Source organism: Shewanella sp. 10N.286.52.B9 (assembly GCF_002873635.1).
In the GTDB taxonomy this organism is placed as follows: Bacteria; Pseudomonadota; Gammaproteobacteria; order Enterobacterales; family Shewanellaceae; genus Shewanella.
On the sequence record NZ_MCTY01000196.1, the window covers coordinates 1 to 57,671 of the forward strand.

The 57,671-nt window shown below is 42.3% G+C and carries 48 protein-coding genes (1 of these 48 running past the window's edge); 22 read left to right on the forward strand and 26 right to left on the reverse strand.

Annotated features, from left to right (window positions below):
- Nucleotides 1-751: 751 nt before the first annotated feature.
- The 14 genes from BCU91_RS14900 (at nt 752) to BCU91_RS14965 (ending at nt 19,114) form a co-directional block, all read left to right on the forward strand.
- Nucleotides 752-1,204, forward strand: coding sequence for a hypothetical protein (locus BCU91_RS14900; RefSeq protein WP_102531795.1), 453 nt, complete (start codon nt 752-754; stop codon nt 1,202-1,204).
- Nucleotides 1,205-1,284: 80 nt separating this feature from the next.
- Nucleotides 1,285-1,785 (forward strand): Na+/H+ antiporter subunit E, encoded by a 501-nt coding sequence (locus BCU91_RS14905; RefSeq protein WP_102440571.1) that lies wholly within the window; start codon nt 1,285-1,287, stop codon nt 1,783-1,785.
- Nucleotides 1,785-2,081 carry a monovalent cation/H+ antiporter complex subunit F gene (locus tag BCU91_RS14910; protein WP_102440570.1) on the forward strand — a complete coding sequence of 99 codons (297 nt, stop codon included), beginning with the start codon at nt 1,785-1,787 and terminating at the stop codon, nt 2,079-2,081. The genes BCU91_RS14905 and BCU91_RS14910 overlap by 1 nt, the downstream gene beginning before the upstream one ends.
- Entirely contained in the window at nt 2,078-2,419 is a 342-nt protein-coding gene (gene mnhG / locus BCU91_RS14915) for a monovalent cation/H(+) antiporter subunit G (RefSeq protein WP_102440569.1), read from the forward strand. The genes BCU91_RS14910 and mnhG overlap by 4 nt, the downstream gene beginning before the upstream one ends.
- Nucleotides 2,420-2,445: 26 nt before the next feature.
- On the forward strand, nt 2,446-3,459 hold the full coding sequence (locus BCU91_RS14920) for a Na(+)/H(+) antiporter subunit B (RefSeq protein WP_277869117.1): 1,014 nt from the start codon (nt 2,446-2,448) through the stop codon (nt 3,457-3,459).
- Nucleotides 3,440-3,802 carry a cation:proton antiporter subunit C gene (locus tag BCU91_RS14925; protein ID WP_102440567.1) on the forward strand — a complete coding sequence of 121 codons (363 nt, stop codon included), beginning with the start codon at nt 3,440-3,442 and terminating at the stop codon, nt 3,800-3,802. Before BCU91_RS14920 ends, BCU91_RS14925 begins: the two co-directional genes overlap by 20 nt.
- Nucleotides 3,802-5,280 carry a monovalent cation/H+ antiporter subunit D family protein gene (locus BCU91_RS14930; protein WP_102440566.1) on the forward strand — a complete coding sequence of 493 codons (1,479 nt, stop codon included), beginning with the start codon at nt 3,802-3,804 and terminating at the stop codon, nt 5,278-5,280. The genes BCU91_RS14925 and BCU91_RS14930 overlap by 1 nt, the downstream gene beginning before the upstream one ends.
- Complete coding sequence (locus tag BCU91_RS14935) at nt 5,277-6,767, forward strand: monovalent cation/H+ antiporter subunit D family protein (protein WP_102531796.1); 1,491 nt, start codon at nt 5,277-5,279, stop codon at nt 6,765-6,767. Before BCU91_RS14930 ends, BCU91_RS14935 begins: the two co-directional genes overlap by 4 nt.
- Complete coding sequence (locus BCU91_RS14940; protein WP_102531797.1) at nt 6,757-7,101, forward strand: hypothetical protein; 345 nt, start codon at nt 6,757-6,759, stop codon at nt 7,099-7,101. Before BCU91_RS14935 ends, BCU91_RS14940 begins: the two co-directional genes overlap by 11 nt.
- Entirely contained in the window at nt 7,088-8,788 is a 1,701-nt protein-coding gene (locus BCU91_RS14945; protein WP_102531798.1) for a Na(+)/H(+) antiporter subunit D, read from the forward strand. Before BCU91_RS14940 ends, BCU91_RS14945 begins: the two co-directional genes overlap by 14 nt.
- A 286-nt stretch (nt 8,789-9,074) precedes the next feature.
- On the forward strand, nt 9,075-12,767 hold the full coding sequence (gene recC, locus BCU91_RS14950) for an exodeoxyribonuclease V subunit gamma (RefSeq protein WP_102531799.1): 3,693 nt from the start codon (nt 9,075-9,077) through the stop codon (nt 12,765-12,767).
- On the forward strand, nt 12,767-16,597 hold the full coding sequence (locus tag BCU91_RS14955) for a UvrD-helicase domain-containing protein (protein WP_102531800.1): 3,831 nt from the start codon (nt 12,767-12,769) through the stop codon (nt 16,595-16,597). Before recC ends, BCU91_RS14955 begins: the two co-directional genes overlap by 1 nt.
- On the forward strand, nt 16,597-18,594 hold the full coding sequence (gene recD / locus BCU91_RS14960) for an exodeoxyribonuclease V subunit alpha (protein WP_102531801.1): 1,998 nt from the start codon (nt 16,597-16,599) through the stop codon (nt 18,592-18,594). Before BCU91_RS14955 ends, recD begins: the two co-directional genes overlap by 1 nt.
- Nucleotides 18,595-18,736: 142 nt before the next feature.
- Nucleotides 18,737-19,114, forward strand: a complete 378-nt coding sequence (locus tag BCU91_RS14965; RefSeq protein WP_102531802.1) for a hypothetical protein — start codon at nt 18,737-18,739, stop codon at nt 19,112-19,114.
- Nucleotides 19,115-19,197: 83 nt separating this feature from the next.
- On the opposite strand, the gene prpF is transcribed toward BCU91_RS14965, so the two are convergent.
- The 5 genes from prpF to BCU91_RS14990 form a co-directional block, all read right to left on the reverse strand.
- Nucleotides 19,198-20,391, reverse strand: coding sequence for a 2-methylaconitate cis-trans isomerase PrpF (gene prpF, locus BCU91_RS14970; protein WP_102531803.1), 1,194 nt, complete (start codon nt 20,389-20,391; stop codon nt 19,198-19,200).
- 104 nt (nt 20,392-20,495) lie between these two features.
- The gene (acnD, locus tag BCU91_RS14975) at nt 20,496-23,111 is read right to left on the reverse strand and encodes a Fe/S-dependent 2-methylisocitrate dehydratase AcnD (RefSeq protein WP_102531804.1); all 2,616 of its coding nucleotides are present in this window, start codon (nt 23,109-23,111) and stop codon (nt 20,496-20,498) included.
- Between the two features lie 103 nt (nt 23,112-23,214).
- Nucleotides 23,215-24,339, reverse strand: coding sequence for a 2-methylcitrate synthase (gene prpC / locus BCU91_RS14980; RefSeq protein ID WP_102440557.1), 1,125 nt, complete (start codon nt 24,337-24,339; stop codon nt 23,215-23,217).
- A gap of 211 nt (nt 24,340-24,550) precedes the next feature.
- Nucleotides 24,551-25,429 (reverse strand): methylisocitrate lyase, encoded by an 879-nt coding sequence (prpB, locus tag BCU91_RS14985; RefSeq protein WP_076536891.1) that lies wholly within the window; start codon nt 25,427-25,429, stop codon nt 24,551-24,553.
- A gap of 65 nt (nt 25,430-25,494) precedes the next feature.
- Complete coding sequence (locus BCU91_RS14990) at nt 25,495-26,154, reverse strand: GntR family transcriptional regulator (RefSeq protein WP_102476335.1); 660 nt, start codon at nt 26,152-26,154, stop codon at nt 25,495-25,497.
- 622 nt (nt 26,155-26,776) lie between these two features.
- Between BCU91_RS14990 and BCU91_RS14995 the strand changes: the two genes are divergently transcribed.
- Nucleotides 26,777-27,778 carry a D-alanine--D-alanine ligase gene (locus BCU91_RS14995; protein ID WP_102531805.1) on the forward strand — a complete coding sequence of 334 codons (1,002 nt, stop codon included), beginning with the start codon at nt 26,777-26,779 and terminating at the stop codon, nt 27,776-27,778.
- 47 nt (nt 27,779-27,825) lie between these two features.
- Here the strand turns inward: BCU91_RS14995 and BCU91_RS15000 are convergent, their stop codons facing one another.
- On the reverse strand, nt 27,826-28,125 hold the full coding sequence (locus tag BCU91_RS15000) for a hypothetical protein (protein WP_102440554.1): 300 nt from the start codon (nt 28,123-28,125) through the stop codon (nt 27,826-27,828).
- Between the two features lie 370 nt (nt 28,126-28,495).
- Between BCU91_RS15000 and BCU91_RS15005 the strand changes: the two genes are divergently transcribed.
- A complete protein-coding gene (locus tag BCU91_RS15005; RefSeq protein ID WP_102531806.1) occupies nt 28,496-28,921 on the forward strand; it encodes a hypothetical protein in 426 nt (141 codons plus the stop codon).
- 242 nt (nt 28,922-29,163) lie between these two features.
- Here the strand turns inward: BCU91_RS15005 and BCU91_RS15010 are convergent, their stop codons facing one another.
- From BCU91_RS15010 to BCU91_RS15040, 7 genes are all read right to left on the reverse strand, one after another.
- A complete protein-coding gene (locus BCU91_RS15010) occupies nt 29,164-29,751 on the reverse strand; it encodes a cytochrome c3 family protein (protein ID WP_102440577.1) in 588 nt (195 codons plus the stop codon).
- A gap of 20 nt (nt 29,752-29,771) precedes the next feature.
- Complete coding sequence (locus BCU91_RS15015) at nt 29,772-30,242, reverse strand: nitrate reductase cytochrome c-type subunit (RefSeq protein WP_102440552.1); 471 nt, start codon at nt 30,240-30,242, stop codon at nt 29,772-29,774.
- 11 nt (nt 30,243-30,253) lie between these two features.
- Nucleotides 30,254-32,743, reverse strand: coding sequence for a nitrate reductase catalytic subunit NapA (gene napA, locus BCU91_RS15020; RefSeq protein ID WP_102440576.1), 2,490 nt, complete (start codon nt 32,741-32,743; stop codon nt 30,254-30,256).
- Between the two features lie 2 nt (nt 32,744-32,745).
- The gene (locus BCU91_RS15025) at nt 32,746-33,006 is read right to left on the reverse strand and encodes a chaperone NapD (RefSeq protein WP_102440551.1); all 261 of its coding nucleotides are present in this window, start codon (nt 33,004-33,006) and stop codon (nt 32,746-32,748) included.
- Between the two features lie 41 nt (nt 33,007-33,047).
- Nucleotides 33,048-33,206 (reverse strand): periplasmic nitrate reductase, NapE protein, encoded by a 159-nt coding sequence (locus BCU91_RS15030; RefSeq protein WP_102440550.1) that lies wholly within the window; start codon nt 33,204-33,206, stop codon nt 33,048-33,050.
- Nucleotides 33,207-33,712: 506 nt separating this feature from the next.
- The gene (locus BCU91_RS15035) at nt 33,713-34,636 is read right to left on the reverse strand and encodes a class I SAM-dependent methyltransferase (RefSeq protein ID WP_102440549.1); all 924 of its coding nucleotides are present in this window, start codon (nt 34,634-34,636) and stop codon (nt 33,713-33,715) included.
- A gap of 22 nt (nt 34,637-34,658) precedes the next feature.
- Nucleotides 34,659-35,789, reverse strand: a complete 1,131-nt coding sequence (locus tag BCU91_RS15040) for an AI-2E family transporter (protein WP_102531807.1) — start codon at nt 35,787-35,789, stop codon at nt 34,659-34,661.
- 272 nt (nt 35,790-36,061) lie between these two features.
- Here BCU91_RS15040 and BCU91_RS15045 point away from each other — a divergent pair, with 272 nt between their 5' ends.
- Nucleotides 36,062-36,958, forward strand: a complete 897-nt coding sequence (locus tag BCU91_RS15045; RefSeq protein WP_102531808.1) for a TIGR01777 family oxidoreductase — start codon at nt 36,062-36,064, stop codon at nt 36,956-36,958.
- Between the two features lie 45 nt (nt 36,959-37,003).
- Here the strand turns inward: BCU91_RS15045 and BCU91_RS15050 are convergent, their stop codons facing one another.
- From BCU91_RS15050 to BCU91_RS15065, 4 genes are all read right to left on the reverse strand, one after another.
- Nucleotides 37,004-37,885: a LysR family transcriptional regulator gene (locus tag BCU91_RS15050; RefSeq protein ID WP_102531809.1), complete on the reverse strand. Its 882-nt coding sequence runs from the start codon at nt 37,883-37,885 to the stop codon at nt 37,004-37,006.
- A gap of 172 nt (nt 37,886-38,057) precedes the next feature.
- The gene (locus BCU91_RS15055; protein WP_102440545.1) at nt 38,058-38,354 is read right to left on the reverse strand and encodes an antibiotic biosynthesis monooxygenase; all 297 of its coding nucleotides are present in this window, start codon (nt 38,352-38,354) and stop codon (nt 38,058-38,060) included.
- A 109-nt stretch (nt 38,355-38,463) separates the two neighbouring features.
- Entirely contained in the window at nt 38,464-40,947 is a 2,484-nt protein-coding gene (locus BCU91_RS15060) for an FtsX-like permease family protein (RefSeq protein WP_102531810.1), read from the reverse strand.
- Nucleotides 40,947-41,696, reverse strand: a complete 750-nt coding sequence (locus BCU91_RS15065) for an ABC transporter ATP-binding protein (RefSeq protein WP_102440543.1) — start codon at nt 41,694-41,696, stop codon at nt 40,947-40,949. The genes BCU91_RS15060 and BCU91_RS15065 overlap by 1 nt, the downstream gene beginning before the upstream one ends.
- Nucleotides 41,697-41,781: 85 nt before the next feature.
- On the opposite strand from BCU91_RS15065, the gene BCU91_RS15070 reads away from it, so the two are divergent.
- The 4 genes from BCU91_RS15070 (at nt 41,782) to BCU91_RS15085 (ending at nt 47,810) form a co-directional block, all read left to right on the forward strand.
- Nucleotides 41,782-42,360: an arylesterase gene (locus BCU91_RS15070; RefSeq protein WP_241904094.1), complete on the forward strand. Its 579-nt coding sequence runs from the start codon at nt 41,782-41,784 to the stop codon at nt 42,358-42,360.
- A 182-nt stretch (nt 42,361-42,542) separates the two neighbouring features.
- Entirely contained in the window at nt 42,543-43,610 is a 1,068-nt protein-coding gene (locus tag BCU91_RS15075; RefSeq protein ID WP_102531811.1) for a DUF3083 family protein, read from the forward strand.
- 238 nt (nt 43,611-43,848) lie between these two features.
- A complete protein-coding gene (locus BCU91_RS15080) occupies nt 43,849-46,497 on the forward strand; it encodes a parallel beta-helix domain-containing protein (protein WP_102531812.1) in 2,649 nt (882 codons plus the stop codon).
- A 104-nt stretch (nt 46,498-46,601) separates the two neighbouring features.
- Nucleotides 46,602-47,810, forward strand: a complete 1,209-nt coding sequence (locus tag BCU91_RS15085) for an SO2930 family diheme c-type cytochrome (protein ID WP_102531813.1) — start codon at nt 46,602-46,604, stop codon at nt 47,808-47,810.
- 69 nt (nt 47,811-47,879) lie between these two features.
- Here BCU91_RS15085 and BCU91_RS15090 read toward each other — a convergent pair whose 3' ends face one another.
- From BCU91_RS15090 to BCU91_RS15100, 3 genes are all read right to left on the reverse strand, one after another.
- Nucleotides 47,880-48,902: a helix-turn-helix transcriptional regulator gene (locus BCU91_RS15090; protein ID WP_102531814.1), complete on the reverse strand. Its 1,023-nt coding sequence runs from the start codon at nt 48,900-48,902 to the stop codon at nt 47,880-47,882.
- A 21-nt stretch (nt 48,903-48,923) separates the two neighbouring features.
- Complete coding sequence (gene sohB / locus BCU91_RS15095; RefSeq protein WP_198590481.1) at nt 48,924-49,937, reverse strand: protease SohB; 1,014 nt, start codon at nt 49,935-49,937, stop codon at nt 48,924-48,926.
- A 120-nt stretch (nt 49,938-50,057) separates the two neighbouring features.
- A complete protein-coding gene (locus BCU91_RS15100) occupies nt 50,058-52,592 on the reverse strand; it encodes a VolA/Pla-1 family phospholipase (protein WP_102531816.1) in 2,535 nt (844 codons plus the stop codon).
- 260 nt (nt 52,593-52,852) lie between these two features.
- Between BCU91_RS15100 and BCU91_RS15105 the strand changes: the two genes are divergently transcribed.
- Complete coding sequence (locus tag BCU91_RS15105) at nt 52,853-53,590, forward strand: YciK family oxidoreductase (RefSeq protein WP_102440535.1); 738 nt, start codon at nt 52,853-52,855, stop codon at nt 53,588-53,590.
- 74 nt (nt 53,591-53,664) lie between these two features.
- Here the strand turns inward: BCU91_RS15105 and BCU91_RS15110 are convergent, their stop codons facing one another.
- The 6 genes from BCU91_RS15110 to pspA all read right to left on the reverse strand — a co-directional run.
- Nucleotides 53,665-54,012 carry a helix-hairpin-helix domain-containing protein gene (locus tag BCU91_RS15110; RefSeq protein WP_076536941.1) on the reverse strand — a complete coding sequence of 116 codons (348 nt, stop codon included), beginning with the start codon at nt 54,010-54,012 and terminating at the stop codon, nt 53,665-53,667.
- A 178-nt stretch (nt 54,013-54,190) separates the two neighbouring features.
- Nucleotides 54,191-55,282, reverse strand: coding sequence for a TIGR01620 family protein (locus tag BCU91_RS15115; protein WP_102531817.1), 1,092 nt, complete (start codon nt 55,280-55,282; stop codon nt 54,191-54,193).
- Nucleotide 55,283: 1 nt separating this feature from the next.
- The gene (locus BCU91_RS15120) at nt 55,284-56,738 is read right to left on the reverse strand and encodes a YcjX family protein (protein ID WP_102440533.1); all 1,455 of its coding nucleotides are present in this window, start codon (nt 56,736-56,738) and stop codon (nt 55,284-55,286) included.
- 138 nt (nt 56,739-56,876) lie between these two features.
- A complete protein-coding gene (pspC, locus tag BCU91_RS15125; protein ID WP_076536947.1) occupies nt 56,877-57,272 on the reverse strand; it encodes an envelope stress response membrane protein PspC in 396 nt (131 codons plus the stop codon).
- On the reverse strand, nt 57,259-57,498 hold the full coding sequence (gene pspB, locus BCU91_RS15130) for an envelope stress response membrane protein PspB (RefSeq protein ID WP_102440532.1): 240 nt from the start codon (nt 57,496-57,498) through the stop codon (nt 57,259-57,261). The genes pspC and pspB overlap by 14 nt, the downstream gene beginning before the upstream one ends.
- A gap of 19 nt (nt 57,499-57,517) precedes the next feature.
- Nucleotides 57,518-57,671, reverse strand: the 3' end of a protein-coding gene (pspA, locus tag BCU91_RS15135) for a phage shock protein PspA (RefSeq protein ID WP_076536951.1). 542 nt of this gene lie beyond the right edge of the window; only the last 154 of its 696 coding nucleotides appear in the window; the start codon falls outside the window, past its right edge; it ends in the stop codon at nt 57,518-57,520.

Here is a 57,671-nt window from a genome sequence, read left to right on the forward strand (position 1 = left end):
CCTTCCCAAAAACGGCCTGTTCACTTATCTTCTTTATTGGCCATTCTAGTAATGGGTTCACTCAAGGAACCCATAAACCAGCTAATGTCAGTCAAACGTTGGCGGTATTGAATGATACATTCATGAGCCGTCTTTAACTCAAATTCATTAAGCACTTCACCTTTAACAAATTTATGGGTCAGCAATGTACCTTTAACGCCTTTATACCATAGGTATTATCAAGCTAAGTCAGTTAAACACCGAAGCCTATTCTCAAACTCATTGATGGGGCTAAGCGCTTAAAAAGGTTGCAATTTGAAGCGGTTAAAAACCCATTGGCAGTCAGCCAGTACTAGATCTAGAAGTTAGCTTCACCAAGCTAATAACCTCACTCTATTTTCAAACTTACATACTCACTAAAGCCACAAGTCATATAAAACCTTAACTGAGTAAAATTAGCAATAACCAAGTGCGTAGCCCTTGCTAGAGCCTTTCTATAGCTGGTGTAACCTGCTCAAAATCAGAAAAATATACAGTTTACACTTACTAAGCATTTAAATTTGGATAATTCATGTTATAAATAAAGAGTATTGGTTAGTAAAAAGTAATCAGCATGTTGCTAGTAACAGCTTTGCGCAACGTAATAATCTTGAAATATCATTGCAAGCAAGAAATGCATGATACGAAGCTAAACAAAGTCGCCTAAAGAGTACTGCACTGAAATATTTCACTAGGTGATATTAAAATTAATAGAATTATAAAAGGAGGTTATATGTCGCTCATAAAGCTCTTAGTACTATTTACATTCAGTGTTACTTTTTCGCTTTCCGCATCCTCAAATAACGCTAAAAATGAAGAAAAACTTGTTCTATCATCTTGTAAGTCGCTAAATAACGAATCAGCCACCATTTCGGCTATGCCATGTACTTACTATATTCAGGGCTTTCTTGCTGGTGCATTAAATACGAGTCAGCAATACGAACTTAGAAACAATACCGAAGGATTTGCTGACAGAGCTTACCGCACTCGAGTTGGTACACAGACATCCAAAAAGCTACCTACAATCGTATGTATACCCTCAGATATAACTCGAGAACAACTGGTTCAGCAGATAGTCGATCGAACAATTAACCAACTGTCTCCATCTACAGATTCTTTTAATGACCTTCACAGGCAAGTATATCAAGCATTAGCTGATGAATCGTCATGCGAGCAAAATGATTAACGAGTAAAAAGCTAACCATAATAATCTTAAAACTCGCCAGGTTTTGTACTGGAGTTAACTAACACGAAGCATTAAATAATATGACACAAAAAAATAAAAGCGGCGTTGTTCCAAGCCATAGGCTTAGCCTGTTATTAACCTTAGCCCTATTTTGGTGGATTAACTCAAATTACACTAACCCGCTTTTATTATCACTGGGTGCAGGCTCAATCATGCTGGTGCTTTATATTGCCCAAAAAATGGATGTTATCGACCAAGAAACGCACCCAATCCGTCTAAATGCCAATATGCCAGGCTATACGATATGGTTAGTGAAAGAAGTTATTTTATCTAATATTAGTGTGGTTAAACATATCTGGCTGGGTAACAGCAGTATCTCTTCAACACTCACTACCATAGACACTCGCCAATGCTCAGATATTAATAAAGTCATTTACGCCAACTCCATTACCCTAACCCCTGGCACAGTAGCGATAGACTTAATTGATGACAAGCTTACTGTTCATGCTTTACATAAAGATGGTATCGACGCACTAAAAGCCGGAGAGATGGACCGCCGGGTAAGGGAGCTTGAAGACTAATGTTAGCTACTGCCACCATCGCTATTCTCGTTGTTATGCTACTGGCAATCATTCGCTGTATTGCCGGCCCGACGCTTTATGATCGAATATTAGCTTTCAACTCTTTTGGTACTAAAGCCATACTGCTTATTTCGCTATTGGGCTTTTTAATGGGACGCCCAGAGTTTCTCGATATCGCCCTTGTTTATGCCCTCATTAACTTTATCAGCGTCATCGGCGTTTTACGCTATTCAGACTCAGCCGAGTTCAAAGTGACCCCCTATAAATCTCATTTAACCAAGAAGAGGAAGAAATGAATCTCTTACTCGAAATAAGCAGTGGTTTATGCCTGCTAATTGGTAGCTTCCTTTGTTTTTCTGGTGGTATAGGGATTATTCGTTTCCCTGATTTTTACACCCGAATGCACGCTGCAAGCGTAACCGATACCTTAGGTGCAAGCTCAATCCTGATAGGGTTAATGCTGCAAAGCCCAAATGGTTTAGTACTCATTAAGTTGGTATTGATTTTAGTATTCACACTCTTTATCAACCCTTCTGCTAGTCATGCCTTAGCAAAAGCGGCATTACATAATGGCCTATTACCGCAAAAAGATAAGCCTGATCCTCAGGGAGGAAACAAGCCATCGAAGCCTTAGTAGATGTAATACTATTAATCTTTTTAGTGGTCATCGCCATCGCTATCGTTCGCATGAGAGATCTATTAGCGGTCGTCATGTTAACCGGAATTTATGGCTTATTATCAGCCTGTTTCTTTGTGGTACTCGACGCTGTAGATGTTGCCTTTACCGAAGCGTCTGTAGGTGCAGGCATATCAGGCTTACTCATGCTAGCCGCCATTACCATGACTGGCCGAAAAGAGGCGCCAAAGCGGCATAAACCCTTTCTTGCACTGTTTGTTGTACTCGTCACTGGTAGCATGCTGATCTACGGTACCCTAGATATGCCTTATTTTGGCACTGTTGATGCGCCAGTGCATCAACATGTTGCCCCGCGCTATATTCATGACTCGATGGACGAGGTAGGTGTGCCTAATATTGTGACGTCAGTATTAGGGAGCTACCGAGCCTTTGATACTTTAGGTGAAGTAGCCGTTATCTTTACCGCAGGTATTGGCGTGCTTTCGCTGTTATCACTGCCTCGTCGCCGTAAAAAAATTCAATCTGAAGAGCCAACAGAAGAACAAATGCATGAGCGCCACATGGTGGTGCGCATCGTCAGTAAAACACTTATTCCTTTAATCTTGTTATTTGCACTGTATGTACAATTCCATGGTGACTTTGGGCCTGGTGGCGGATTTCAAGCAGGTGTTATCTTCGCTGCTGCGATTATTCTTTATACCATGCTATTTGGTTTAGATACCGCTAAAAAGGTATTTAATCCGGCGCTAATTCAATTACTTGCTGCTGTTGGGCTTTTGCTCTATGCCAGTGTCGGAGTTGTTTCCATGATTAATGGGGCTAACTTCTTAGATTACAACGTACTGGCTGAAAATCCGATTGATGGCCAGCACTTAGGCATACTGCTGATTGAATTAGGCGTGGGCATCACTGTCGCTTCGGTGATGTTAAGCATCTTTTTCAACTTTGATGGCCGCAGACAAGCTCAGGCTCAAATTCAAGCTGAGAAAAACAGCTCAGATAAAAAAGGGGAGCAGGATGTTTCTCGGACTCTATAACTATTGGATCGTCGTATTGTTGATGATGATTGGCTTTTATATCGTTATCGCCCATGGAAACTTGGTTAAGAAGTTAGTTGGACTCACCATTTTTCAAACCTCAGTGTTTATTTTTTATATCAGTGTCGGCATGGTCGAGCGTGGTAGCGCACCGATATTGGCTGAAGGGATCAGTGATTACTCTAACCCGCTGCCCCATGTGTTAATTCTAACTGCCATTGTGGTGGGCATTGCGACCACAGCGCTTGGTCTAGCACTGGTGATCAGAATCAAAGAAGCCTATGGCTGTATAGAAGAAGATGAGATCCAAAAACAAGATCAGCTCAACGAGGACGAATCATAGTGTTAGCTCACCTGCCTGTTTTACAAGTTGTGGTGCCGCTAATGGCAGCCCCGCTATGCTGGTTCCTAAATCGCTCCAAACTTGTGTGGATATTTGCCTTATTGGTGTGCAGTGCTACCTGTATCAACAGCATAATATTACTAATTGAGGTCATGAAGTCTGGCACCATTACCTATGAACTTGGGGGTTGGGAAGCACCTTGGGGCATTGAATATCGCATCGATAAGCTGAACGCCTTTTTACTGCTAATCATCTCCACCATAGGTACTGTGGTGTTGTTTGCCGCTAACACCAGCATACAAAAAGAGTTAGACGAAGACCGCCACACCTTATTTTACAGCTTATACCTGCTGTCTTTAACCGGCATGTTCGGCATTGTGGCAACCGGTGATGCCTTTAATGTATTTGTATTTTTAGAGATTTCCTCACTGTCCTCCTATGCCTTAATTGCCTTGGGTAAAGATAGACGAGCACTGTGGGCTGCCTACCAATACCTGATAATGGGTACCATTGGTGCCACCTTTATTTTGATTGGTATTGGCATGCTCTATCAAATGACGGGCACGCTAAACATGAGCGATTTAGCTGTTAGGTTAGTTGATGTTGGCCACACCCGTACAGTATTTGCAGCATTCGCCTTTTTAATTGTCGGGATCTGCTTAAAGCTGGCGTTATTTCCACTGCACCTGTGGCTACCTAATGCTTATGCCTATGCACCTTCAATTGTGACAGCATTTTTAGCAGCAACCTCAACTAAGGTTGCTGTGTATCTGCTCATTCGTTTTACTTTTACCGTACTTGGCATCTCTTTCTCATTCACCACCCTGCCCCTGCAAAGTATTTTAATGGTGCTTGGTCTTATAGGTGTTTTTGCCGCATCTATCACGGCTATTTATCAGCAAAATGTGAAACACATCTTAGCTTACTCAAGTATCGCTCAGGTGGGATATATGATCATTGGCTACTCGATTAATACCAGTACCGGCATTATGGCCACCTTACTACATTTGTTTAACCATGCCTTAATGAAAGGCGCGCTGTTTTTAGCATTAGGCGCTGTAATGTACCGCATTGGCAGCGTCCAGCTCAAACAGTTCCAAGGCCTAGGTAAACAAATGCCATTGACCATGTCAGCCATCGTTATTGGTGGGCTCAGTTTGATTGGTGTGCCATTGACCGTCGGTTTTGTCAGTAAATGGTATCTGCTTATCGCCAGTGTTGAGGCTGGTATGTGGCCAGTGGCCGTTCTTATTCTATTGGGATCACTGCTGGCGATTATCTATATCTGGCGTATTGTAGAAATGGCTTACTTCAAGCCGCCACTTAATGGGTGTGAAACTGTCAAAGAGGCGCCTTGGACCTTCCTCGCCCCTATTTGGGCGCTCATTTTCGCTAATATTTATTTCGGTATAGATACTCGCCTAAGCGTGCAAGTTGCACAGGCGGCTTCTCAAAGTTTGTTTGGAATAACCCCATGAATCCATCTTTGCCGCTGATGTTACAGCTAACTATCTTATTGCCTTTACTGGCAACCTTTGCAATTGCAGCAACAGGAAAGAAACCTAACCTGCGTGAGGCTATCACCATCAGTATCAGCCTTATGGTGCTTTACTGCGTAATCAATATCTACCAAGCCCTCATGGCTGGTGCCAGTATTGAGGTCTCATGGTGGGAGCTGATGCCTGATTTAGAGGTGAGTTTTGTCGTAGAACCGCTCGGTATGCTGTTTGCTCTCATTGCCAGTTTTCTTTGGCTAATCACCACCATTTACGCCATCGGCTATATGCGTGACCATAATGAGGATAACCAAACTCGCTTTTATATCTGTTTCGCTTTGGCGATTAGTGCAGTGATGGGGCTCGCCTTTTCAGCCAACCTGTTTACTCTGTTTATCTTTTACGAAGTGCTCACTCTATCAACCTATCCGCTGGTGACTCACGCAGGTACAGACAAGGCCAAACAAGGTGGCCGTGTCTACCTCGGTATCTTGCTCACTACCTCTATCGCCTTTTTCTTACTGGCCATCATCTTAACTTGGTTTGTGACTGGCACCCTTGAATTTACAGCAGGCGGCGTATTTGATCCCGATGTGGATACCACCATTGCAGGCATAATCCTAATGCTATTTATATTTGGCATTGGTAAGGCTGCCATTATGCCATTTCATCGCTGGCTACCCGCAGCGATGGTGGCACCAACACCGGTCAGCGCCCTGCTTCATGCTGTAGCGGTAGTAAAAGCAGGGGTATTTACGGTATTGAAGGTGTGTATTTTCATTTTTGGACTCGACCTACTCCCCCAATTACCAACTACTGAATTTTTACTTTATTTAGCTACCCTTTCAGTGCTCTTAGCTTCAATCGTGGCGATGCGACAAGACAACTTAAAAGCCAGATTGGCCTACTCAACAGTGAGCCAACTCGGCTATATCACTATTGGGGCACTGCTAGCTACTTCATCGGGTGTGATTGGTAGTTCAATGCATATTGCCTCCCATGCCTTTGGCAAAATTACCCTATTCTTTTGTGCTGGCGCCATTTTGGTGGCTAGCCATAAATCTAAGGTAAGCGAAATGCGCGGCTTAGGTTTTGCCATGCCAATCACCATGGGCGCTTTTTTTATTGCCAGCCTTAGCATTATCGGCGTTCCACCAGCCGGAGGGACATGGAGTAAATGGTTCCTATTGATGGGCACTATTGAAACCGGCTATTGGGTTGTCATGGTTGCTTTAATGCTCAGTTCATTACTCAACATCGCCTACCTACTACCTATTCCTTACCATGCGTTTTTCCCCGGTAAAGGGTATAAGTCATCAAGTACAGATATTAAAGAAGCACCAATGGCTTCATTAATCGCATTAATTATCACATCCCTAGGCTGCTTGATTATGTTCATCCATCCACAGCCCGTTTATGAGTTGGCGAAAGCTATCTTGACTGTATCTGGAGTTAGCCATGGACAATGAGAAGCAATATCTCTTTGATAAACCGAAAAACATTCAGCGGGTTTTATACCTGTTATATACCTGTTGTGCATTGCTTGTGGCACTTGATTTTGTTATTCATCGCCATGTTTATCATAGCTGGGAAAACCTGCCAGCGTTTTATCCTATCTATGGCTTTGTCGGCTGCGTCATCTTGGTCATAGTCGCCAGCTGGATGCGTACCTTTTTGATGCGCCCAGAAGATTATTATGGACCCGTTGAAGAGCTTGATAATAGCAAAATTGAAATAGTCGACGTCAGCGATGGCCGCGCCAAAGAAGCTAACAATAAAGGTGATCGCAATGTGGATGCTTGAGTTACCGCCGTTTGTGCTGTTTATCATTGGCGGATTGATTGCTGCTACAACTCGTGGAAAGCTGTGCGGTGCCTTGATGATAGCGATTCCAGTGATCAGCGGATTGCATTTGTGGACTGTGCCAGAAGGCGTCCATTTGCAATTGATGTTTTTAGACTATGAATTAATCCCTTATCGCGCAGATAAATTAAGCCTGATGTTTGGCTATATTTTCCATATTGCCGCATTTATTGGCATCGTCTACTCATTGCACGTTAAAGATACAGTGCAACAAGTTGCCGCTATGCTGTACGCAGGTAGCGCTATTGGTGCGGTGTTTGCGGGTGATTTACTTACCTTGTTTGTGTTCTGGGAGCTGTTGGCATTTACCTCAGTATTTCTAGTTTGGGCTCGTCGTACTCCAGCAGCATATAGCGCGGGAATGCGCTACCTCATCATGCAGGTTCTCTCTGGGGTTATTTTGCTGATAGGTGCGCTGTTTTATATCTCTGAAACCGGTAGCCTAGCCTTTGACTATATCGGCCTAGATAGCATTGCAGGATGGCTTATCTTTATTGCCTTCGGTATTAAGTGTGCTTTTCCTTTTGCTCACACTTGGCTTACCGACGCTTACCCTGAAGCGACGCCGACCGGTACAGTGTTACTCAGCGCATTTACCACTAAAGTGGCGGTTTATGCACTTGCTCGGGCTTACCCTGGCACTGAGTTGCTGATATACATTGGCGCTACAATGACCTGTTTCCCAATCTTCTTTGCGGTGATTGAAAACGATCTTCGCCGAGTGCTTGCCTATAGTTTGATTAACCAAGTAGGCTTTATGGTCGTCGGCATCGGGATCGGGACTTCGCTGGCATTAAATGGTGCAGTGTCTCATGCTTTTAACGATGTCATTTTTAAAGGCTTGTTGTTTATGAGTATGGGCGCCGTACTGCATATGACAGGGCGTATAAATGGCTCCGATCTCGGCGGCCTTTATAAGACCATGCCAAAAACCACGATACTGTGTATTGTTGGTGCGGCCTCCATTTCTGCATTCCCTCTGTTTAGCGGTTTTGTCAGTAAATCCATGGTGATGTCTGCCGCAATGGAAACTGGCCATGACTGGGTCTGGTTAATGCTACTGTTTGCGTCAGCAGGTGTTTTTCATCACGCGGGGATCAAAATCCCTTACTTTGCCTTCTTTGCCCATGACTCGGGTATTCGAGCCAACGATCCACCGCTCAATATGTTAACAGCAATGTTTATCGCTGCCTGTCTATGTATTGGTATTGGTATTTATCCTGCAGCGCTTTATTCTCTGCTGCCATACGATACGGGTTACAACCCATATGATGCGACCCATGTACTCGCTCAGACTCAGTTATTACTGTTTTCAGCATTAGCGTTCGTTTGGCTCAATCTCAAAGGTAAATATCCACCAGAGCTTCGCTCTACTCACCTTGATGTAGATTGGGTATACAGGCGCTTAGTGCCTAATGCACTGCAGCGCATATTTGCAGTCATTTGGAAAGTGGATGGCGAAATTCGTCAATCAATTCGTGGGAAGTTAGACCAATGTCAGCAGTTTTTAGCGCGCCAATACAAAGGGGGGGGGAGCTTTATCTCGAGCGACTATCCATCTGGCAACATGGTGCTTTGGGTAGCAGTGATTCTAGCCAGCTACCTATTCATTGGCTTTATAAACTGACTCAGTCTCATTAATATACTCTCTAGCTTGTTTGCCTATAAACATGAGTAAACAGGCTACTTGTTGTTTTTTTGGGAGTGGATCTCAATTAATAATCAAGTAAATTATTGAATTAAAATTTAGCTTCAATCAATAAATCCTATAGAAAAAAACAGGAGTTTTGCCAACCAAACTCCATGTAATTTGGTTGCTTATTTAGCGCTTAAACCCTAGATGTGATAAAAGCCTTTCAAACCTAATAACAACCTCTTAGAATGGTTTTTATCATCATTTGTAGAGTCGATTAATGCTTAGATTAATTCAATCAAATCAGATGGAAGTTCTGTCAGAACAACTGTCTAAAATGCTCGCTATCCCCCTTGATAACGCTAATTTACTCGCAAATGAACATATCTTGGTGCAAAGTCCGGGGATGTCGACTTGGCTGCGCTTAGAAGTGGCTAAATATAATGGTATTGCTGCCGCCCTGTCCTTTCCGCTGCCGTCGAGTTTTACCTGGCAGTTATGCCATGAACTGCTGCCAGATGTGCCTAAAGATAATGCCTTTACTAAAGCGGCGATGACGTGGAAGTTAATGGATTTACTGCCGCCATTACTTGATGACCCTGACTTTGTGCCGCTACAAGCCTATTTAGCTCCGGTTGAAAATCAGCACGCCAACCATACAGATGAAGCGCTACCCTATATCCAAGCTGGCAGTTTTGATGCCATTAAGCTGTATCAATTATGTGGCCGTATTGCTGATATTTTTGACCAATATCTTGTTTATCGCCCTGATTGGATTTTAGCTTGGGAGCACAATGAGCATCCGCTAAAATTGGAAGAAAACCAGCTTTGGCAGCCTAAACTGTGGCGGGCACTGATTGAATATAACCAGCAGCAACTTAATGCCAGCACTTATCATCGCGCTAACTTACATCAACACTTAATTGCCGCACTGCAAAACCCTGACACTGTAATTAAGTCGCTACCTGAGCGATTATTTGTGTTTGGTATTTCTTCTATGCCGCCACAAACCTTGCAAGTGCTGTATCACTTGGCTGAACGCATTGAAGTGATTATGTTTTCCTTAAGCCCTTGTCAGCATTACTGGGGCGATATTGTTGACCCTAAAGCTCGCGCAAGAATGGCGCTGCAATATGTTGATAAAAAGCAGTTAGGCGAGCAATGGGAAGAAAAGCTCGAAGTGGGTAATCCGATCCTGGCTAACAATGGCAAAATGGGCCGTGAATTACTGGATTTAATGCTCGAACTACCGCCAGAACACACTGACTTTAGTTACGACTGCTATATCGAGCCCGAACAATCCCCTGACAGTTTAAATCTACTCCAAGGGGTGCAATACGATATTCTGCAAATGGAAACCCTAGGCCAAGCCCTTGGCCCTGATGCAGCACTTTATCAAAATGTCGCCAATAGACGCTCGTTAAGCCAGCAAGACCAATCAATTACCCTGCGCAGTTGCCATAGCCCGCTACGAGAAGTCGAAACCCTGCACGATCATTTACTCGAGTTACTGTCAAGCAATGCGAATGACAACGGTAAAGCATCACTAAAACCCAAAGATATCGTGGTGATGATGCCCGACGTGGCAGCTTATGCGCCTTATATTGATGCAGTATTTGGCACCAGCAATAGCGGTTTACATCGAAGTAATCAAGACTCAGGCAAAACAGCCAACTACTATATTCCCTATGCCATTGCCGATAGAGGCGCAGCTCAAGAGTCACCGCTAATTAACAGCTTTTTGAATTTACTCAATATTAATCAAAGCCGTTTTGGCCTCACTGACATTATCAGTATTCTCGAAGTCCCAGCAATTTTACGAAAATTTCAGCTCGATGATGATGCTCTGCAGCTTATTAGACGTTGGCTAGATGATGCCAACGTGCGTTGGGGCCGTGATGAAAAAACCCGATTGCAACAAGGAGTACCAGCGTTTAAGCAGAACTCTTGGGCATTTGGTATTAGCCGCTTAATTCAAGGTTATGCTTTTAATGATGAATCAGCGCTTTATAACGATTCACTGCTAGTACAAGGTGTTGAAGGCCAGTCTGCGCAAATTCTTGGCTATTTACTCAATTTCTTAGAGGCCATTGACGAATATCAACTGCAACTGGCTAGCCAATGTCCAACCCTTGAACGTATCGCGCAGCTACAAGCTTTATTAGAGGTTTTCTTTGATGCTGATGATGACGAGCGCGAGCAAGTTCAAACCATTCGCGAAGCCTTAGTCACCTTAAGTACCGAGCTTGAAGACGCCGGTCATCAAGGTGAACTCGATGTTGAAGTGCTCAAGCAATGGTTTAATCAAAACCTTAATGAATCTCGAGTTGGTCAGCGCTACCTTGCAGGGAGTGTGAACTTTTGTACCTTGATGCCGATGCGCTCAATTCCTTTTAAAGTGGTATGTTTACTGGGTATGAATGATGGGGTGTATCCACGAGTACAACACCCTGTTGGATTTGACTTAATGGCCCATAATGGCGCTATTAAAGGTGACCGTTCCCGCCGATTAGACGATCGTTACCTGTTTTTAGAAGCTTTATTGTCTGCCAGAGAGCAATTTTATATCAGCTACATTGGCCACTCTGAGCGTGATAACGCTGAACGAATTCCCTCAATGTTGGTGTCAGAGCTAACCGAGTATTGCCAGCTGTGTTATTTTGCTGACTATTATTTCACTACAAATAATGAGCCTCAACTCGAAACCAGCCAAGGCTTACGTGAAAGCGTTGAAGTTAATAACGCCGATAAAGCAATATTAAGCCATTTAATTCAGCAGCAACCGCTGCAACCCTTTGATGCCAAATTGTTTACTGCAACTCAGCAAACTAAATTGCAGCAAAGTTATAATCATCAGTGGTGCCCGCCAAGTATCGCAGATGCGAACCACTTACTTAATAATGCCCGCTTCTTTAACCGCCTTAAGCCGTTAGATTTAGCCAACGATGACAACCCATTTGATGCTGTTGCCGACGATGGCAGCGCCATTGTGCAACTTGAATTGTCGGCATTATTACGCTTTTTCAGAAGCCCAGCGCAATTCTTTTTCAATCGCAGTTTAAAAATTGATTTTAATTTACGAATTCAAGCTGACGATAACGACGAGCCATTTAACTTAGATGCATTAGAGCGCTATAAATTGCAATCAGCAATGATTGACAGTGCAGTGCATCACCAACTTGAACACGCTGACATTGAGTTTATCAACCAGCTAAAAGCCAGTGGCAGTTTACCCATGGCGCCCTTTGATGATGTGCTGCTTAATCGCTATCAAAACGACATTAAATACGTCATTGGTCGGGTGCTCTATCTCACAGGCGATAAGAGCCACAGTCAGGAAGTGGATATTGATTTACAGTTTGAAGGGCTAACGCCGCTAAACAGCGAGGCTTTAGACAGCACTCAATCAAGCATTAACGTTAACCTTATTGGCCGCATCGATGATATTTACGCTAAAGGGCAAATAAATTATCGCCCTGGCACTGCCCATGGCCGTGATTTTGTCAGGGTGTATTTGCGCCATTTATGCCTTAATGCCGCAGGGGTTGAGAAAAACAGTTACCTGCTGGATATTGGCCATTTTCATGCCTTTAGCGCAATTACGCCAGAGTCCGCTCAGCAATTATTACAGCAATTTATTCAAGCTTATCTCAATGGCCAAGCCCAGCCGTTATGCTTTATGCCGCGCACCGCGTTAGCCTATGTTGAAGCCGATGGTGATCATATGGAAAAACTGCAAGCTGCCGAGCCATTATGGCTTGATGAACAATCAGGCTTTGGTGAAGGGAACGATCCCCATAATCGCCGTTTATTTAGTTTTCCTGAAGACTTTACTGAAGCTGAATTTGGCAAAACAGCCACCATGTTACTGCAACCTATGTTGAGTATTTATCACAAAGGCACCCTCGCCGAGCTTGACGAATATGCTATCCAACCACCTAAGCTCTCAGTAATTAAAGGGGGCAAAGCCTAATGACTCATATTAATGACAATGCTAATGCTAGCAACTTAGAGGCCGCTGATTCTGAAACCGCTCATGGCAAAGAAACTAGCTCCAAAGTCAGCAAGCTTAATCCGCTAACACTGCCTTTTGCAGGTTCAAGCTTAATTGAAGCCAGTGCTGGCACCGGTAAAACCTACACCATTTCAGGGCTGTATTTACGGCTATTACTGGGCGATAAAGATAAAGCGCCGCTCACCTGTGAACAAATTTTAGTGGTGACCTTTACTAATGCCGCCACCGAAGAGCTGCGGGATCGAATTCGTAAACGTATTCAAGTGGCCTTTAAGTGCTTTATTGGCTTAGACACCAATGATGAATTTGTAGAGGCGCTGTACCAACAAGTACCAGAGTCTGAGCGGGCAATTGCCCTAAGACGGTTAGATTTAGCACTAAAGTCACTAGATGAAGCGGCGATTTTTACCATTCACGGTTTTTGTCAGCGCATTTTATCTGACATGGCGTTTGAGTCATCGCTATTATTCGAGTCAGAATTTACTCTCGATGACAGTGAGTTTTTACATCATGCCGTGCGTGATTTTTGGCGTGAGACCTGTTACCCACTGCCACAAGTATTAGCCCAAGTGATTGATAACGAGTTTGGCGACCCTGATAGCTTGGCTTGGCAACTTAAACCGTTACTCGGCGCGAGCCAAGCCAATATCCCGTTTGTGGCGAAAGAGTTTAACCAGTTAGCTGATGAATTAGTTCAAAGCCTTGCTAGCTTTAAAAAGCGCTGGCCAACAGACAGTGAAAAAGAACTGGAACTGCTACACAGCTTACCGCTCAATGGCGCGAGATTCGGCAAAAAAGCCGATGATTATCCAAAGCTTGCGGCCATGTATGATCGCTTAACCAATTGGGTTAGCTTCGGCAATGGCCTGCCGCCAGTTAAAGATTTAGAAATGCTGGCGCTATCTGAGTTAAAACTCAATAAAGGTGGCACTATCCCCAGCGCAAATGATGCGCCGCTGCTCGATCATATCGAGCGATTATTTGCACTTATCCAGCAAATAAAGCCATCATTTTTAATTCGCGCCCGTGACGGTATTCGGCTGCGATTTATGCTGCAAAAAGCCCAGCGCAACTTAATGACCCCAGATGATCTCTTGATCACCTTGGCTGATGCCTTATCAACTGCTACTAAATCAACTGCTACTAAATCAACTGATACTGAATCCAGCGCACACCATTTAGCCAAAGCCATTGCAACACGCTTTCCGGTGGCATTAATTGATGAATTCCAAGATACTGATCCGCTGCAATTTACTATTTTCTCAACCATTTATCAGCAGCAAACCCAGCTTGATAGTTTAAGTTTATTAATGATTGGCGATCCCAAACAAGCCATTTATGCCTTTCGCGGCGCCGATATTCATACCTATATCCATGCCCGTAAGCAAACTAAAGCGCACTATAACCTCGAAACCAATTACCGCTCATCCACGGCACTGGTCAATGGGGTTAACCAGCTCTTTAGCCAACATCAGGATCCATTTATCAGTGATGCGATCCCTTATGATGTGGTTGATACCCCAGCCAGCGCTGACAATAAAAAGCTCACTGAAGCCACTGAAGACAAATCAGCGCTGCGAATTAAACTGCTTGGCGAAGGTGAAAGCGGCTTAAATAAAACTACTGCCCGTCATCTACTGGCGAATGATGCTGCCAGTGAAATAAAACGTTTATTAACTGAAGCGCAAACTGAGCAATGCCATATGAATGGCACAGCGCTCATCGCCAAAGATATTGCCGTGTTAGTGCGCGATAAAAATGAAGCCTCGGTGATGAAGCAAGCCTTAAGCGAGCGTAATATTGGCGCAGTATTTTTAAGCCGAGATAGCGTATTTAACACCCAAGAGGCCTTTGAACTGGCGATAATTTTACGGGCTATTGCTAACCCGAAAGATGAGCGCTGCCTTCGCGCAGCACTTGCCACTGAGCTTATGGGTTACAGCGCCCAGCAAATTCATCTGTTTAATCAAGATGAAGAGCAGCGACAAAGCTTACTGGACCAATTTGCTGATTGGCATCAAACCTGGCTTAAGCGCGGCATCATGCCTGCACTGTTAAGTTTGGCTAACCAAACCCAGCTGATTAAGCGCTATTTAAGTAAACAGCTTAGCCCAAGCGTCGACAGCAACTCAGATAGTATGGCTGATAGTAGTGTTGATAGTAGTGCTAATAGTAATGCTGAAAGTGGCGAGCGCCGACTCACCGATTTCCGCCATTTGTGCGAACTACTGCAGCAAAAAGCCACCGAACTTGATGGTAGCAGCGCGATAATGAATTGGTTTGAGCAACAACTGATTGATGCTCAAGGCAATGATGAGCAGCAATTGCGCCTTGAAAGCGAACAAAATCTGGTGCAAATCGTTACCATTCATAAAAGTAAGGGGCTTGAATATCCCGTTTGTATGGTGCCATTTATCAGTCTCGCGCGGGATAATCGCAAAAAGCCTGCGCCTATGCTTTACCATAAAAATGACCAATTAGTTTGGGATGTTGAGGGCACGAAAGAAGGCTGGGAGCAATACAAACAAGAAAACCTCGCTGAAGATTTACGTCTGTTATACGTGGCGCTCACCCGTCCGGTTTATGTGTGTTACTTATACATTGCCAACCATAGCCGCATGCTTAAAGCAGGGGTAAGTAGTCACTTATACGAAACCGCCATTGGTTATTTATTGGGGATCACCACTAAAGATTGTGATTTTGAGTTGTTATCACAACAAGCACTGGCCATAAAAACCAGCGCGCCAGTGCCCGATGCCATTAGCGTGGTTCAGCTAGAGGCGATTGATGACTCAGTACTCACTGAACTTAATGGCCAGTCGCAACAATTGGCGGCAAAAACTTTGCAGCGTGATTACCACACCCCATGGCGAGTTGGCAGTTACTCAGGTTTGGTGAAACACCTTGCCCATGAAAAAGTCTCTCCGGGTGCCGACGATGAAGATTTTAGCCAAGAAACCCTGCCGCAATTTGAATCCGCAGCTGACATCAACCCTTTTGACACTGATGTTGAAAACAACGCCATTAATCGTTTTACCTTCGAGCGCGGCGCCAATGCCGGTAGCTTCATGCATTTGGTGTTAGAGCTATTTGATTTCACCAATGCTGAGGTTGAATTGCCACAAGCCTTACCCAAAGCCATGGAGCAATATGGTTTTGACCAAGAGATATGGACAGATACCTTAATCCAGTGGTATCAACAAATCCTTCATAGCCCGCTCATTACCAATAATGCAGCGCAAGATAATCAGCTATTAAATGATCATGGTTTGCCACTTACATTAGCCCAGTTAGCCCCAGAGCAAAAATTAGTTGAGATGGAGTTTTATCTGCCCATTAGCCAATTAAAATCTCAGCAGTTAAATCAGTTGTTACAACAATATGGTTATGATGCAGGGCTTGAATTTGACGAGCTACAAGGCATGTTAAAAGGCTTTATCGATTTAACCTTTGAGTATAAAGGCCAGTATTTTATTGCCGATTATAAATCTAACCATTTGGGTGACGATTTAACATGTTATGACCATAATGCGATGGCGACAGCCATCAGTAGCCACCGTTATAATTTGCAATATATTCTTTATACCTTGGCACTGCATCGTTACTTATCTTTGCGAATGCCAAGTTATGATTACCAGCGTCATATAGGCGGCAGTTTTTACCTTTTCTTACGTGGTATGAGCCCAGAAGCTTCAGGCGCAGGAATATTTTTTGATAAACCGCCATTGGCCTTAATCACTGATTTAGATGCACTATTTTCAAACAACAATGCATTGGAGCAAAAATAATGATTACCCTTAGCGCCCCAATGACTCAGTTACTTAAAAATTGGCAACAACAAGGGTTAATTACCCCACTTGATCGTCACTTCGCCCTTGAAATGGCCAACTCTCAGCTCGCTCAAGTTGATGCAAAAAATGACACTGCTGATGAGTTTTTATTATTAATCTGTGCGCTATTAAGCCAGCAATTATCAAGTCAGCACAGCTGCTTAGTTATCGATAATATCGATCTTGATAATCCGTTTTGCGAGCAAGAGTCCCATTGCAAGTTAACAATAACCCACCAGCAACTCAGTGACGCTATCGAAGCATTAGCCTGTGTCGGCCAACCTGATGATAACCAGCCATTAATTGTTGAGCATAACCGATTGTACTTAAACAAGTATTATCACTTTGAAACCCAAGTGGCAGCCCGATTCAACCAGTTGGCACAAGTTAACTTAACTGTTGATACCGCAACGCTAGCGCAATATTTGAATGACTTATTCGATGAAAAACCAAATGTAAATAGCAAGAGCATCAACTGGCAAAAAGTGGCCACTGCTACGGCGCTAACTAAAGCCTTAGCGGTGATTACTGGCGGCCCCGGCACAGGTAAAACTACCACTGTCACTAAGTTGCTCTTGTTACTGCTAACTCAAAAAGCCTTAACCATTCGGCTGGTGGCGCCAACCGGTAAAGCCGCAGCGCGATTAAGTGAGTCCATTAAAGCCTCTAAAGCGCGGCTAGTAAGTCAAGTTGAGCAAACCGGTAAGCCAGAGCTAATTGATGCCCTAAGCAAAATTCCTGAAGAGGCTGCTACGCTGCACCGTTTGTTGGGAGTGATCCCTAACTCACACTTATTTAGACACCATAAAGATAACCCTCTTAGGTTAGATTTATTGGTGGTCGATGAAGCATCAATGGTGGATTTGCCTATGATGCATAAGCTATTAAGCGCCCTGCCTAAAAATGCCCGCCTAATATTATTGGGCGATCAAGACCAGCTGGCATCCGTTGAAGCAGGCGCAGTATTGGCTGATATTTGTGCAGGGTTAAAAGTGACTGCCGATCTTAGTGCTAATGCATCACCATGGCGAATGCGCTATTCAGAACAGCAGGCCAACTTATTGCAGCAGTTAACTCAGCAAAATACCAGTCAGTTTATTCATCCTAAACCTATGCTCGGCGACAATTTATGCATGCTGATGCACAGCCACCGCTTTAAAGGCGATGGCGGCATTGGCTTGCTGGCCAATGCGGTAAACTATGTCAACATCAACGGCATTCGCCGTGAGTGGCAGTGCGGCCATCAAGAGTTAACTTGGATAGAGCATCAGCCCGATGCCCAAAGTCTGCCGTTATTGCAATCGGCAGTGGCAGCTTATGCCGAGTATTTGCAAAAAGTGTTCGATAATCAGCATGCTTACTCGCAACAATTAAGCAAGGTTTATGGCGCTGAAGAAATTATTGATACCTTCAATAAATTCCGCATTCTATGTGCCATGCGCTCAGGTGAATTTGGCGTTGATGGCATGAACCTCGCCATCACTAATGTGCTCAAACAGAATCATTGGATAAAACCCACTCAAGAATTTTACCTTGGCAGACCGATTATCATTCAAAGTAATGATTACAATTTAGGCTTATTCAACGGCGATATTGGTTTGATTTTGCAAGATGAGCAAAAGCCTGAAAAATTAATGGCCTACTTCGTTAAAGCCGATGGCAGCTTGTTAAAAGTACAACCTGCAAGGCTACCCAATCACGACAGTTGCTTTGCGATGACCGTACATAAAAGCCAAGGCAGCGAGTTTGAAAAAGTCGCCTTTGTGTTACCACAAAAACCCAGTAACGCCCAATGGCAGCTGCTGACTAAAGAGTTGGTTTATACCGCTATCACCCGCGCTAAAGAGCATTTTATTTGCTTAGGCACACCGTATGTATTTGAGCGTGCCAGCAAACAGGTAACCTCACGCGCATCAGGTTTAGCGCTGAGGTTATGGGGAGAGGATAACGAGTAGTTGGTATCACAACTACGGATACTGCCGCCAAGCAATTGATCAAATAGATATAGATAGAGCTAGAAATGTAACTTTTTGATGTTTTTCCATAAAGCAGCTAAGTTAGCTCCTATGAGTTAATTCATAGAAACAAGGAAGTATTATGGATCTAGAAAATAGTTTAGACCAAGCAGATAAGACAATAAATGACCCTAACCCGCCTAGATGGCAAAAGATAGGTAAAGAAAACTATAACCTAGCTCTCAATCGATTCAGCCCGGGGCATGAATTTAAAATTGTGCCGCTACATAAGGAAGGCTTTGAAAATGCTGCATTTATTGTAACCCATATCACTAATGATAAAATATCCACTGTGATTGATTATAACGGTGAAATTATAAGTGTTTCAGTCGCGTTCAATGATCTGACTTGTGACTCAAAAACTACCCCCTCAACGGGCAAAACCTCTAAGCCTGTTTTAAGTTCTTCAGCTGGAAAGGATTCGTTTGAATGCGTCGTATTTTTAAAGCGAACAGGCTAGTATCATCGAACGGATAATCTTTAAGAACTTAAACTGGCAGTTATCCCGTTAAGATAACTGCCAAATCAAACACTAAAAACAACCTAAAAACTATCACCAGGTATTCTTACCCAACCTTCCATAAGCACTCTTGCACTGCGGCTCATGCTGGCTTTATTCACCTGCCAGCTACCATTGGATAATGTCGCTTCTGCGCCCACTTTTAGAGTGCCCGATGGATGACCAAACACCACTGAAGTACGTGCTTGTCCACCAGCGGCAAGATTGACTAGCGAGCCTTCAACGGCAGCAGCCGTGCCTATTGCTACCGCTGCTGTACCCATCATGGCATGGTGCAGTTTACCCATTGATAATGCCCGCACTTGTAAGTCAATATCAGTGGCTAATACCGCTTTACCACTTGATGAGTTGTATGCACTTGGCGGCGACACAAAGGCAATCTTTGGCGTGTGTTGGCGCGCTGCGGCTTCATCAATGTGTTTAATTAACCCCATTTGCACTGCACCATGGGCACGTAAGCTTTCGAAAAATGCTAATGCGCTATCATCATTGTTTATGTCATCTTGAAGCTCATTACCCACATAACCAATGTCGGCAGCATTAACAAATATCGTTGGAATACCAGCATTGATCATAGTGGCTTTAATGGATGGGATCCCTTTTGCGCTAAGCTCTGGCACAACTAAATCATCCACCACATTGCCAGTTGGGAACATCGCTGCATCAGCGTCTGCTGGCGCTAAAAACTCTACCAGTACTTCGGCTGCAGGAAAGGTCACCCCGTCTAATTCAAAATCACCGGTTTCTTGCACTGCGCCGTTAGCCATTGGCACGTGCGCAATTATGGTTTTGCTGATATTGGCCTGCCATATACGCACTACCGCAATACCATTTTCAGGTACGCGGCTACTGTCAATTAAGCCATTGGATATGGCAAACGAACCCACAGCCGCCGTTAAATTACCGCAATTACCACTCCAATCAACGAAGGGTTTGTCTATGGCCACTTGGCCAAAAAGGTAATCCACATCATGATCGGCGTGGCGGCTTTTAGACAGTATTACCGTTTTGCTGGTACTTGAGGTTGCGCCGCCCATGCCATCAGTTTGTTTGCCATAGGGATCTGGACTGCCGATGACTCTAAGCAGCATGGCATCGCGGGCATCGCCAGCCACTTGAGCGGATTTAGGTAAATCAGTTAGATTGAAAAACACCCCTTTACTGGTGCCACCACGCATATAGGTTGCTGGAATTTTTATTTGTGGAATATGAGACATCATGTTTCCTAAAATCAATCAGCACAATGAGTGAGAGGCGCTCATTGTGCTGATGTTTGTTAAATTTAACGCAGCTATAACGACTTATGACTCATCACTAGTCACTAATGGCTGGCCTCTAAAAAGTCTTGGGCAAAGCGTTGTAAAATACCGCCCGCTTCATAGATAGACACCTCTTCAGCGGTGTCTAATCGACATTTAACTGGCACAGTTAAATGCTCACCATTAGTGCGAGTAATGATTACTGATAGCGCCGCACCTGGAGTACGCTCACCGATAACATCGTAGGTTTCAGTACCATCAATTTGATAGGTATGACGGTTCTCGCCATTGGTAAACTCAAGCGGCAGCACGCCCATTCCTACAAGGTTGGTACGATGGATACGCTCAAAGCCTTCAGCAACAATCACTTCAACGCCCGCTAAGCGGACCCCTTTGGCTGCCCAGTCACGGCTTGAACCTTGACCATAATCAGCACCTGCGATGATGATAAGTGGCTGCTTACGCTCCATATAGGTTTCAATGGCTTCCCACATGCGCGACTCTTGCCCTTCTGGCTCGATTCGGGCGTAAGAACCTTGCTTAATCACTTGCTTGCCATCTTTACCTAAGGTGGTCACCATTTCATTAAATAGTTTAGGGTTAGCAAATGTGGCACGTTGTGCGGTTAAGTGATCGCCGCGATGGGTGGCATATGAGTTGAAATCAACTTCAGGCAAGCCCATTTTATCAAGGTAAGCACCTGCTGCACTATCAAGCATAATAGCGTTTGATGGTGATAAATGATCGGTAGTGATGTTGTCACCTAATACCGCTAATGGGCGCATGCCTTTCATGGCGCGCTCACCCGCTAATGCGCCTTCCCAATAAGGAGGACGACGGATATAGGTACTTTGAGGGCGCCAATCATACTGTGGATCAATCTTAGCTGAAGAGTCGCTGCCGTATTCAACTTTGATATCAAACATTGGCTCATACACTTTGCGGAATTGCTCAGGCTTAACGCTAGCAGCGATAACCGCATCAATTTCAGCATCTGATGGCCAGATATCTTTAAGCCTTATATCGTTACCTTGTTGATCTTTACCTAAAACATCTTTTTCAATATCAAAACGAATGGTGCCAGCAATAGCGTAGGCAACCACCAGTGGCGGCGAGGCTAAGAACGCTTGTTTCGCATAAGGATGAATACGACCATCAAAATTTCGGTTACCTGATAACACCGCGGTGGCATATAAATCACGTTCAATCACTTCTTGTTGAATCACAGGATCGAGCGCGCCACTCATGCCATTACAGGTAGTACAGGCAAAACCGACAATACCAAAGCCCAAGGCTTCAAGTTCGGTTAATAAATTGGCATCTTCAAGGTATAATTGCACCGCTTTTGAGCCTGGTGCTAATGAGGTTTTAACCCAAGGTTTACGTGTAAGTCCCTTGGCATTGGCGTTACGGGCGATTAAGCCTGCGGCAATCACATTGCGTGGGTTAGAGGTGTTAGTACAACTGGTAATGGCGGCAATAATACAAGCGCCATCAGGCATTAAGCCGGCTTCATTCTCAACAGTACCGCTAATACCTTTAGCGGCTAAATCACTTGTCGATACGCGGCGATGTGGGTTTGAAGGACCTGCAATGTTACGTCCAACACTGGATAAGTCAAAACGCAGCACGCGTTCATATTCTGCATTAACTAGCGTGTCAGCCCATAGGCCATTTTGTTTGGCGTAAGTCTCAACTAACTCAACTTGTTTATCATCACGGCCAGTCAGTTTTAAGTAATCAATGGTTTTATCATCGATATAAAACATCGCTGCTGTGGCGCCAAATTCTGGCGTCATATTTGAAATCGTAGCGCGATCGCCTAATGTCAGATTAGCGGCGCCTTCACCATAAAACTCAAGGTAAGTTGATACTACTTTTTGCTCGCGTAAAAACTCGGTAATCGCTAACACAATATCTGTCGCAGTAATGCCTGATTGACGCTCGCCGACCAGCTCAACACCGACTATATCAGGTAGACGCATATAAGATGGGCGACCTAGCATCACGCTTTCAGCTTCAAGCCCACCAACACCAATAGCGATAACACCTAAAGCATCCACATGGGGCGTATGGCTATCTGTGCCCACTAAGGTATCAGGAAATGCCACGCCTTCACGGGCTTGCACCACTGGCGACATTTTCTCTAAATTAATTTGATGCATGATGCCGTTACCGGGCTGGATCACATCAATATTTTTAAAGGCCGTTTTAGTCCAGTTAATAAAATGAAATCTGTCTTCATTACGTCTGTCTTCAATGGCGCGGTTTTTTTCAAAGGCATCTTTTTCGAAACCTGCATGTTCGACAGCCAGAGAGTGATCGACAATCAACTGCGTTGGCACTACTGGGTTCACTTTTGATGGGTCGCCGCCTTTTTCAGCGATAGCATCACGTAAACCCGCTAAATCAACTAATGCGGTTTGACCAAGAATGTCGTGACAAACAACACGGGCTGGAAACCAAGGGAAATCGAGATCTCGCTTACGTTCAATAATTTGTTTTAAGCAATCTGTTAGCGTCTCAGGTGGGCAGCGACGCACAAGGTTCTCGGCATAAACGCGAGAGCTATATGGCAGTTTGTCGAATGCGCCTGCTTGGATATCATCAACAGCAGCTTTGGTATCAAAGTAATCCAGCTCTGTACCTGGTAACGGTTTTCTATAATTTGAATTCATAACCCAATCCATCAAGTTTGGTAATTGTTAGCTAGTTTGCAATTTGCATGTTCAACAAGGTCTGAAAAACAAAAGGCTGACCCATTGGCCAGCCTTTGACTGTTTATCTTTCGCTAATTGGCGTTACAGTGCGTGGCTCAGATCCGATGTAATCAGCACTTGGTCTGATAATACGATTGTTTGAGCGCTGCTCCATGACGTGAGCAGCCCAGCCAGTAAGACGTGAACACACAAAGATAGGCGTAAATAGCTTGGTTGGAATACCCATAAAATGATAAGCCGATGCATGGAAGAAATCAGCATTACAGAATAGTTTTTTTGTATCCCACATAAACTCTTCACAAGCCACTGAGATGTCGTACAAGCTAGTATCGCCATTTTCCTGAGCCAGTTTTTCTGACCAGGCTTTAATGATCACATTACGTGGATCTGAAGTGCGGTAAATCGCATGACCAAAGCCCATGATTTTTTCTTTACGCTCTAGCATGCCTGCCATTTGCGCTTTAGCATCGCTTGGCGAAGTAAACTTTTGGATCATGTCCATTGCTGCTTCATTAGCACCGCCATGAAGTGGGCCACGAAGAGTACCGATAGCACCGGTAATACACGAGAACATGTCAGATAAGGTTGAAGCACATACGCGCGCAGTAAAGGTAGAAGCGTTAAACTCATGCTCTGCATAAAGTATTAACGATACATCCATCACTTTACGATGTTGCTCTGAAGGCGTTTTACCATTCAATAGTTTTAAGAAGTGGCCGCCGATGGTTTCTTCATCTGTAACGCAGTCAATTTCAACACCTTCATGGCTGAAACGATACCAGTAACACATGATCGCAGGAAAAGCGGCGAGTAAGCGGTTTGCTGCTTTATGTTGCTCAGCAAAATCAGCTTCTGGCTCAAGATTACCTAAAAATGAGCAACCAGTGCGCATCACATCCATTGGATGCGCATCGGCAGGAATACGTTGTAATACTTCTTTTAATGCTTGTGGTAAATCACGCTGAGTCGTCAATACTGATTTATAAGTATCTAGCTGATCTTGCGTTGGCAATTCACCATTAAATAATAGATAGGCGACTTCCTCAAAAGTAGCATTTTCAGATAAATCGGCAACATCGTAACCGCAATAGGTTAAACCTGAGCCTGATTTACCTACGGTACATAATGCTGTATCACCTGCGCTTTGACCACGAAGGCCTGCACCACTTAGTTTCTTGTCTACCATAATGATTTCCTATTCTTTTATGTGTTTCGAGTACTATTTGGTTGTCTTTTAAATTATCGGTTTGCTTATCGACAATCTTTGTTCAAGAACAATATTTGTGCATTAATCATCCAATCGCAATAAATCGCTATTGCTACAACGACAAAGCTTATAAACACTGTTTATCAACACTTTCTATCAACAGAAAACTGCTTTTATGTCTTGCCAGTAATTACTTGTTTTTACCTTCAGCAAATAAGCTATCAAGCTTTTGCTCATAATCGTGGTAACCGAGGTAATCGTATAAATCCATACGGGTTTGCATGGTGTCGACAACCGCTTTTTGGTCGCCATCTTTTAAGATTGCGCTGTAGACATTTTCAGCGGCTTTATTCATCGCACGAAATGCACTTAACGGATACAGCACCATGGCTGCGCCCCACTGACCGAGTTGCTCTTTGTTCCATAACTCTGTTTGACCAAACTCGGTGATGTTAGCCAAAATCGGGACATCAAGTGCATCGGCAAAGGCGCGATAATGCTCTTCAGTTTTTACCGCTTCGGCAAAAATACCGTCTGCACCGGCGGCAACATAGGCTTTAGCACGGGCGATCGCCGCCTCTAAACCTTCTTGAGCAAATGAGTCGGTTCTTGCCATGATGAAAAAATCAGGATCAATACGGGCATCGACAGCCGCTTTAATGCGATCAACCATTTCTTCAGTAGACACAATCTCTTTGTTCGGGCGATGACCACAACGCTTCTGCGCAACTTGATCTTCCATGTGCACAGCTGCAGCGCCGGCTTTTTCCATATCACGAACGGTTTTAGCGATGTTAAATGCACCACCCCAACCGGTATCGATATCCACTAATAGTGGTAAGTCACAGGCTGAAGTAATACGCTGAACGTCAACAATCACATCATTGAGTGACGTCATACCTAAATCAGGTAAACCATAAGATGCGTTCGCCACACCGCCACCCGATAAATATATCGCTTGATGACCAATTTGTTTCGCCATCATTGCTGAATACGCATTAATAGTTCCAACGATTTGTAGTGGCTTGTTGTCGACTAATGCCTGACGGAATTTTTTGCCTGCGCTCATGATATCCCTCTCTCTATTTGTTATTGCTATGCGGCAGTTGTTTACGCTTAACTGCCGAAGCTTAATTAACGGTTTAATTTAGTTTCGATATTATTTTTGGAGTACATGATGTGACGACGCATTAGCATCTCTGCTAACTCTTCATCACGATTTGAAATGGCTTTAACTATATGGGTATGTTCTTCAAAGGCAGTTGTCACCCGAGGTCCTGCCATGCCTAATTGCACTCGGTACATACGAATAAGGTGATACATACCGTCTATCAGCACAGAAATGAGGTGTTTGTTTTTGCTCCCTAGAATAATGCGGTAATGAAAATCCACATCACCTGCTTCTTGATAATAAGACTCGCCAGATTTCACTTCATTAGAGTGTTGGCTCAGAAGCGTTAATAAATCTGCAATCTCTTCATCAGTCATGTTTTTAGCGGCAAGCCTAGCCGCCATGCCTTCAAGGGATTCGCGCACTTGATACAACTCTATGAGCCCCTCAGGCGTTAATGCCACCACTCGGGCACCTATATTGGCTTTACGTTCAACCAAATGGCATGACTCTAAACGGTTTATTGCCTCGCGGATAACTGCGCGGCTAACGGCGTACTTTGTCGACAGTTCTGTTTCACTCAGTTTTGAGCCTGCCGTAATATCGCCTTCAACGATGTCCTTTCTTAACTCAAAAAAGGTTTTATCGGCTGCTGTAATGGGCTGTTCAGTAAAAAATGTCATTTTAAGTAGGCTGTCTGACCAAAGAATAATTGTCGACAATATAAGCCAATAATAACAAGTGGTCAACATAAACAAGCTAGATTGTCGACAAAAGTATAAAACGCCAGTGATAAATCAACGCTGCTAAGTTGTGGCTAAAGCATAAGCAGGGCAAAGTATGTTTACCGATATAAGCTCGCGATATGACTCAGAGAAATAACACAGAGAAATAACACAGAGAACTAACACAGAAAACACCCATGCTCGGTTAACGCCTCCCTTATTTATAAATAGACAGATAGATAGACAGATAAATGGATAAATGGATAAATGGATAAATCGTGACGGAGCGGATGAATAAACTCACCCATAAGCCCCATACATTGGGCAATGAATAAATGTATAACAGCCAAGCAAGCTTAGGGAGTACACCTAAGCCGTTTTAAATATCCCAAGTAAATAATATGGCTATGGCACAACTTTATTGCCCATAAAACGCGCAATTAAGCGGTGTTCATGACTATTTGTTGCTTAGTTCACCATTTACTCAGCCCTGCTCTTGCCTAGTGGCTTGTCAGTTCATTATCATAAGTTAATTTAATGCACATTCAGTGATATCCATCAGCAATTTTGCGGAGCAACAATGACAACTATCAACTTACTTTTAATCTGTGGCGGCGGCAGTGCAGAGCATGATGTGTCTTTGTTATCAGCTGATTTTTTTGAATCATCTCTCGCAAATAGTAACGAGATTAATTTACTGCGAGTTGAACTTGATAAAAATGGCCATTATCACGATCAAGATGGTAATATTTGTGAGCTAACCAATAAGCGCGAAATTCGTTTTGAAGATCAGCAAAAAGCACCTTGGCCTGTAGACTATGTCATTCCTTGTATTCATGGATTTCCCGGTGAGACCGGTGACATTCAATCTTATTTCAATTTAATCCAATTGCCTTACTTTGGTTGTGAGTCAGAAGCCTCAAGAAACTGTTTTAACAAAATCACCGCCAAAATGTGGTTTAGCGCCTTAGGCATCCCTAATACGCCTTATATTTTTCTTAATGAACTAAATGATGACGCTATACAACAAACGGCAGCAGCCTTATCAGAATGGGGCTCAGTATTTGTTAAAGCCGCCTCTCAAGGTTCATCAGTGGGCTGCTATAAAGTTGATGACGCAACGCAAATACAACAAGTATTAACTGATGCCTTTAGTTTTGCGCCTTCTGTGGTGGTTGAAAAGACCATTATCGCCCGAGAGTTAGAAGTCGCAGTTTATCAATATCAAGGTGAAGTAATAGCAACACTGCCAGGTGAGATCATTTGTGCCAGTAACACTTTTTATACTTTTGAAGAAAAATATAATGCTTCAAGTAAGGCGACCACCAATGTAGTCGCAAAGAATTTATCTGAGGATGTGTGTGAAGCGATTCGCAGCTATGCGATAAAAGCATTTAAAGGGATGAAGTTAAGACACTTATCAAGAATTGATTTCTTTCTAACCGAAGAGAATGAAATTTTACTAAACGAGATTAATACCTTCCCTGGCTCTACACCAATTTCAATGTTTCCGAAAATGCTACAAAATCACGGCGAAAACTTTACTGATTACTTGGTTGAAAACATCAAAAGCCAATTATAAATCTAAACACATATACCAACTTGATACGACGATTAACGACAAAATAGCTATCGCGTCATATTGATTGAAACAATATTGGAATATGTTTGCTGATGGCCAGCATCTTCCAATTGTTTGCGCCAAGGGTTGTCTTGAACCCTGACCATATAGAAACGCTCACGGTAGGTATCAGTGACGAATGCAATCCCATGTTGCATTAATTCATAATGAATATCATGTACAAATACCAAAGAAAAATTCTGCCTGCCTGTTAACTGATTAATGTCTCCTCGCGTTAAGCTTACTCCATTCTCTAATTGTTCAAATTGAATCATTAGCCAATTCGCAAAATCTTTTGAACTCACCATTTGATTGCCCTCGTATTTAAATCAAAAAAACTACAACTAAATCTAACTAATAGTTTAGTGCACTTTACGATTTTCAGCACAATAGTTTAACAAACTCATCTGGCCAAACATTATTCATCAAATGAAAAAACGGTAGTTTAACACCAAGAAATCACACACTACCCATTGAAATATAAAGAATTAGAATAAAACAAACACAGTCAAATAAAAACATATTAAGATGTCAACTTTTTAACCAGTGTCAACAAAATGACTTACAACTTGATTTTATCCGTTTACTAGAACAGTATTGCAACATTAACCTAACAGCTTAATGTTATATATAGTATTACTTCTATGTTGTTCCTCATAACTTAATCGGAAAGGAATAATGTCAAAAATTGTTTTATGCATAGTCAGTTTTATGCTCATATCTGGCTGTAGTCAAACTCCTCATTTCAATGATTCAAACCTTAATTCAAACTCCCTAGTTGGCATTTATACTAATGATGATGGTTTTGGAAACCGTATTAATATCGTTTTAAATGAAGATGGGGGTTACGAGTCTCAACTAAATGGAACCAATGGAATAGAGGGGTTTTCTTATGGTGAATGGGAGCACACAACGAAGTCAAATAGTATTTTATTTTCCCCAATTAAAGAACATGGTTTTTTAAAAGGAAAACTTAAAACATTACTGATCATTAGTGATAGTAACAATATTTCCTTAATTCCAGCTAAAAATCTTAAAAGTCATTCTAAGTTAATGGCTGATTACGGACAATCAAACTATAGCTATCAGAAAAATAGTATTTAATTTAATCGTGCTCTAACCGCTTATGTACATGGATGTACTGTAAGCTTTGTTTAGTTACTTCAATAAGCCATTTTCGTTACTTCAAATTTAACTTCTCAATGATTATTCCCAGCTATAAACTTCAAATATTTTACAAGCCAGCCACAAAGAATACCTGCTCTGACATAGGCCTCAAATAGTATTAAATGCAACCCCAAAAAAGGCCAGCTTTCGCTGACCTTATTTATTGCTATTGGCTTTTACTAAAAGCCTTCCACACCAGCCATATCAGGTAATTGATGGGCTATCCCTTTATGACAGTCGATACAGGTTTTATCACCGCTCGCTAATGAGGTTGAGTGCATTTGCGAAGCGCGAGTCGATTGACGCGTAAAGTCCATATAATCGAAATTATGGCAGTTACGGCATTCTAATGAGTCATTAGCTTTAAGGCGTGCCCACTCATGCTCTGCCAACTCACGGCGTTTACCTTCAAACTTTTCACGAGTATTGATGGTGCCAAATACCTTGCCCCAAACTTCTTTCGAAGCCTGCATTTTACGAGCAATTTTATTGGTCCATTCATGTGGTACATGGCAATCAGAACACGTTGCGCGCACACCACTTCGGTTAGTAAAGTGAATGGTGCTTTGCAGCTCTTGATAAACATTACTTTCCATTTCATGGCAACTGGTACAGAACTCCTCGGTGCTTGCTAATTCAAGAGCGGTATTAAACCCACCCCAAAAAATCACCCCTGCTACAAAGCCACCTAATGTCAAAAAACCCAGGCTGTAATGAACACTTGGCCTGTTTACTACCTGCCAAACTAACTTCAATTTTTCTAGTATTTTTGCAATCATAAATGCTCCTAATGCTCAGTCGTTGAAGATTTTTTCATGAGTTCTTTAACATCCACAAAATCATTTTCAACCAATAACTTGGCATCTAACTGAGATACATGGCATTGAGTACAGTAATAACGACGTGGCGACAACGATGCCAAGAAATTATTATCTCTGTCCATATAATGCGTCACACTTACCATAGGAGCTTGAGAATGCCCAGTGCTACTACGCGCATGACATTGCATACATTTATTCACTTTCAAATCAATTTGATAACCATCAATTTTATGAGGAATAATTGGCGGCTGCATCGGGTAATTACGCACTTGCTTAACATCTGAATTAATCACTTTCTGCATAACAGGCGGTGTTGGTTCAACGTTTAATGGTGCAAGGCGTAATGTAGCAACTTTCTCATCAGGCACAGTTGCTGCCGTCAAACCAAAAGAGAATCCAACTAACGCAATGATTGACAATATTTTACGTGCTTTCATGGTGTCTCTCCTTAGGCTTTAACGATTTTAACCGCGCACTTTTTAAAGTCTGTTTGTTTTGACAATGGATCTGTCGCATCTAACGTGACTTTGTTAATGAGCTGGCTAGCATCAAACCAAGGAACAAATACCAAGCCAACAGGCGGCTTATTACGACCTCGGGTTTCTATACGGGTTTTAATTTCACCACGACGAGAAATAACCTTCACTTCATCACCACGACGTAAACCACGTTTTTTAGCATCATCTGGATGCATAAAACACACTGCATCAGGGAAGGCTTTATAAAGCTCTGGCACACGCTGGGTCATTGACCCCGAATGCCAATGTTCTAGTACGCGACCGGTTGATAACCAAATATCGTATTCTTCATCTGGCATCTCTGGCGCTGGTTCATAAGGCAGTGCAAAAATAACCGCTTTACCATCTGGCTTACCATAGAACTCAAAACCTTTACCGGCTTTAACATAAGGGTCAGACCCTTCACGGAAACGCCATTTGGTTTCTTTACCGTCAACAACAGGCCAACGTAAACCGTGCTCTTCATGGTAACGGTCAAAGTCAGCTAAATCATGACCATGTCCACGACCAAAGGTTGCATATTCTTCAAATAAGCCTTTTTGAACGTAAAAACCAAAATGTTTAGCTTCATCATTCAAGAACTTAGGATCAGCATCACTTAATGGGAACTTCTCAACATTACCGTTTTGGTAAAGTACTTCGAATAACGTTTTACCTTTAAACTTAGGATTGGCATCTAAAACATCTTGCGGCCAAACTTCATCAGTGGTGAAACGTTTTGAGAATTCCATCAACTGCCATAAGTCAGACATTGACTCGCCTGGCGCTTTAACCATTTGATGCCAGAATTGAGTACGACGCTCTGCATTACCATAAGCCCCCTCTTTCTCAACCCACATTGCGGTAGGTAAAATCAAATCAGCTGCTTGTGTTGTTACCGTTGGATAAGCATCAGAAACAACTATGAAGTTTTCTGGATTACGGTAACCCGGTAATCCTTCTTCGTTCATGTTAGCCGCAGCTTGCATGTTGTTGTTCACTTGAACCCAATAACAATTTAAATCACCATCTTTAAGACGGCGATTTTGTTCAACGGCATGGTAGCCAGGCTTTGGTGGGATTATGCCACTTGGAATATTCCAAATTTCTTCAGCATGTTTACGATGCTCAGGGTTAGTAACCACCATATCAGCAGGTAAACGATGCGAGAATGTACCGACTTCACGCGCAGTACCACAAGCTGATGGTTGACCCGTTAATGAGAATGGGCTGTTGCCAGGAGTAGAAATTTTACCGACTAGCAAGTGAATGTTATAAATAAGGTTATTACACCACACACCACGAGTATGCTGGTTGAAACCCATAGTCCAGAAAGAGGTGACTTTCTTTTTAGGGTCAGCGTACAACTCTGCAAGTTCAATCAACTTGTGCTCAGGTACACCAGAAAGCTCGCTTACTGATTTAACATCGTAGTCAGCTACAAACGCCTTAAACTGCTCAAAATCGATTGGGGTTGAATCACCCGCAGTCTCAACGTTCTTGGCTTTTTTCTGTAATGGATGAGTGGCTCGTAAACCATAACCAATATCCGTTTCACCTTTACGGAAATTAACATGCTTAGCGACAAAATCTTTGTCTACTTTATCGTTTTGAATAATGTAATTGGCGATAAAGTTAAGCATGGCTAAATCGGTTTGCGGCGTAAATACTATGCCTAAATCCGCCAAATCAAATGAACGATGTTGGAACGTCGATAACACAGCAACTTTCACATGTGGTGCACTTAAACGGCGGTCAGTCACGCGAGTCCAAAGGATCGGGTGCATTTCTGCCATATTAGAGCCCCATAATACGAAAGCATCCGCCGCTTCCATATCATCATAACAACCCATGGGTTCATCAATACCAAAGGTACGCATGAATCCACCAACAGCAGAAGCCATACAATGACGTGCATTGGGATCAATATTGTTAGAACCAAAGCCTGCTTTCATTAATTTAACCGCTGCATAGCCTTCCCACACAGTCCATTGGCCAGAACCAAACATGCCGACTGCAGTAGGCCCTTTAGCTTTAATGGTTTTTTTCCATTTTTCAGCCATGGTATCAAACGCAGTATCCCAACTAATGGGGCTGAACTCGCCATTCTTATCATATTTTCCGTCGGTCATTCTTAACATTGGAGTTTGAAGGCGATCGCGACCGTACATAATTTTTGATAAGAAGTAGCCTTTAATACAGTTAAGGCCTTTGTTGACTTCACTTTTTGCGTCACCATGGGTTGCAACCACTTTACCGTCACGCGTCGCAACGATAACGGAACAACCTGTACCACAAAAACGACATGGTGCTTTGTTCCACTCTAATTTGGTCTGCTCAGAGCTAGTAATTAAGTTACTTGCTGATGCCGGTAAAGCCATGCCTGCCACGCTGGCAGCTGCCATAGCAGCATTAGCCTTCATAAACTCACGTCTGTTCATACTCATTCTTCACCCTCTTCTAGCTCTTCGCTTTGGTGATAAACCATAGTGGCAGTAAGCACACCAGGTATTGCGTTAATAGTTGAAATGTCATCCATTAAGGAACGCTGGCTTGGTCCTTCAATCACTACGACTATCTTCATCTCGTTGTTAACTGATAAATCTGCATTGTCCATGGCCATAATTTGTTGGCGAACTTCAGCCATTTGCTCTGGTTTTACTTGCACTATCAGGCTAGTTACGTGGATTTCTTTTTTGCTCATCAAGATTACTTCTCTATTAATTTTTGTTTTAATTTCTATGATTATCCAGCGCCAGGAGGGCCAGAAAGAATTTGACTAAACCAAATGGTGAACCCTAATGCACTAACGAGTATCGCTGACAAAATGGGTGCTAAGAAAACCGTTAAAAATATAAAAATTTTAAGTTCTAGGCTTTTCTCAGTTTTAGAATCTATATTCATGGAGCCTCCGGCAGAGGTTTCTAAGGAAAGGGATGTAGCATAATTGTTACTGATTGATATTCGTGTGAATTCTATCTTTTATCAATAACTAAACTATATACTCACAAATTGGTAAAACGAATAAATGTTGATCTAGATCATAAAAAAACCAACAATTATTACAACTAGAAATGCATATGAACAATAAAGCGCTTCAATAGTAAATCCAGCCAAAAATAAAAATCTCATTCATGTTAATTGATTCGATTTAAACCAGAACCACTGGAGAGAAATACTCATGCATAACTATATATAGTCTCTAACACAAAAGTTATCAACTTGTTAATCGTCAATCAAACACTTACAGAACATTCTAGTGATTTCAAACAGGCTTAGCCGATAACCATGCGAGTTACCTCGATCACTTCTCCACCTTTAAATTATCCTCAAATAAAAAAGCACAACTGAATTGTTATTCAATTGTGCTTTTTAAAGAAATATAGATGTGTCACTACACGGTTAAATACTTATAACTTATAGCGTAAGACCTTCAAGGATTTTTGCTCATCAATATCAGTAAACTCGGGGGGATTATCAATACGCTCAACAAAGGTTAAGCTTTCTGCAGTTTCTTCAACTTGCTTCATTAAAAAATCACAGCCAAGCTCAGGCGCATTTAAACACAACAACACTTCACCGTTATCAGCCAGTAACTCTGGTAAACGTCTCAGCAGCCTTACATAATCTTTGGTGGCAACAAAACTTCCTTTTTGATTACTTGGTGGATCGGCAACAATTAAGTCATAAGGCCCAAGTTTGGTTAGTTTGCCCCATGATCTAAAGATGTCATGACCGAGAAAGCGTGCGCCTGAAGCAAAATCATTGAGCAAATGGTTTTGTTTGCCTATGGCTAATGCGCCCTTGCTCATATCCATATTAACCACTTCAGTCGCTTCGCCCTGTAAAGCGACAACAGAAAAGGCGCAGGTATAAGCAAATAGGTTAAGCACTTTTTTATCCTTTGCGTGTGCTTTAACCCACTTTCGACCATTGGCCATATCAAGGAAAATACCGTGATTTTGCCCGCGTAACAGGTGGACTAAAAAATGGGCGCCATTTTCTGTCACTATGTGTTTTTCAGGTACTTCACCAGCAACAACATCGGTTATAGTTTGCCCTGCATTACGGTACTGAAATACTAAATTAAACGGTTTATCGCCATGACACTGCTGCCAAACTGCTTCTATATCAGCAACCATTGACTGTCTTTCTGATTCTGGCAGCTCTTTAAAGCTGGTAAGCAGTAACACAGGGTTAAACCAGTCTAAGCAAATATGCTCATAACCGCTAAAGAGCCCCCCGCGACCATGAAATAAGCGACAAAGGTCATCACCTAATTGTGCTTGGGCTAATGCGTTAACCGCAGGAAAATTTGAATCATTTGAATTCATTTATAACGCTCATTTATGTAAATTAAACATGACCATTTTCGGACTTTTCAGATGGGGTTTCATCTGTTGTTTGTTCGGCTTCTTCTACTCGGGCAACTAATTCCCCATTTTTGTCATCTTCATCATGGATTTCATCAGATAACAAGATAGCCAACCACTTACCACTGTCACTGGACTCTAATGCAATTTTGACAATCATAGTCAGTGGTACAGATAACAGCATCCCTACTGAGCCAAGTAACCAGCCCCAAAAAATTAATGACAAGAACACCACTAAGGTTGATAAGCCTAAACCGCGGCCCATAAATTTAGGTTCAACCACATTACCCATGACAGTATTTGTGCCTAAAAATAATAAAGCCGTAACACCTGCAGCCCCGGGCCCCATTTGAATGAATGCCAATAGTACCGCTGGAATAGCAGCAATTATAGAACCAATGTTGGGAATATAGTTAAACAGGAAGGCTAACACTGCCCACAATAATGCGTAGTCAACCCCAATAATACTCAAGCCAATACCGACAATAATACCGGTGCCAATACTGACGAGGGTTTTTATCACCATATATTGATTAACTGAATGCAAAAATTTATCAATTTGCTTCAAGCGCATGTCTGGATCGTCTAAGGCAAAATGAAACTTTTTCGGTAATGATTGGGCTTCAAACAACATAAAGATAATGGTCAAGATGATTAGAAACAGATTTGCCATCACATTACCAAGGCCTGACAACATATTAGTGGTCATGCTTAAGGCCATACCGGGGTCAAAGTATTCTAAGGCTTTTTCTTTAGAGATATTAATATTTAACGCGGTTAGCTTTTCTAATATCCATGAAAACTGCTCAATTAATTGTTGGCGGTAAAGCGGTATTTGTTTAGAAAACTCATTAATAGAGCTGCCCACTAAACTCGCTAGCCATAAGCCCATTAGCACGATCAATAGCATCAACAGTATAATTGATAGCCATTTAGGTACCCTAAAACGGCTCATAAATACAATGGCGGGATTACAAACAACCGCTAAAAATGCAGATAATACAAACGGGACCACAATTGGACTTGCTGTTTTGATACCGGCAAGGATCACCACTAAGCAAGCCATGATGGCAAAACCACGTAACGCAATCGACGAAGAGTTACCTCCATTCATAATGAAAACCTTTTTATACTTAAACGTGAATTAAACTAAGATTTGTTAAGTTGAAACTATATGCGTAATTAATTGAAAAAACAAAACAACTAACTGCAAAGTTATTGATTATACCTGTTATATTTTGTGTATAAATGTTTAAAGCGCCCCAAGGGTGAATTAAGCGAGTAAAATTAATTAATTTGAAACTAAAGCAAGTCACTAAACACTGATCGAAACGCTAAGCTAGCACGTATTATTACTTATGTTGGCAAAATGAATGGTGAGACTTTATGAAGATTTTAATAACTGGGGCAACAGGATTTGTTGGCCAACAATTAGTACATTTACTGCAAGAAGAACATAAGCTTACTATTGTTAGCCGTAATATTGAGCATGCTGAAGCCGTGCTGGGTAATAAACATCATTACTTATCAGGCCTTGATACCTTAGACAATCTCAATGAATTTGATAGCGTGATAAATCTAGCTGGAGAGCCCATTGTCGGCAAACGCTGGAGCCAACAACAAAAGCAACGTATTTGCGACAGTCGCTGGAATATAACCGCCAGACTGGCCCAGCTGATCCAACAAAGCACCACCCCACCAGCAAGTTTTATTAGCGCCTCTGCCATCGGCTTTTATGGTCGCCAAGGCCAACAGCCTGTTGATGAGCATAGCCAAGCCCATGATGAGTTTAGCCATCAGGTTTGTAGTGAGTGGGAACACTTAGCCTTAAAAGCCCAGTCAGAAAACACCCGAGTCTGTGTGCTCAGAATTGGCATTGTATTAGGTAAAAATGGCGGTGCATTAGCAAAAATATTGCCACCGTTTAAATTAGGCTTGGGCGGCCCGATTGGTAAAGGCACCCATGGGGTTAGCTGGATCCACATTGATGACCTAACCCATTTGATTGAACACTTAATTAACTCTAACGATGCTAAGGGTATTTTCAATGCTACGGCACCGAATCCTGTTAATCACAAGCAATTTGCTCAATCATTAGGCTTTACCTTAAAGCGCCCAGCTAAAATCCCGACACCTGTATTAGCATTACGGTTAGCCATGGGCGAAATGGCAGACTTAATTGTTGAAGGGCAATTTGTATTGCCCAAACGTACATTGGCGTCAGGCTTTAACTTTAAATATACCCATATTGACCCAGCGTTAGATTCAATTTTTAATGCCTAATCACTTGGATATGTGCCGTTCTGATTATTGTGGTCTTCAAGAACACTATTTACTATTAACCAGCTCAGTGGTTTTATCCATAAACCACTGGTAACGTTTTGGTAAAGGTCGATGTTTTTTATAAATCATGTACAAGGGCTCTTTTACCTGCTTATCAAGTTTAGCAATCGATATTGCCGCTACATCACTAAAGCTTTTTACTGCAAACTCAGGTAACACAGTAAAACCTAGGCCTTTTGAAACTGGCAACAAAATTTGGTTAAGTTGATTAACATAACTGACAACCCGAACCTCTATTGCTTGTTTATCTTTATAGTTATTAGCCACCACTTGCTGCCAATTATGCATCGCATCTGGGTGAGCAACCATGCCCAACGCCATTAACTCATCATAATTTATTACCGTTTTTGATTCACTTTTCGGCACCACAAGACAAAGGTGCTCATAACCTATGGCTAACACTTCAAGTTCAGGGTCGGAAACAAACTGGGTCACAATGCCAATATCAATATCGTTATTGGTTAATAACTCTATTATCCTTCTATTGGGTCCAGCTTCGATTGAAACATTCAGCTGCTGATGTTTGATTTGATAATCAATAAAGTGCGGATATAACAATGAGGCTAATGAACCTGAACAAGCAAAGCGGCACTCACCCACATGTTCTGAATCAAGCTGTAAATCGGTTAATAATTGCTGCTGTTCCTTAACTAGAGATTGGCCATATTGCTGTAACTGCATACCGGCCGACGTTAATTCAAAGCGCTTACCAAAGCGTTCGATTAACTTTATGTTCAACTGCTTTTCTAATTTCTGCACATGCTGACTCACACCCGGTTGAGTCATAAACAACTGCTCAGCAGTTTGAGTAAAGTGGCCTACTTCAGCCAATTTTAAGAAGGTCGTTAACCATTTTTGATTAATCATCAAAGTGTTACCTTTGTTATTCAAGCAGCAAGTGCAGATGGCGCGCTCTGCTAATCTTTAGTTTTGATAGCATAGCAAATTTTAAATAACAGCAGGTTATAAAATTTACTCACTTTGATAATTAAATGATTTAACTATTAGCAGTAAGAAGCTGGAGAAAGTAAGTTAAAAACTATTGATTATCGAAGGAATATTGCCTTTTAATTTCGACAACTTCAACGCTGTAAGCGCGGTACCACTTATCTTGACCTAACTTTTGCGCCACGGCATGTTTTGAATCTTGATGCCAAGCTTGAATATCAGCCTCTGAATGCCAATATGAAATCGCGATTTCCTTATCCCCTTCTGATACTGCAATAAAATCGATGCAATTATAATGGTTAAACGCTAGGTCCCTCATCACGGCAACAGTATCTGAATAATGCTTATCTTGTTGTCCAACCGTTGCTTTAAATATCACCGCAAACATGCTTCAAACTCCTTTTGATTAGTAATAAGGCATAAAAATAGGGAGTTAAACTCCCTATTTAAACTAATACCTATTTATATAAGTGCTATTAATTGCTCATCAAGCGTTATTAACCTGCTTTAAGTAACTCACCGCAGGAGCGATTAAGTAACTGTCTGCAGCGCCACATGCCTAAGAATGATACCACTGCAGCGCCCGCTATTGGGGCGATAGCCCACCACGGCCAGTGCATGTACACCACAAGTTCAAACACTTGGGTTTTGAGCATGTACAGCGCAAACTCAGCGACAATCACCGCTAAAAGGCCTGCTATAGCCCCCAAGATGGCAAATTCAAGCCCTGTTGCTGAGCGAAGTAACCAGCCTGAAGCGCCAAAGGTGCGCAGCACTGCAAGCTCACGCTGGCGAGTCGCCATTCCTGCTTCCGTTTGGGCTATCAGCACTAAAGCACTTGCCAGTAACACCAGTGCCAACACTAAGGTAAGCGACAATGACACTTGGTCAATAATCTGTCTAAGTTGTTGCACCATAGCGCCAACATCGATAACCGAAATTGTCGGAAACTGCTGAATTAACTGCAATACCACGGCATTTGCAGTTAGCGAACTGCCCGCCTGTTTCAAGTCTTCATCATTTAAATGAAAGCTCGCCATAGAAGTATACGAAAAACCTTCTAAGGCTTTAGGCCTAAATATCATAAAGAAATTAGGTTGCAAGGTTTCCCACTGTACTTGTCTAAAGCTGGTCACTTTAACGGTAACCGCCCGATTATCCATAGTAAAGGTCATGGTATCGTTAAGGGCTAAGCCTAAGCGCTCTGCTACACCTGACTCGACCGACACCTCATCATCTGCTTGATTAAATGTGCCTTCAGTGATGTCGTTGTTAGGCGGCAAGGCGTCACGATAAGTCAGATTTAACTCTCTTGAAATACCGACTCGCCCTTCTTGGCCGTTCTTTTCTTCATCCCTAGAGATCAGTTCTTGATCATTAATATGGGTCAAACGACCTCGAATAACAGGGTAAATATCGGTCGCGATAATTTTGTTAGTATCTAAGAAGTCATCTAATGGCTTAGCATCTTCTGGGGCGATATTGACCAGAAAATAGTTAGGCGCATTTTCAGGTAATTGTTTTTGCCATTCATTGAGTAAGTCTTGTCGTAACGCCAAAATGGTCAGTAAAAGCACTAATGCGCTGCTAAACCCAACCAACTGCACTGCATTTTGTCTAGCTCTGCGGCGCAGACCCGCTAATGCTAACTGAAATGGGTTGGTGGTTTTCATGCCAACGCTGTGACCAAGGCGGATCATCACAAAGCCCAGCACGCTAAACAGCACTCCCAATAACAATACAGCCAACACCACAGTCATGGTAAGTTCAATACTGCGTGAATATAAGTAGCCCAGTAGCGCCATCGCCCCTAAACTCAGCAACAAATGCAGCCACATGCCCAGCTGTAAGCCTTCTAATTGACGCTGTAATACCCGTAATGGTGGAATAGCTAACAAGCGCATCAATGGATAGGCAGAAAACATAAATGCACTGATGAGCCCGGTACTGACACCCAGAAGAATTGGTCGGCTATAAGGCGGAGAATAAGCCGCTATTTCAGCAGGTAAAAACTGGGTAATACCAATATCCAGTAGCACACCACCGATTAAACCTAAGACAATACCTAATGCCGTTACCAACATGAGGTGCAACCCAAACAAGCTGCGGATTTGCTTAGCTGAAGCGCCAAAGGTTTTAAGCATCGCCACCACATCATAATGACGCTGACAATAGCGCTGAGCGGCAATACCAATGGCTGCACACGCAAGGGCAATACCTAACAAGCTTGCCAGCAATAAAAAGCGTTCGGCACGTTTTACCGCAGAGGCAATCGGTGAATCACCACTTTGAACGTCTACCCAGCGCTGACTATTATTTAATAGCGGTTTAACTTGGTTTTCAAACTTGGTTAATTGCGCTGCATCGCCAGCAAATTGATAAATATAACTGACTCGACTACCTGGTTGGATAATGCCTGTTGAGTCAACATCATCAAGACGCATTAAAAGTACTGGTGATGATGCAAAAGGATTAAAGCCTGCATCGGGTAAACGACTAATCTCAGCGCTTAAATTAAGCTCTATATTACCCAGTTCAAGGGTTTTGGGGTAATTCAGTAACCCCCCTAAGCGATTTTCATACCACGCCTCACCTTTAGCGGGCAGTGCTTGAGTCGCGCCTGATGATAGCTCTATTTCGCCCCGCAGTGGATAACCATCAGCAACAGCTTTTATGGTCACCAGTTGAAATTTGTCACCCGAGTAAACCATGGAGTTAAACTTCATATTGGTGACATAGTTAACCGATAATGACTCTGCTATCCCCAATACCTTGTCATCAATTTTAACAGGTGAATCAATAATGCGATCAGCGGCGATAAAATTAGCCGCCTCACCATTAATGGCAACTTGTAATCGCTCACTCACTCGAGCAAGACCACTGACCGATAACACAGCCAAGGTTATCGCCAATACAATTAGTACTAGCTGGCCTTGCATTAATTCTCTTTTAAACAGACGCCACGCTAATTGTAACTCCATTAGCTGGCCTCCTCGGTGACGTTTTCAAGCGTCGAGTTAGTGTTTGCAGCCGTTATCGCAGGTTCAGACAAATGACCATTTTCCATCACCAGTTGACGTTTGCAGCGTTTAGCCAATTCAAGATCATGGGTCACTAACACCAGCGTGGTATCACTTTCTTGGTTTAAGGCAAACAACATATCAGCAATTTTATCGCCGTTTACACTGTCTAAATTTCCGGTAGGTTCATCAGCAAATAACACTTTAGGCTCGCAAATGAAGGCTCTAGCAATAGCCACACGTTGTTGTTCGCCGCCCGATAATTGCTTAGGAAGATGGGTCAAACGATGGGAAAGCCCCACTCTGCCCAGCATGCTTTGGGCCTTTTCTTTAGCATTGCTGACACCAGCAAGCTCCGCTGGCAGCATGACATTTTCAAGTGCGGTAAGGGTATCGACCAACATAAAAGATTGGAAAATAAAACTGACCTTTTGTTTTCTCAAGGCGGCTTTTTGCTCTTCATTCAGGCCCGATAATGCTTGGCCATCAAGATAGATCTCACCCGATGTTGGCGTATCAAGCGCAGCCAGTAAACCCAGTAAGGTTGACTTGCCAGATCCAGAAGGCCCAAGAATAGCAATACTGTCTCCCTGCTTGACATCCATATTAATGCCGTTGAGGATAGTGAGCTCCCCCTCTTGGGTCACCACTGTTTTATTGAGGTTAGTTACATTAATGGCACTGGAATTATTTGCAAAATTAGTAGACATACGATCCTTCTTATTATTACCGGCGAAACGCCTGCTTAATGCGGCTTTCATCTTAGTTGTGGTATCTGCAGTGTCGTTTTCAACACTGGTCACATCCGCGTTGTTAACATCGACACCTAGCTATGCTGCCACGGTTTTAATCCTTGGCGATAGTCTAAGTGCAGGTTATGGCATGTCGGAAGAGCAAGGTTGGGTACAATTGTTACGTAATGACCTGCCCGAATACCAAATTATTAATGGCTCTGTCAGCGGTGAAACCACAGCTGGCGGATTACGTAGACTACCAGATCTACTGGCTTCGAGCCCTGTTGACCTTGTTGTTATTGAGCTTGGTGGTAATGATGGTCTACGTGGGTTCCCCCCAAAACAGCTGAAATCAAATCTTACAAAAATGATTGAGTTATCTCAACAAAGTGGCGCCGATGTGTTACTTACTGAAATCATGGTGCCGCCAAATTATGGTCCTCGATATACTAAAATGTTTAATGATGTTTATCATCAATTGGCCAGTGATTATGATATTGAACTGATCCCATTTTTTATGCTGGAAATCGCTCCTAACCCTGACTTAATGCAACGAGATGGCATTCACCCTAATGAGGATGCCCAGCCTAAAATTACGCAATGGATGAGTCCATGGATCATCGATGCAGTAAAAAAGTAACAGAGGTTAAAACATTTAGTCAAAAATGAGAACAAAAGCCTAAAATAGTAATTTTATTTTAAGGTTTAGGATTTAGAATGATACACAAATAACTTTGTTCAAACGTTCTAAAATACTAATCCTTAATGACAGTTTTTGAGCAATAAGGTTTGGTATTTTGTTTATGACTACAAGGAAATCTCATGGCTATCAGTCGGCAAAAGAAAGTTTACCTACCTACTACGACCAGAAAAAATCAATATATTACCGTTGGTTTCCCACTTACCGATGAGTTTATCGCTCATTATGAAAAGTTAGAAAACTGCTACCAAGAGTTTTCTAAGTTAGTTTTTCAAACCGCGGATAAATTTGAACTTTATAATGTCCATGTTGTTGCGACAGATAAACTCCCTGTTGTCCGTTTTCATAATGAGGTTTACTGTTTTTCAACCCAAGAGCAGTTACGATTTTTCTATAACCCGGTGCATCATGAAGCAAACCGTTTACACATGATTCCTGATTATCGCGCTAAAAAACTTAAAGTGGTCTTTTTAGCAACGGGTGATGAAATTCGCAGCAAAGCAGCAAACTTTCATGCTCGTATTCGTGAGTTTACTGAGGCATTAATGCCACAGTTACCCACTCAGAAGCTGGCAACCAAAATACGCGATCACCAGCATATTTCTTATGATCTATTTGCCAAAAATAAAGGTCATAAAGAAACCTACGGTTATAAGCTAAGAGCGCTTAATAGCCGCTACCAGCATCGTGACTGCCCATTACCAGAAGATGTCAGTGCACTTTCTTACGTTCAGATCACTATGCCTGTTGGTCGCCGAATTAAAAATCAGCTACTTGCAGAAAACCGCAATGATTTTAGCGATAGTTACCAAAAGGTTTGCCAAAAATTTATTGACGCTGCTCGCTCAAAACAACTGAATAAATTAGCCGTGGTTGCTAATGGTAAAGTACCTTTAGTACGTAATAGTAAGTTTGAAGATTTACAAAGTACCGCTGAATTTCAAATGATCGGTTTTGACCCTAGTGCCACAGATGCTGAGCCTATCTGTCATTGGGATGGAAATGTCATTACTGAAGCAATACGCTTTGTCATTGTTGCGGGTGATAGTGATATTGCTGATGGTGGTTATGGCCGCTTTATGAACCAAGTTGAAGATGCGATGCGTAAATTTATCAGTGACATCGACTTTGATAAAGAGCACATCGATTTAACTGTAGGCTTCCATCAACACCTTAGCTATAAAGCATAATTAACTCTATTCTCCCCATAAACGGCAGCCTAGCTGCCGTTTTTTATTGCTCCTTTTTTATCATCCTTCCTTGTGCAAGATACATCAAAAAAACTTGTTAAATAAATGTGGCCAGATTTCACATTGATTAACAAGTGTCCTCCAAGGCATGTTGAACAACATACGAATAAATCGTATCCACTCCTTTGGGGCGTATAACGCTGGAGTAGGACATAAATAATAAAAAGCAGGAGATGCTATGTTCAACAAGACAAAGCCTTGGCTGGTACCTACACTTGTAGCAACAGCTGTCACAATCAGTTTAGCGGGCTGCGGCTCAGATGATAACGATTCACAGATCACCGAAACCCCACCCGTTGTTCAACCACCAGCAGAAACCGGTCCCACCTTCCCTGAAGGTGCCATCATGGTCGAAGCGGGTGATAACCTCACTATCAGTATTCAAGAAGCATTAATCAACGCCCAAAGTAATGACGTTATCGTATTACCCAAAGGTAACTTCAAAATAGAATCAACCTTACTGTTTGATGGTGATGTAGACGGCGACGGCAGTTTTGCCAAAAATATTACCATTATGGGTTACGGCCAAGATGAAACCGTGTTGGATTTTTCTGAGGCCAATTCGGGTGATGGTATTTTTGTTCAAAATGCCATGAACATTATTATTCAAGACTTATCCGTTAACGAAGCCAAAAATAACGGTATTAAACTCAAAAATACCAATGGCATTATTTTAAGAAGATTGGCAACCATTTGGGAAGGCGAACTTGATGAAGGCAACGGTGCTTATGGTTTGTATCCTGTAGAGTGTGAAAACATTCTTATTGAAGATACCTATGTTCGCGGTAGTGCTGATGCCGGTATTTACGTTGGCCAATCCCAATATATTGTAGTGCGCCGCAATATCGCTAAAGAAAACGTCGCCGGCATTGAAATTGAAAACTCTAAATATGCCGACGTTTACGATAACGAGGCCATGGGTAATACCGGCGGTATTTTAGTCTTCGATTTACCGATTAATAACCATAGATATGGTTCAAGCGTACGTATTTTTAATAACAAGGTTTACGATAATAATACCTTGAATTTTGCTAACGCATCATCAAACCCAGCAGGGGTACATATTGTGCCACCCGGAACTGGGGTGATTGTGTTATCCACTGACGATGTAGAAATTTTTAATAATGAAATTACAAACCACGACACGGTTGGCTTAACTATTTCGAGCTTCTTTATTGCTGAGCCCGATATCAGTACTTTTGTGGGTAATTATGGTCAACCAGGCCAAGCTATTGATGATGGCTGGCGTCCAACACCGCGTAATATCTCCATTCATGACAACGTGATCAGCGATTATGGCACTAAGCCAAAAGGCTATTTAATTAAAGATATCATCACCGCTTATGTATTAACCCACGGCGCATTACCGGGGATTTTATATGATGGTTTAGGTGAGATGTTCTCTAACAACGGCACCGCGGCCTATTTAGGTTTACAGGAGTTACCTTTTGCAGCCGATGGCAGTGATAACGTGTGTGCGCAAAATAATGGTGAGGTAAGTATTGGCCGTTTATATGCCAATAATAATACCGATGCCAGTATTGCCGATGTGCTTTATGAAAAAACGCAAATGGACTTAATGAACTGCGCCCAAGTGAGCCTACCTGTTCATACCGTTACCTTTGGTGATGAGATATTTGGCTGTGGTGTTGATGATGATACCGCAGGTTGTGATGGCGGCACTTTAATCGGTGGCGGTGGCTCTATTGGTGAAGGTGAAGGCGGCCTTGAAGGCGATGGTGATTTAGCCTTATGTGAAGCCAGTGGTGATAATGTCAGCTGGGATGCACTACTAAAAGCTAACTGCCCTAACCTGTCTGATTATAATCTATTTGCAGATATGGCTAATCCAACCGATGGACCAAACTCGGGTGGCTTACCTTATGATCTTAATACGCCATTATTTACCGATCATGCCAGTAAATATCGCTTTGTGTATTTACCTGATGGCACTAAAGCCGACTACAGCGAAAATGAATCATTCGACTTCCCTGTGGGAACCGTGATCAGTAAAACCTTTGCTTTACCAACAAACACTAATAATCGTGGATTTGCAAACGAGGATTTAATTGAAACACGATTACTGATCCATCGTGACACTGGCTGGACAGCGCTGCCTTATGTTTGGAAAGCCGATAAATCCGATGCTGTTATTGCTAAAGCGGGCGCGATTCAAGGAAAAACCATTACTCACAAAGGCGCTGAATTGGCATTTGATTACGTCGTACCCAGCATGAATCAATGTAAGCAATGTCATCAATTTAAAGCCGGTGAAGACAGTAATGCGGTATTTATGCCCATTGGACCTAAAGCTCGTCACCTTAATAAAACTTACCCATATGCTGATGGAGCAATGAATCAACTCGCGAAATGGCAAGCGGCAGGTATTTTACAAGGCGTGCCAGAATTAGACACTGTCCCTATGGTGCCAAAATTCCAAGATGGCGATGAAGCAAATATTGATTCTATGTCGGATACTGAGCTTATGGCCGTTGCTAAAGGCTACTTAGATATTAACTGTGCCCATTGTCATCGACCTGAAGGTAATGCCTCTAACACAGGCTTAAAGCTTGAGTACTGGCGCAGTTATGATGAAGATGCAGGATTTTCTCATGGTACTTGTAAGTCACCTGTTGCTTATGGCGGCGGCAGCTTAGGTTTTGATGTGGTTCCGGGTAATCCTGAAGAGTCAATCTTACATTTCCGTATGGAAACCAATGAACCTGGCGATCGTATGCCTGAAATTGGCCGTAGCTTGTCCCATGATGAAGGTGTTGCACTCATCAACGAGTGGATTAAGCGATTACCTGCAGCATCATGCTCCTAAGTAAGCTTTAACCCATGTAATTTAACACGGGTTATATCAAACCAAATAAGCCGGGGAAACTCGGCTTTTTCATCGTACATTCTATTCATACAAGGATGTCATCAATGTTTGTTTTTAAAGCCCATCAAATACTTGTTATTAGTTTATGTTTGTCGCTAATAGCCTGCGGCGGCTCTGACTCAAAAGAGAATAATAACGATAACAATATCCTTGATACGCCAACGCCACCTGTAGCAGTACCAGAGGATCCCGAGACAGCGCCAGATGAGCTATGTTTACAAAACAATAGCGAAGTGAATTGGCCCGCATTAATGAGCGCAGATTGTGACAATCTAGCGGATTACAGCTTGTTTATCGACCCAAGCAAACCAACTGAATCACCACGAAGCCCAGGTATGCTTTACCAACTATCTACTGAGTTATTTTCCAATTACGCCAGTAAATATCGGTTTGTTTTTTTACCTGATGATCAAGCAATCAGCTTTCAAGCCCAAAGCCAATTCGAATTACCCGTTGGTAGTGTATTAGTTAAAAGCTTTGCGTTACCTTTTGATACCCAAAATAGTGGCGCAGATAATGAGAAATTAATCGAAACACGGCTATTAATCCATCGAGAAACGGGCTGGACAGCATTAGCCTACCAATGGCTTCAAGGCCAAGCTAAACTTGTTATCGCTAGCGCGAATGTGGCCCACACCATGAATAATCAGGGCGAATCGATTAGTTTTGATTATCACATTCCCAGCAAAGCTGAATGTAAAATTTGCCATCAAGTTAATGAGCAAGGAAGCAGCAACATAAAGCCTATTGGACTTAAAGCCCATTTATTAAACCGCCAAATAACAGACAGTAACAACACCCCCATTAATCAACTGACTCAGTGGGCACAGCAAGGCCAGTTAATAAACTTACCCGCGCTTAACAGCGTTGCACAATCTTTTGCCATTAATGATGAAACAGCAGAATTAACCAGCCGCGCTAAAGGCTATCTCGATGTGAATTGCGCCCATTGTCATAGCGCAGAGGGCTTTGCCAGCATTTCAGGCCTCAGACTTGAGTATCATATTGATCATACTTCATTTGAGTATGGCGTTTGTAAGCAGCCACCAGGTTGGGATGGCGGTCCTAATGGGCTTGCTTATGACATTGTTCCTGGCAATGGCGAGCGCTCTATTGTGCATTATCGACAAACACTGTTAAGCCCTAAAGATAGAATGCCGCCCATTGGCCGAGAAATGACCCACATTGAAGGCGCTGATTTAATTAAACGCTGGATTGATGACATGGCTATCACCATTGCAACGTGCAGTTAAATTAGCTGTAGCAGAGTGCACCGTTAAATAATGAATGATTAAGCAATGAAATAGGAAAACTAAAGACTGTTAACTGACAAGATTAAGCTTTAAGAAGTGACCGGGTGGATAGCCAAGCCAATGCTTAAAGCTTTGTCTGAAATGGCTAACATCGCCATAACCGAGCACTTCAGATATGTCTTCTGCACTCAACTCATTTGCTAAAATTAAATTTATCGCTGCTTGGCAGCGCACTTGATCCACCAGCTTTTGATAACTGGTTCCCGCAGCCGATAGTTTTCGGCGTAAACTTCGGGCGCTCATATGGTGTTTTTCTGCCAATTGTTCAAGCTTGGGTGGCTTAGGCATGCATAGGCGAATATCTGTCAGCAGCGGCTCAATAAATGACACGCCATCTGGCACCGAAGCGGCTAAGGCAAGGTGGTCAAATTGATAACTTAGCGGTGTATTGAGTATAGCAATATCAATACCCCACTCATAGAAATCACAATCAAACACAATTTTAGCGCCGGTTTCTGCACTTAAAAACTCAGTGTTACATTGAGGCTCTGCCATATGAATTTCATCAATAACCACAGTTGAAGCCACTAACTGCCTTGCTGCGCCTAATAACGCGCAAACACTGTGCTGAAATTGAAAAGCAAACTTTTGGGCGTTAGCTTTTCCGGTATTGAGCCACCTTATCCATAATCTAGTCTCATCAAAACGAATAACAGTATCAGCAAAGCTACCCGCTAAATCAGGGTTTTTGATCACAAACAGTAGGCATTGATTTAAGGTGGTAAATTTATCAAAGAAAGGCAGTAACACATCAAGACTGGCAATTTGATAACTGGCGCCCAATCGAGCGCCAATTTCAGGATCTGGCGAGGTCGTTCTTAACACTTCCATGGCATACTCAACCTGCCATACATAAACAAACTGCATGGCGTTGAGTTCTTGCGGCCCTAAGCCAATTTTTAAATAGATATCAGTAGCGACAACGTCGCCAAGATGCAGTTCAATAAAGTTAAGCAAATTCCGTAGTTCAAAGGCAGGGTAACATTGATCCCCTACCATCATATTTGCCTTGTAGCCTAATTCTCTTTGCATCGATACCCTATTCTAAATGGCTTATTTAACAGCGTTATCACGCTCCATCAAACGGTTTAATACACTATCAACCGATAAAGAAGCGCCATGGGCAATTTTATCAGCCAGTTTCTTTTTCATTTGATATTTAATTTTAATGACTTGGTGTTTTTTGGCTAACTCAAGCACCACATCATCACTGGTAGAAATAGCATCAACTAAGCCTAATTCAATCGCTTGTTGACCGTACCAATGCTCGCCGGTTGCGACTTTTGCAATATCCATATCTGGACGGTACTTACTGACAAACTGTTTAAATAACACATGGGTTTCTTCCAACTCTTGTTGGAACTTTTCACGACCTTCATCAGTATTTTCACCAAACACGGTTAAAGTCCGCTTAAAGTCACCAGCGGTATGCTGCTCGTAATCAATATCGTGTTTTTTAAGTAAACGGCTAAAGTTTGGTAATTGGGCAACAACACCAATTGAACCCACAATCGCAAATGGCGCGGCAACAATTTTGTTCGCAACACAGGCCATCATATAACCGCCACTGGCTGCCACTTTATCAATACAGATAGTCAGTGGGATATTGGCTTGCTTCAAGCGGTCTAACTGGCTAGAGGCTAAACCATAGCCGTGCACCATTCCGCCGCCGCTTTCAACATTCACTAACACTTGATCGTTTTCATCAGCAACGGTTAATACCGCAGTAATTTCTTCTCTTAATGAGGCGACTTCACCTGCATCAATACTGCCTTTAAAATCGATAACAAATACTTTTGATTTTGGCGTGTCTTCTTTTTCAGCCGCTTTTTCATCAGCTTTTAGTTTTTTCTCATAAGCTTTAAATTGCTTTTTAGACAGCAGCTCTTGCTTTAATTCTTTCTCAAGTTCCTTTAGCTCATCAGTAACATCAGTAAGCTTTAACTCACCCTTTTCAGTTTTATGTTTAATACTGCTTGCTAAAACCACAATAACAACGGCAAGAATTGCAACGACAATAGTGACGGCTTTCGCTAGAAACATGCCGTACTCGGATAAAAACTCCAAAATAAACTCCAAATGGGAAACGTTAATTGCCGTTATCTTAGCAGGAAGTTAAACCCGGTAGACAATAAAAACCCAGCAAATGCTGGGTTTTTAATCAAAAGATTAAATTATTAATCTCTATTACTCACATGCTTGAAGCACTTCGTCGTTATCAACCAAAATCGTTGCTGCACCTAAGCCTGCTGACTTAGCAAAACCAGCAACTTGTGTCTGCATTTCTACTGTTGCTGCGCCAGCCATACCGTCAGTCACACCATCAATTTCAGCTGGGCTTACTATTGAACTGTGATGACCTTTACTAAAGCGAACGGCACCAGAACCTGCATTATTTGAACTTACACAATCTAAGCCCATCGCTGCAATTAACGGCTCTGTTCCTGATAATGGGAAGCCTTCAACCTGATTAGGTAATACTCGGTCAGATAAGTTACCCGCACCATCACCTACAACTTCAATTAAATGAACCGGTAGTTGTGTATCAGCTAACATTGACGCATGGTTAATTGGGTCAGCTGAATCAACCGCCGTTTGCACAGCAAAGGCAAATGTTGGAATAAACTCAGCATATACAGCTTGCACTAACGCAGCGTACTCAGGTGTACCAGGTTCAAAATCACCCACATTAGCTTCATCAACTAATGCCATAAATACAGGCGATGTTGTCACATTTTCAAATAGTACCGGAGCGAATGTTTCAGAGCCCACAAACGAGCCGGCTAAACCACCAGATGGCGCTACTAGAGAAGCTGCATTAATGCCATAAGCATTGGGTAATGCGCTACCGTCAGCAGGATTAACTAAACCAGTAGATGCATAAGTTGCAAAAGTAGAACCGACAATGCCACCTAAACTTAGACCTTGAGCACTGATCTTGCTGATATCAAATACTTGTGGTCCTAATTGACCCTCTGCACCTGCGATAGTCGTATATAAACCAGTCAATAATAAACGTAGCGCCAAATGATCCATAGTTGCTTGGCGGAAATTATCTCTAACCGTTAGCGTGCTTGCGATGTTAACGAATACTAATGGATTTCCGTATTTGAAAGCGTCAGGTTGTCCAATTACTTTCCCGTAAGAAGGATCAGATGCTGAAATAATATATGAACCAGTTCCGTCATCCCCATAAGAACGTGCACCATGTAGAGGCATATCAATAGCAATTGTCGCAATACCTAAAGCTGCATAAGAACCGGCATAAGCTAGTGCCATTTCTTTACCTCCACCTAAACCATGTAAGGCAATATTCGTTGGCCACCCGTTTGACGGAGGTGTAAAGGTTGAACCTTGAGATGCTTGAAAAGCAGCAACTTTAGCGGCATTTGGTAATGCAATTAATACAGGTACAGTTTCCATTCTCATTAATTCGGGTATAGGATTAAATTTGGTTAAATGCTTCGTTGGATCAGCATCAGCCCTATTACCGTCTGCATCAGCATCTAACAACCAGGTTTTACCTGCCATTAATGCTGGATTTTGCAATGCCGCCACAGGGTCAACACCTTGTGCAACCGCTTGTTGGCCAAAGTTAGCTTGGCTCATTGTCCCAGATTGGAGCGCTAATAAAACTGATACAGGGCTATCACCTTTCGCAAACCAACGACCATTTGGTGCACTAGGCACACCATCAACTATTGGAAAGTCACAAGTAACCGATGAACAGTTCCCGTAAAAAGGTAGTTGAATTGTAGCGGTATAAACATCTGCTAAATCAGATACCACAAAAGCAGCACCATCTTCAGGTGTGAGACCTGCAGCTTGTGCAACAGTGTAACCTGCTGGAGTCGGTAATTGTACAAATGATGGCTGATAATTAGGATCTCCAGCCATCAACAATTTGCTGGTTTCATATACATCTGCAACAGACTGAGTGGTAAACAAACTGGAATAAGTAATGGTCTCAGCATCTACGCCATGTTCTGCAGCTAAGCCTTTTTCATAACTATTAACTAAACCTTGTACTAAAAGTTGTGAGTCGGTTTCTAAAGGCTTAGTGTCGATATCAAGTTTTAATAAGGTATATGAACTTGATGGTTCAACGGCGCGGCCTGCAGAGTCTTGAACTAATGTGGTGGTAGCGTAGATGTAAGATTGATTTGCTTTAAGTGGTTTTAGCGGCACTATGGCAATTTTATTGCCTGAAGCTAATGCCACAAAATCAACACCAAATTGCAGTTCAGCACCTACTTTACATGCAGATAAAGAGGGCTCATCGCTACATTCAGGATCAGATGATAAAGCGCCGCCAACAGTTGCTTCAAATAATCTTACTGCACCAGGTTGAGAAACAGAAGCTTCATCAAGGGTGAGCATTGCACCATCAGAATCGGTTGCTAGAGCTACCGTTAGAGAAATTGGTGAAGAAGTTGACCAACCATCTAATGCCCCCAAAGCAAGTTTAGGGTCAATATAGTCAATCCCGTCTTCTCCAGGAATGTTTAGCGTACCATCAAGTGTTCCATTGAATATTAAATCGCTTGGTAAAGGAAGGTTCTCTGGATCCTTTTCAATTTCTTTAGGATCGGGATTAAACTTTACGAATGAAGAAGGTACCAGTGGTGCTACTTTTTCTTTTGTTTCGTTAGAACTATCTTCACTACAGCCGCTAAGCCCAAGAGCAGATGCAATAGCAACACCCAATATGAGTCTTTTCATCTTTTTTTCCCCAAATCTTGTTGTAATAATTTTAATTTCCCCAAAAATTGGTCACAATAGTGTAAACGCATGACCATAAGGACATATTTTTGTCCTTAACTCATCTCAAGTTAACGTAAAATTATAGAGTTAGCCACAAATTTGTTACAAAGAAACATACTATTCACTAACAAATATAAGTCAATTGTTTAAAACGTTCGTTTACCTTTTGTTCGAAACGAGATTTGACATGCTTTTACAGTCCAAGGAAAAATTGAATCATGTTGGAATACCAAGCTAAAAAAGATTTACTAAAAAATAAAACAATCCTGGTTACCGGCGCTGGCGCAGGTATTGGTCGCACTGCGGCGATAAACTACGCAAAACACGGCGCGACCGTTATTTTGCTAGGTAAAACAGTTAAAAAACTTGAAACGGTTTATGATGAAATAGTACAAGCTGGTTATCCCAAACCTGCTATTGTGCCATTAGATTTAAAAGGTGCCACAGAGCAAAACTATCAAGATATGGCCGAAACTATCGCTGAGCAATTCGGTCATTTAGATGGATTACTGCATAATGCCAGTTTACTTGGCGCATTAGGGCCGTTTGAACATATCGACCTTGAATCACTTGAAGATGTAATGAAAGTGAACGTCACCGCCCAAGTAATCTTAACTAAAGCCTTATTACCGATAATGCGCAGCGCACCATCAGCATCTATTGTCTTCACTTCTAGCGGTGTTGGTCGTCAAGGACGAGCTTATTGGGGACCTTATGCGTTCTCTAAATTTGCGACTGAGGGCATGATGCAAGTACTTGCCCATGAATGTGAAGGCACTAGCCTGCGTGTAAATAGTATTAACCCTGGTGCAACCCGCACTGAAATGCGCGCAAAAGCTTACCCAGGTGAAGATCCACAAACATTAAAAACCGCACAAGATATCATGCCAACCTACTTATATTTAATGGGTGAAGATTCTTTTGAAGTCAACGGTCAGCAACTTACCGCTCAGTAACCATCCATTGAATCTGTAAACTGAAAAAGGGAGCGAAAGCTCCCTTTTTTAATACCAAGTCGTCAATTGATAAATTACAAACTTATCGCTTTAGCATTTTTCTCAACCAGCTTTTCACCTATACCGGCAACTTGGGTTAATTGCTGGACATTTTTGAACTTACCATATTTATTTCGATATTCCACAATGGCTTTTGCCTTGGCTTCACCAACACCATTGAGGGCTTGTAACTGCTCTGCTGTCGCTTTATTAATATTCACCTTAGCCATCTTTGTATTGCTACTTTTCACGGCTGTGGTTTTAGACATTTCAGCTGAAGTGAGTGCTGCTGGTTTAGTGGTGTCTTTGGCGACAGCCAAACTGATACTTGCTGCTGATAACGCGCAGGTGAGCATGACGCCCATGAGTAATGGATGTTTCATTGTTAACTCCTTAAAGTCCTATTTAATAACCCGACCAACTTCCCTATCCATGGTCGGTATTTGTCAGCGTTACACCCTATTCAACAAGAAAATGATCTATTAAAAACAGGGCATTTATCGCTAACATAAAACTGTAGTAAACAATTTATTTTTTGCAAAAATAAGTAAGATTATTTTTCTACTGTTTGTTTTGCTTATTTTTATTTGTTTTCATTACACTCGCAGAAAAGCTTTTTAGTTCGCCTAACAACTGCTGATGCACTTGGCTCAATTTAGGGCGATTTTGCGCTTTAAAACTTAGCGGCCGACATAAGCTCATGGCTTGATAACCAAGTCGCGCAGTTAATAAACCTCCGCCTAAACCTTGGGCTAAACGTGCTGATAACTTTCCGGTCATTTCAACCGATAATAACTGGGTGCCTAAATCTGTTACCACTTCAGTGGTGCCAGCATAAACAATATTTAGTACGATACTTTTTATCAGTTTAATCCGGCTCCAATAGCCTAATTCAATGCCATATACATCTGCAATAACATTAACCATGCGCTGATTACGCCATAAAATAATCGCCATATCTAATACTGCTAAAGGACTCGCCGCTAACAGTAGTGCCGACTCCGCCGCAAAGCGACTTACAATTTTTTTGGCTTTTTCATCGCGTTCAGACAAAACTAATTCATCAAATAGCATCACCATTTCAGCGTCATTATGTTCAACGCTATTAATGGCTAAGTATTGCTTTTTACCTTCGGTATCTGGGTATTTTTGCAATAAGGGGCTGATGAACTTACTGGCTTCACCGCGCTGCATACTTAACGCTAAACGCTCGCCTGTGGCTTGGGTATCGGCCACATGTTTAAGCTTTATCAGTTTTTTCCACTCTGACAGGGTTATTGCCCCAGCCCACGCCATGATGATCCCCGCCACTGTCACGTAAAAACCAAATAGCCACGGGCTTTGCAGGTAGGCAGTTTGCAGCCCTTGTATGGTTTGAACGATAACCACCAGTATCAAAGCTAACAATGATAACTTGGCAAGCATTGAGATTTTTTTAGGCTTAGCGCCGAGCTTATCGATGGACTCGAGTTCATCGATGGTTTCAGGGAGTTTTGCTAAATTAGTTTCACAAATAAACTCGACATCGGTAAATGATTGTGACCCTTTAACGTCTTGATCCTTACCCGAATCAAGCGTTTCAGTATCAAACACTTGCTGCTGCTTAAGTTGAGCGTCTTCAAACTCTGTTCTCTTGCTATTATTGTTACTCATATTATTGCAACTTATCCCCCAGCAAAAACTGTAAAAGATGATCTAAGCGAATATGCTCAAAACGAGGGTCGGACATCGATGATTGTGGTAATCGAGGCGGGTTAAAAGACACGAAATTAAAGCCTTGCTTGTCCCAAAAGCTATCTTGGGGTAACCGCTGAGGCACTTCGCCTGGAAATATGGTGAGCATTTGCTGATTTTTATCTATGCCTCTGACCACTTCTTGCTCGCCACTGGTTGTTGATACCATGCCATGCTGTGTGGCTTTGATGGCGCTAATGGCCATCGTTTCGACTTCGCAGCCTTCATAGTTAGCAAAGTGCTGACTGTGTTTTAGCATATCGGTCAATAAACTTAATACATGGCTCTGTTGATCACGAGTAACCCTGTCAACCTTACTGGCGGCAAACAGTAACTTATCAATTTTAGGTGAGAACAAACGCCTTAATAAACTCGATTGTCCAAAATGAAAGCTTTCGACAATACTATTGAGTGCATTACCCATATCCTCAAATTGTGCTTTACCGCTGTTTAGGCCATTAAAGCAATCCACCAGCACCAATTGACGATCAAAACTAGCAAAATAATCCCGATAAAACGGCTTAACCACCACTGAAACATACTCTTCATAGCGACGCTTTAGCACTTGGTAATAGCTAGAGTCAGCAGCGTTTTCTAAATTGGCTAATTCATCATTACTGAGATTTATGAGTGGGAAAAAGGCCAATAAAGGGGTATCGGCAAACTCTCCAGGTAATAGCATTCGACCAGGCTGTGCAAGATAAAAGCCTTGGTTGTTAACCAAGTCGACCAGTAATGTTTGGTACAAGTCTGCAATCTGCTTTAACTTATGCTCATCAGCAGTTTCTGATAAATTGATGTTAGCTAATACACTAACAAACTGCGGATAATAGCTTGAGGCAGCTAATCGGTGCTTAACGTCAATTTGTGACTCACACCACTGGATGAAGTTTTGCTTCATCATTGGTAAATCCAATAACCACTCACCTGGGTAATCAACAATATCCACATACAAGGTGGCAGTATCAGCAAGTTTTGCCAATATGCCCTTTTGAGGACGATATTTAATCGCTAGCCTTAACTCAGAGATATTACGGGTTGATGCAGGCCAAGTTGCAGGCGACTGGGTTAATGATGTCATCGCTCCTTTATAGTCAAAACTGGCAATGGCTAAATCAGGTTGCATGGCGCGTTTAATGCCTATCAAACGATTTTCACGGCACACTTGCCACAAAGGCAATGGGTTTTGAGTTTGGCTTTTTTCTGATTGCAGCCCAGCATGGAGCATTTGATTAACCAGCCCTGTTATAAAGGCGGTTTTACCCGCCCCTGATAAACCGGTCACGGCTAAACGAACATGCCGATCGGTTGAGCGATGAACTAATTGATGAGTTTTTTGGGAAATTTTATTAATTGAACGATCAATAAAGCTCATAGTTAATCTCAAATTAAGGAATAAGCAAAATAGGGATGAAAAATATTTTCAAGTACTGATAATCAAGTCTTTACTAAAAAAACACAAGGGCGGTAAACCGCCCATTGGAATTATATGAAGATAGTCGTCTGAATCGAGTTAAAGATTATTAATTTCTCTTTTCAAATCAAAATTATCGGAAGTGACATGGCGCTCAAGTCGTTGCAGTCTAATTTCAAGTGCATAAAACTGACTATTTACATCATGTAAGGCACGTTTTGCCGGCTCTCCTGCCTGCCAAACCTTTTTCTTCACTTCAATATCTTTGTGGCCTTTGGCATGTGTTGTATCTTCAGGCTTAATATCTAATATCATCCATAAGGCGACATAGATAATAAACACAGGCCCAGAACCACCCAATAAAAATATTGAGACTACGACCACTCTGACTAACCAGGTTTCAAGATTAAAAAAGTCTGCAATCCCTGCACATACCCCAGAAATTTTGCCTGATGATGGGATGCGGTATAATGTGCGACCGTTAGCTGTGCTCATCTTTCCCCCTCCACTCTGGCGCTTCCGTATCTAAAATAGCTTCCAATGTTTCAATACGTCGGCCCATTTTTTCAGCTTGGGCAATTAATTCATTCAATTGTGTAAACTCTTCTTCAGTGAGCCCCTGACTCACTTGTCGCTTACTGCGATAATGAAGAATCAACCAAATAGGTGCCACAATAACTAAAAATATAATGATTGGGGCAATAAGAAGATCCATATCCATAACTCACCTCTGAAAAAGTTTACTTGTCTGATTTAGTTTTTGATTTAGGTTGCGATTTAGCTTTCACTTTCGCTTTTAATGCTTCAAGTTCGTCATTGACTGAATCTTCAGCTTCAAGTGCCGCAAACTCATCAGCAAGGCTACCCTTTTTACCAATATCATAAGCTTCAACT

Bases quoted from the DNA above. Each gene is read 5' to 3' on its own strand.
- mnhG (WP_102440569.1), top strand. From the start codon at position 2,078: ATGAATCTCTTACTCGAAATAAGCAGTGGTTTATGCCTGCTAATTGGT.
- BCU91_RS15050 (WP_102531809.1), bottom strand. From the start codon at position 37,885: ATGATTAATCAAAAATGGTTAACGACCTTCTTAAAATTGGCTGAAGTA.
- napA (WP_102440576.1), bottom strand. From the start codon at position 32,743: ATGAACAGACGTGAGTTTATGAAGGCTAATGCTGCTATGGCAGCTGCC.
- BCU91_RS15015 (WP_102440552.1), bottom strand. From the start codon at position 30,242: ATGAAAGCACGTAAAATATTGTCAATCATTGCGTTAGTTGGATTCTCT.
- prpB (WP_076536891.1), bottom strand. From the start codon at position 25,429: ATGAGCGCAGGCAAAAAATTCCGTCAGGCATTAGTCGACAACAAGCCA.
- BCU91_RS14905 (WP_102440571.1), top strand. From the start codon at position 1,285: ATGACACAAAAAAATAAAAGCGGCGTTGTTCCAAGCCATAGGCTTAGC.
- BCU91_RS15100 (WP_102531816.1), bottom strand. From the start codon at position 52,592: ATGAAAAGACTCATATTGGGTGTTGCTATTGCATCTGCTCTTGGGCTT.
- pspB (WP_102440532.1), bottom strand. From the start codon at position 57,498: ATGGATATGGATCTTCTTATTGCCCCAATCATTATATTTTTAGTTATT.
- BCU91_RS14995 (WP_102531805.1), top strand. From the start codon at position 26,777: ATGACAACTATCAACTTACTTTTAATCTGTGGCGGCGGCAGTGCAGAG.
- BCU91_RS15025 (WP_102440551.1), bottom strand. From the start codon at position 33,006: ATGAGCAAAAAAGAAATCCACGTAACTAGCCTGATAGTGCAAGTAAAA.
- BCU91_RS14945 (WP_102531798.1), top strand. From the start codon at position 7,088: ATGTGGATGCTTGAGTTACCGCCGTTTGTGCTGTTTATCATTGGCGGA.
- BCU91_RS15035 (WP_102440549.1), bottom strand. From the start codon at position 34,636: ATGAATTCAAATGATTCAAATTTTCCTGCGGTTAACGCATTAGCCCAA.
- BCU91_RS14900 (WP_102531795.1), top strand. From the start codon at position 752: ATGTCGCTCATAAAGCTCTTAGTACTATTTACATTCAGTGTTACTTTT.
- BCU91_RS14990 (WP_102476335.1), bottom strand. From the start codon at position 26,154: ATGACATTTTTTACTGAACAGCCCATTACAGCAGCCGATAAAACCTTT.
- BCU91_RS14935 (WP_102531796.1), top strand. From the start codon at position 5,277: ATGAATCCATCTTTGCCGCTGATGTTACAGCTAACTATCTTATTGCCT.
- BCU91_RS15045 (WP_102531808.1), top strand. From the start codon at position 36,062: ATGAAGATTTTAATAACTGGGGCAACAGGATTTGTTGGCCAACAATTA.
- pspC (WP_076536947.1), bottom strand. From the start codon at position 57,272: ATGAGCACAGCTAACGGTCGCACATTATACCGCATCCCATCATCAGGC.
- BCU91_RS15065 (WP_102440543.1), bottom strand. From the start codon at position 41,696: ATGTCTACTAATTTTGCAAATAATTCCAGTGCCATTAATGTAACTAAC.
- BCU91_RS15120 (WP_102440533.1), bottom strand. From the start codon at position 56,738: ATGAGCTTTATTGATCGTTCAATTAATAAAATTTCCCAAAAAACTCAT.
- BCU91_RS15090 (WP_102531814.1), bottom strand. From the start codon at position 48,902: ATGCAAAGAGAATTAGGCTACAAGGCAAATATGATGGTAGGGGATCAA.
- acnD (WP_102531804.1), bottom strand. From the start codon at position 23,111: ATGAATTCAAATTATAGAAAACCGTTACCAGGTACAGAGCTGGATTAC.
- BCU91_RS15105 (WP_102440535.1), top strand. From the start codon at position 52,853: ATGTTGGAATACCAAGCTAAAAAAGATTTACTAAAAAATAAAACAATC.
- BCU91_RS15110 (WP_076536941.1), bottom strand. From the start codon at position 54,012: ATGAAACATCCATTACTCATGGGCGTCATGCTCACCTGCGCGTTATCA.
- BCU91_RS15040 (WP_102531807.1), bottom strand. From the start codon at position 35,789: ATGAATGGAGGTAACTCTTCGTCGATTGCGTTACGTGGTTTTGCCATC.
- BCU91_RS15080 (WP_102531812.1), top strand. From the start codon at position 43,849: ATGTTCAACAAGACAAAGCCTTGGCTGGTACCTACACTTGTAGCAACA.
- BCU91_RS15055 (WP_102440545.1), bottom strand. From the start codon at position 38,354: ATGTTTGCGGTGATATTTAAAGCAACGGTTGGACAACAAGATAAGCAT.
- BCU91_RS14910 (WP_102440570.1), top strand. From the start codon at position 1,785: ATGTTAGCTACTGCCACCATCGCTATTCTCGTTGTTATGCTACTGGCA.
- BCU91_RS15085 (WP_102531813.1), top strand. From the start codon at position 46,602: ATGTTTGTTTTTAAAGCCCATCAAATACTTGTTATTAGTTTATGTTTG.
- BCU91_RS15060 (WP_102531810.1), bottom strand. From the start codon at position 40,947: ATGGAGTTACAATTAGCGTGGCGTCTGTTTAAAAGAGAATTAATGCAA.
- BCU91_RS14925 (WP_102440567.1), top strand. From the start codon at position 3,440: ATGTTTCTCGGACTCTATAACTATTGGATCGTCGTATTGTTGATGATG.
- BCU91_RS15115 (WP_102531817.1), bottom strand. From the start codon at position 55,282: ATGAGTAACAATAATAGCAAGAGAACAGAGTTTGAAGACGCTCAACTT.
- BCU91_RS15030 (WP_102440550.1), bottom strand. From the start codon at position 33,206: ATGAATATAGATTCTAAAACTGAGAAAAGCCTAGAACTTAAAATTTTT.
- BCU91_RS15075 (WP_102531811.1), top strand. From the start codon at position 42,543: ATGGCTATCAGTCGGCAAAAGAAAGTTTACCTACCTACTACGACCAGA.
- BCU91_RS14940 (WP_102531797.1), top strand. From the start codon at position 6,757: ATGGACAATGAGAAGCAATATCTCTTTGATAAACCGAAAAACATTCAG.
- prpC (WP_102440557.1), bottom strand. From the start codon at position 24,339: ATGGTAGACAAGAAACTAAGTGGTGCAGGCCTTCGTGGTCAAAGCGCA.
- BCU91_RS14965 (WP_102531802.1), top strand. From the start codon at position 18,737: ATGGATCTAGAAAATAGTTTAGACCAAGCAGATAAGACAATAAATGAC.
- recD (WP_102531801.1), top strand. From the start codon at position 16,597: ATGATTACCCTTAGCGCCCCAATGACTCAGTTACTTAAAAATTGGCAA.
- prpF (WP_102531803.1), bottom strand. From the start codon at position 20,391: ATGTCTCATATTCCACAAATAAAAATTCCAGCAACCTATATGCGTGGT.
- BCU91_RS15005 (WP_102531806.1), top strand. From the start codon at position 28,496: ATGTCAAAAATTGTTTTATGCATAGTCAGTTTTATGCTCATATCTGGC.
- BCU91_RS15000 (WP_102440554.1), bottom strand. From the start codon at position 28,125: ATGGTGAGTTCAAAAGATTTTGCGAATTGGCTAATGATTCAATTTGAA.
- recC (WP_102531799.1), top strand. From the start codon at position 9,075: ATGCTTAGATTAATTCAATCAAATCAGATGGAAGTTCTGTCAGAACAA.
- BCU91_RS14955 (WP_102531800.1), top strand. From the start codon at position 12,767: ATGACTCATATTAATGACAATGCTAATGCTAGCAACTTAGAGGCCGCT.